At 38.7% G+C, this 55794-nt stretch carries 54 protein-coding genes; 25 read left to right on the plus strand and 29 right to left on the minus strand.

What is annotated here, in order from left to right:
• Positions 1-422: 422 nt before the first annotated feature.
• On the minus strand, positions 423-602 hold the full coding sequence (locus ACFI34_RS17360; protein ID WP_008127419.1) for a DUF6435 family protein: 180 nt from the start codon (positions 600-602) through the stop codon (positions 423-425).
• Between the two features lie 143 nt (positions 603-745).
• Positions 746-1855: a PQQ-dependent sugar dehydrogenase gene (locus ACFI34_RS17365; protein WP_462674382.1), complete on the minus strand. Its 1110-nt coding sequence runs from the start codon at positions 1853-1855 to the stop codon at positions 746-748.
• A 457-nt stretch (positions 1856-2312) separates the two neighbouring features.
• On the opposite strand from ACFI34_RS17365, the gene ACFI34_RS17370 reads away from it, so the two are divergent.
• From ACFI34_RS17370 to ACFI34_RS17380, 3 genes are all read left to right on the plus strand, one after another.
• Positions 2313-3356 (plus strand): ferredoxin reductase, encoded by a 1044-nt coding sequence (locus ACFI34_RS17370; protein ID WP_462674383.1) that lies wholly within the window; start codon positions 2313-2315, stop codon positions 3354-3356.
• Positions 3353-4405 carry a fatty acid desaturase family protein gene (locus tag ACFI34_RS17375; protein WP_462674384.1) on the plus strand — a complete coding sequence of 351 codons (1053 nt, stop codon included), beginning with the start codon at positions 3353-3355 and terminating at the stop codon, positions 4403-4405. Before ACFI34_RS17370 ends, ACFI34_RS17375 begins: the two co-directional genes overlap by 4 nt.
• Positions 4406-4609: 204 nt before the next feature.
• Positions 4610-5614, plus strand: a complete 1005-nt coding sequence (locus tag ACFI34_RS17380; RefSeq protein WP_462674425.1) for a branched-chain amino acid aminotransferase — start codon at positions 4610-4612, stop codon at positions 5612-5614.
• A gap of 79 nt (positions 5615-5693) precedes the next feature.
• Here ACFI34_RS17380 and ACFI34_RS17385 read toward each other — a convergent pair whose 3' ends face one another.
• Complete coding sequence (locus ACFI34_RS17385) at positions 5694-6008, minus strand: Mpo1-like protein (protein ID WP_462674385.1); 315 nt, start codon at positions 6006-6008, stop codon at positions 5694-5696.
• 156 nt (positions 6009-6164) lie between these two features.
• Between ACFI34_RS17385 and ACFI34_RS17390 the strand changes: the two genes are divergently transcribed.
• Entirely contained in the window at positions 6165-8324 is a 2160-nt protein-coding gene (locus ACFI34_RS17390) for a prolyl oligopeptidase family serine peptidase (RefSeq protein WP_462674386.1), read from the plus strand.
• 97 nt (positions 8325-8421) lie between these two features.
• Here ACFI34_RS17390 and ACFI34_RS17395 read toward each other — a convergent pair whose 3' ends face one another.
• Positions 8422-9714, minus strand: a complete 1293-nt coding sequence (locus ACFI34_RS17395) for an anti-phage deoxyguanosine triphosphatase (protein WP_462674387.1) — start codon at positions 9712-9714, stop codon at positions 8422-8424.
• Between the two features lie 169 nt (positions 9715-9883).
• Here ACFI34_RS17395 and ACFI34_RS17400 point away from each other — a divergent pair, with 169 nt between their 5' ends.
• Together ACFI34_RS17400 and ACFI34_RS17405 are read left to right on the plus strand one after the other, a co-directional pair.
• Positions 9884-10693, plus strand: coding sequence for a glucosaminidase domain-containing protein (locus ACFI34_RS17400; RefSeq protein ID WP_462674388.1), 810 nt, complete (start codon positions 9884-9886; stop codon positions 10691-10693).
• The gene (locus ACFI34_RS17405) at positions 10686-11354 is read left to right on the plus strand and encodes a DUF2987 domain-containing protein (protein ID WP_462674389.1); all 669 of its coding nucleotides are present in this window, start codon (positions 10686-10688) and stop codon (positions 11352-11354) included. The genes ACFI34_RS17400 and ACFI34_RS17405 overlap by 8 nt, the downstream gene beginning before the upstream one ends.
• Positions 11355-11405: 51 nt before the next feature.
• On the opposite strand, the gene ACFI34_RS17410 is transcribed toward ACFI34_RS17405, so the two are convergent.
• Genes ACFI34_RS17410 through ACFI34_RS17420 form a run of 3 tightly spaced genes read right to left on the minus strand, consistent with a single transcriptional unit; the run spans position 11406 to position 15173 of the window.
• Positions 11406-12410, minus strand: a complete 1005-nt coding sequence (locus ACFI34_RS17410; RefSeq protein ID WP_462674390.1) for a LacI family DNA-binding transcriptional regulator — start codon at positions 12408-12410, stop codon at positions 11406-11408.
• Between the two features lie 43 nt (positions 12411-12453).
• On the minus strand, positions 12454-13791 hold the full coding sequence (locus ACFI34_RS17415) for a glycoside-pentoside-hexuronide (GPH):cation symporter (RefSeq protein WP_462674391.1): 1338 nt from the start codon (positions 13789-13791) through the stop codon (positions 12454-12456).
• 53 nt (positions 13792-13844) lie between these two features.
• Entirely contained in the window at positions 13845-15173 is a 1329-nt protein-coding gene (locus ACFI34_RS17420) for a GH1 family beta-glucosidase (RefSeq protein WP_462674392.1), read from the minus strand.
• Between the two features lie 258 nt (positions 15174-15431).
• On the opposite strand from ACFI34_RS17420, the gene ACFI34_RS17425 reads away from it, so the two are divergent.
• Together ACFI34_RS17425 and ACFI34_RS17430 are read left to right on the plus strand one after the other, a co-directional pair.
• Positions 15432-16706 carry a sugar MFS transporter gene (locus tag ACFI34_RS17425; RefSeq protein ID WP_462674393.1) on the plus strand — a complete coding sequence of 425 codons (1275 nt, stop codon included), beginning with the start codon at positions 15432-15434 and terminating at the stop codon, positions 16704-16706.
• Complete coding sequence (locus tag ACFI34_RS17430) at positions 16706-19255, plus strand: glycoside hydrolase family 3 protein (RefSeq protein ID WP_462674394.1); 2550 nt, start codon at positions 16706-16708, stop codon at positions 19253-19255. Before ACFI34_RS17425 ends, ACFI34_RS17430 begins: the two co-directional genes overlap by 1 nt.
• A 102-nt stretch (positions 19256-19357) precedes the next feature.
• On the opposite strand, the gene ACFI34_RS17435 is transcribed toward ACFI34_RS17430, so the two are convergent.
• Positions 19358-20521: a GGDEF domain-containing protein gene (locus ACFI34_RS17435; protein WP_462674395.1), complete on the minus strand. Its 1164-nt coding sequence runs from the start codon at positions 20519-20521 to the stop codon at positions 19358-19360.
• 140 nt (positions 20522-20661) lie between these two features.
• Positions 20662-21552, minus strand: a complete 891-nt coding sequence (locus ACFI34_RS17440; protein ID WP_462674396.1) for a TIGR01777 family oxidoreductase — start codon at positions 21550-21552, stop codon at positions 20662-20664.
• A gap of 170 nt (positions 21553-21722) precedes the next feature.
• On the opposite strand from ACFI34_RS17440, the gene ACFI34_RS17445 reads away from it, so the two are divergent.
• Complete coding sequence (locus ACFI34_RS17445; protein ID WP_008127717.1) at positions 21723-22757, plus strand: AI-2E family transporter; 1035 nt, start codon at positions 21723-21725, stop codon at positions 22755-22757.
• 38 nt (positions 22758-22795) lie between these two features.
• Here the strand turns inward: ACFI34_RS17445 and ACFI34_RS17450 are convergent, their stop codons facing one another.
• The 6 genes from ACFI34_RS17450 to ACFI34_RS17475 form a co-directional block, all read right to left on the minus strand.
• Positions 22796-23866, minus strand: a complete 1071-nt coding sequence (locus ACFI34_RS17450) for a flavin monoamine oxidase family protein (protein WP_462674397.1) — start codon at positions 23864-23866, stop codon at positions 22796-22798.
• Between the two features lie 103 nt (positions 23867-23969).
• A complete protein-coding gene (locus tag ACFI34_RS17455) occupies positions 23970-24380 on the minus strand; it encodes a hypothetical protein (protein WP_462674398.1) in 411 nt (136 codons plus the stop codon).
• Positions 24367-25704: an ATP-binding protein gene (locus ACFI34_RS17460; RefSeq protein ID WP_462674399.1), complete on the minus strand. Its 1338-nt coding sequence runs from the start codon at positions 25702-25704 to the stop codon at positions 24367-24369. The genes ACFI34_RS17455 and ACFI34_RS17460 overlap by 14 nt, the downstream gene beginning before the upstream one ends.
• Positions 25698-26372 carry a response regulator transcription factor gene (locus ACFI34_RS17465; RefSeq protein WP_462674400.1) on the minus strand — a complete coding sequence of 225 codons (675 nt, stop codon included), beginning with the start codon at positions 26370-26372 and terminating at the stop codon, positions 25698-25700. Before ACFI34_RS17465 ends, ACFI34_RS17460 begins: the two co-directional genes overlap by 7 nt.
• Positions 26373-26375: 3 nt before the next feature.
• Positions 26376-26636, minus strand: coding sequence for a PepSY domain-containing protein (locus ACFI34_RS17470; protein ID WP_462674401.1), 261 nt, complete (start codon positions 26634-26636; stop codon positions 26376-26378).
• Between the two features lie 155 nt (positions 26637-26791).
• Positions 26792-27094, minus strand: coding sequence for a YciI family protein (locus ACFI34_RS17475; protein ID WP_058404391.1), 303 nt, complete (start codon positions 27092-27094; stop codon positions 26792-26794).
• Positions 27095-27283: 189 nt separating this feature from the next.
• On the opposite strand from ACFI34_RS17475, the gene ACFI34_RS17480 reads away from it, so the two are divergent.
• On the plus strand, positions 27284-28708 hold the full coding sequence (locus ACFI34_RS17480; protein ID WP_462674402.1) for a sodium-dependent transporter: 1425 nt from the start codon (positions 27284-27286) through the stop codon (positions 28706-28708).
• Positions 28709-28762: 54 nt separating this feature from the next.
• On the opposite strand, the gene ACFI34_RS17485 is transcribed toward ACFI34_RS17480, so the two are convergent.
• Both ACFI34_RS17485 and ispZ read right to left on the minus strand, forming a co-directional pair.
• Positions 28763-29404: a CPBP family intramembrane glutamic endopeptidase gene (locus ACFI34_RS17485; protein WP_138530000.1), complete on the minus strand. Its 642-nt coding sequence runs from the start codon at positions 29402-29404 to the stop codon at positions 28763-28765.
• Positions 29405-29465: 61 nt separating this feature from the next.
• Positions 29466-30041 (minus strand): septation protein IspZ, encoded by a 576-nt coding sequence (gene ispZ / locus ACFI34_RS17490; RefSeq protein WP_462674403.1) that lies wholly within the window; start codon positions 30039-30041, stop codon positions 29466-29468.
• A 171-nt stretch (positions 30042-30212) separates the two neighbouring features.
• Between ispZ and ACFI34_RS17495 the strand changes: the two genes are divergently transcribed.
• Together ACFI34_RS17495 and ACFI34_RS17500 are read left to right on the plus strand one after the other, a co-directional pair.
• Complete coding sequence (locus ACFI34_RS17495) at positions 30213-30482, plus strand: HU family DNA-binding protein (protein WP_410898769.1); 270 nt, start codon at positions 30213-30215, stop codon at positions 30480-30482.
• A 207-nt stretch (positions 30483-30689) separates the two neighbouring features.
• On the plus strand, positions 30690-31268 hold the full coding sequence (locus ACFI34_RS17500; RefSeq protein WP_462674404.1) for a type 1 glutamine amidotransferase domain-containing protein: 579 nt from the start codon (positions 30690-30692) through the stop codon (positions 31266-31268).
• A 60-nt stretch (positions 31269-31328) separates the two neighbouring features.
• Here ACFI34_RS17500 and trpA read toward each other — a convergent pair whose 3' ends face one another.
• From trpA to ACFI34_RS17530, 6 genes are read right to left on the minus strand one after another with little or no spacing between them, the layout of a single operon-like run.
• Complete coding sequence (gene trpA / locus ACFI34_RS17505; protein WP_462674405.1) at positions 31329-32150, minus strand: tryptophan synthase subunit alpha; 822 nt, start codon at positions 32148-32150, stop codon at positions 31329-31331.
• Positions 32147-33331, minus strand: coding sequence for a tryptophan synthase subunit beta (gene trpB, locus ACFI34_RS17510; RefSeq protein ID WP_276755078.1), 1185 nt, complete (start codon positions 33329-33331; stop codon positions 32147-32149). Before trpB ends, trpA begins: the two co-directional genes overlap by 4 nt.
• A gap of 7 nt (positions 33332-33338) precedes the next feature.
• Positions 33339-34703, minus strand: coding sequence for a bifunctional indole-3-glycerol-phosphate synthase TrpC/phosphoribosylanthranilate isomerase TrpF (gene trpCF / locus ACFI34_RS17515; RefSeq protein WP_462674406.1), 1365 nt, complete (start codon positions 34701-34703; stop codon positions 33339-33341).
• The gene (gene trpD, locus ACFI34_RS17520) at positions 34696-35733 is read right to left on the minus strand and encodes an anthranilate phosphoribosyltransferase (protein WP_462674407.1); all 1038 of its coding nucleotides are present in this window, start codon (positions 35731-35733) and stop codon (positions 34696-34698) included. The genes trpCF and trpD overlap by 8 nt, the downstream gene beginning before the upstream one ends.
• A 9-nt stretch (positions 35734-35742) precedes the next feature.
• A complete protein-coding gene (locus ACFI34_RS17525) occupies positions 35743-36345 on the minus strand; it encodes an aminodeoxychorismate/anthranilate synthase component II (RefSeq protein ID WP_462674408.1) in 603 nt (200 codons plus the stop codon).
• A gap of 1 nt (position 36346) precedes the next feature.
• Complete coding sequence (locus ACFI34_RS17530; RefSeq protein ID WP_462674409.1) at positions 36347-37915, minus strand: anthranilate synthase component 1; 1569 nt, start codon at positions 37913-37915, stop codon at positions 36347-36349.
• Between the two features lie 447 nt (positions 37916-38362).
• Here ACFI34_RS17530 and rnm point away from each other — a divergent pair, with 447 nt between their 5' ends.
• The 5 genes from rnm (at position 38363) to ACFI34_RS17555 (ending at position 41952) form a co-directional block, all read left to right on the plus strand.
• Complete coding sequence (gene rnm, locus ACFI34_RS17535; RefSeq protein ID WP_462674410.1) at positions 38363-39217, plus strand: RNase RNM; 855 nt, start codon at positions 38363-38365, stop codon at positions 39215-39217.
• Positions 39214-39834, plus strand: coding sequence for an L-threonylcarbamoyladenylate synthase (locus tag ACFI34_RS17540; RefSeq protein WP_006792208.1), 621 nt, complete (start codon positions 39214-39216; stop codon positions 39832-39834). Before rnm ends, ACFI34_RS17540 begins: the two co-directional genes overlap by 4 nt.
• 6 nt (positions 39835-39840) lie before the next feature.
• Entirely contained in the window at positions 39841-40665 is an 825-nt protein-coding gene (locus tag ACFI34_RS17545; RefSeq protein WP_462674411.1) for a segregation and condensation protein A, read from the plus strand.
• A gap of 155 nt (positions 40666-40820) precedes the next feature.
• Positions 40821-41372 (plus strand): cytochrome b, encoded by a 552-nt coding sequence (locus ACFI34_RS17550; protein ID WP_462674412.1) that lies wholly within the window; start codon positions 40821-40823, stop codon positions 41370-41372.
• Position 41373: 1 nt separating this feature from the next.
• Positions 41374-41952: a YceI family protein gene (locus ACFI34_RS17555; RefSeq protein ID WP_462674413.1), complete on the plus strand. Its 579-nt coding sequence runs from the start codon at positions 41374-41376 to the stop codon at positions 41950-41952.
• 58 nt (positions 41953-42010) lie between these two features.
• On the opposite strand, the gene ACFI34_RS17560 is transcribed toward ACFI34_RS17555, so the two are convergent.
• Entirely contained in the window at positions 42011-42844 is an 834-nt protein-coding gene (locus tag ACFI34_RS17560; protein ID WP_462674414.1) for a transporter substrate-binding domain-containing protein, read from the minus strand.
• A 661-nt stretch (positions 42845-43505) separates the two neighbouring features.
• Here ACFI34_RS17560 and ACFI34_RS17565 point away from each other — a divergent pair.
• On the plus strand, positions 43506-44057 hold the full coding sequence (locus ACFI34_RS17565; protein WP_462674415.1) for a dienelactone hydrolase family protein: 552 nt from the start codon (positions 43506-43508) through the stop codon (positions 44055-44057).
• A 40-nt stretch (positions 44058-44097) separates the two neighbouring features.
• Here the strand turns inward: ACFI34_RS17565 and ACFI34_RS17570 are convergent, their stop codons facing one another.
• Positions 44098-44898 carry a M61 family metallopeptidase gene (locus ACFI34_RS17570; protein WP_462674416.1) on the minus strand — a complete coding sequence of 267 codons (801 nt, stop codon included), beginning with the start codon at positions 44896-44898 and terminating at the stop codon, positions 44098-44100.
• 184 nt (positions 44899-45082) lie between these two features.
• On the opposite strand from ACFI34_RS17570, the gene icd reads away from it, so the two are divergent.
• Entirely contained in the window at positions 45083-46351 is a 1269-nt protein-coding gene (gene icd, locus ACFI34_RS17575) for an NADP-dependent isocitrate dehydrogenase (protein WP_462674426.1), read from the plus strand.
• Positions 46352-46363: 12 nt separating this feature from the next.
• Here the strand turns inward: icd and ACFI34_RS17580 are convergent, their stop codons facing one another.
• Together ACFI34_RS17580 and ACFI34_RS17585 are read right to left on the minus strand one after the other, a co-directional pair.
• Positions 46364-46801 carry a hypothetical protein gene (locus ACFI34_RS17580; protein WP_462674417.1) on the minus strand — a complete coding sequence of 146 codons (438 nt, stop codon included), beginning with the start codon at positions 46799-46801 and terminating at the stop codon, positions 46364-46366.
• Between the two features lie 518 nt (positions 46802-47319).
• Positions 47320-48267: a LysR family transcriptional regulator gene (locus tag ACFI34_RS17585; protein ID WP_008131472.1), complete on the minus strand. Its 948-nt coding sequence runs from the start codon at positions 48265-48267 to the stop codon at positions 47320-47322.
• A 117-nt stretch (positions 48268-48384) separates the two neighbouring features.
• Here ACFI34_RS17585 and aceK point away from each other — a divergent pair, with 117 nt between their 5' ends.
• The 3 genes from aceK (at position 48385) to ACFI34_RS17600 (ending at position 51497) form a co-directional block, all read left to right on the plus strand.
• Positions 48385-50166 carry a bifunctional isocitrate dehydrogenase kinase/phosphatase gene (aceK, locus tag ACFI34_RS17590; protein ID WP_462674418.1) on the plus strand — a complete coding sequence of 594 codons (1782 nt, stop codon included), beginning with the start codon at positions 48385-48387 and terminating at the stop codon, positions 50164-50166.
• Between the two features lie 47 nt (positions 50167-50213).
• Positions 50214-51176, plus strand: a complete 963-nt coding sequence (locus tag ACFI34_RS17595; RefSeq protein ID WP_462674419.1) for a zinc-binding dehydrogenase — start codon at positions 50214-50216, stop codon at positions 51174-51176.
• Between the two features lie 69 nt (positions 51177-51245).
• The gene (locus tag ACFI34_RS17600; RefSeq protein ID WP_008131476.1) at positions 51246-51497 is read left to right on the plus strand and encodes a DUF2999 family protein; all 252 of its coding nucleotides are present in this window, start codon (positions 51246-51248) and stop codon (positions 51495-51497) included.
• 75 nt (positions 51498-51572) lie between these two features.
• On the opposite strand, the gene ACFI34_RS17605 is transcribed toward ACFI34_RS17600, so the two are convergent.
• Positions 51573-52070, minus strand: a complete 498-nt coding sequence (locus tag ACFI34_RS17605; RefSeq protein ID WP_462674420.1) for a fasciclin domain-containing protein — start codon at positions 52068-52070, stop codon at positions 51573-51575.
• Positions 52071-52239: 169 nt separating this feature from the next.
• Between ACFI34_RS17605 and lepB the strand changes: the two genes are divergently transcribed.
• Positions 52240-52890 carry a signal peptidase I gene (lepB, locus tag ACFI34_RS17610; protein ID WP_462674421.1) on the plus strand — a complete coding sequence of 217 codons (651 nt, stop codon included), beginning with the start codon at positions 52240-52242 and terminating at the stop codon, positions 52888-52890.
• Between the two features lie 90 nt (positions 52891-52980).
• Here the strand turns inward: lepB and ACFI34_RS17615 are convergent, their stop codons facing one another.
• Positions 52981-53622: a bifunctional 4-hydroxy-2-oxoglutarate aldolase/2-dehydro-3-deoxy-phosphogluconate aldolase gene (locus ACFI34_RS17615; RefSeq protein ID WP_462674422.1), complete on the minus strand. Its 642-nt coding sequence runs from the start codon at positions 53620-53622 to the stop codon at positions 52981-52983.
• A gap of 376 nt (positions 53623-53998) precedes the next feature.
• Between ACFI34_RS17615 and ACFI34_RS17620 the strand changes: the two genes are divergently transcribed.
• Complete coding sequence (locus ACFI34_RS17620) at positions 53999-55201, plus strand: S1C family serine protease (protein WP_462674423.1); 1203 nt, start codon at positions 53999-54001, stop codon at positions 55199-55201.
• Between the two features lie 12 nt (positions 55202-55213).
• Positions 55214-55774 (plus strand): hypothetical protein, encoded by a 561-nt coding sequence (locus tag ACFI34_RS17625; RefSeq protein ID WP_462674424.1) that lies wholly within the window; start codon positions 55214-55216, stop codon positions 55772-55774.
• Positions 55775-55794 lie beyond the last annotated feature (20 nt).

Consider the following 55794-nt stretch of genomic DNA (forward strand, 5'->3'; position numbering starts at 1 on the left):
AACTTTATCAGAGGACACTTTCCTCTTTTAATGAGCAATGTATGTCCTCTTATTTATTTTTAATATTAATAACAAATCCTGTAACACATTGCGAGTATTAAACTTTAAGTCGGGCTGTTAATTAACAACAGGCAGAAAAGGGGAAAGTGTCCTCACTTTCTGACTTAGGAGGAAAAACGCCATCGCTTTAGTAAATGCAGTCATTAAAATTTAAAATGAAAACTAAAGGCCTCTTAAAATTATTTTACTGCCACTAAAAAGACTGCAGTGATAATATAAGTAACCGCTTTAAATACAATTATTTGTGTAAGGCAATTATAAAAGTTTATTTTTGGCGGGTGGAAGATGTAAAAAGGGGGAGATGAATTATTGCTAAACGCGCCTGCCTGCTTGTGAAACGGGCAAACACGTTTAATACGAATTTATTTGGATTTTTTTGCTTCAAGCGCTTCTATCTCACTCCAGATTTTTTCGGCTTCTTCGCTTAACATGGCGTAGCTTTTGATGTCGCCTTTACGCTGAGCTTGCATGCCTTGCTCTAATTTGGCGTCGTACTCTTTGCGTAACTTTTTTGTAGGGTCTGATTTGAATATCGAAAACATGGGACTCGCTTAATTTTATAAAAGTGATAGCACTACCATACGCTACAAACAGCTAAAAAGTTCTTTTAGCAGTAAGGCATTTACCTTGTTAAATTAAAATAAGGTAAGTGAATTATTTGCTATGCTGCGGTTACTAAACGGTTTTATAGCTCAGGCTCTAGGCGTTTTATACCTTGGCCATCTAGGCCTAAATAAATATAACCATCAGCACCTTGGGCTAAACTTCTTACGCGGCCAATGCCTTCTAATATTTTCTCTTGGCTTATTAACGTGTTTTTTTCAAGCGTAAGTGCGCTTAAAAACGAAAACTTCATAGACGATAACAGCACTTTACCTTTTAATTTAGGGTATTTGTCGCTGGTGACGAATAGCATGTCTGATGGTGCAATAGATGGTGTCCATTGTGATGTTGGCGATTGCATGCCTTCTTTTGTTTGCAGGTCTGTAAATGACGTGCCGCTGTAATTTACGCCATAGCTAACTACCGGCCATCCGTAGTTTAATCCTGGTTTTATTAAATTAAGCTCGTCACCGCCTCGAGGGCCATGTTCGTGAGCCCAAAGTAGATTATCTTTTGCATCAAACCACATGCCTTGCGGGTTTCGATGTCCGTAAGACCAAACAGCGTGTTTAGCGTCTGTTTGTTTTACAAAGGGATTATCTGTTGGAATACGCCCATCTAAATGAAGACGATAAATTTTGCCCCCATCACGACTAAGATCTTGCGGGTTTAGGTCGCGCGAACCACGATCCCCGATCGAAAAATAAACATAACCTTGTTTATCAAACACAATACGACTGCCGTAGTGCTGACCTTTTGTACTGTTATGCTCACCTTTGTATAAAACGTGTGGCTCTAATAGCTGAGTATGATCATCACTTAATTTTGCGCGCATTAATGCAGTGTTACTACCAGTGCCTTTGCCTTCAGCGCTTGAGTAAGTAAGGTAAAGCCATTGACTATTTTTATTATCGGTATGCAGTGCTAAATCAAGTAAACCGCCTTGGCCGTTAGCATCTATATCGGGCAATCCTTTTACTTGAATAAGCGTTGAGGTGTTTTTACGTAATAAAAATAGTTTTCCACTTCGCTCCGTAATTAATAAATCACCGTTTGGTAGTGCTTCGATTGCCCAAGGAATACTTACACCTTCTGCAACGTCTACTGCTTTTACATTAAGCGGCAAACTCGGCAGCTTTTTAAAATCAACTGCATTTACTGACATTGTAGGCAGCGTCAATAAAACGACCATTAGCACGGCACCTTTAAAAGAATGTGTATATCTTTTTGATTTTATATTGAGCATGTTATTTTCCAAAATTAATCAACTTAGGTTTACGTTAGCACGAGCTGTAAAAATTAGCTAAGCGTTGCGATAAGTGAAAATGCTTTAATTTTAGCTAGTTACATATATCACTCACACAGTATTAGAAATAGTAAGCTCACTCAGTAAAGTATATTTTTTATATTTTATTTAGTTTTGAAATACGTTTATAAATTGAGTTTAGTTTGTTTTTTGTTCGTAGTTTTTAACAAAAATAATGGAATAAACACTCTATTAGGGTTGAAAACTTGAATTTTCAGCGTACACTTGTGCGCTGAAGTTTGAGCTTACACTTGTATGCTCAAATAATTAAGGTTCTGATTTGTGCTAACCCTCAGTTCGTGCAAACCATTGAGCAATAAACCAATATAGAGATTTTATTACAATGTTTACGCAGGCATTAAACCAATTTTCAACGTGGTTTTTACACCATCAAACGTTTGCAGGTTACATAGAGCCAATAATGCAAGTGTTTAAACCTGCTTGGCGTGCAGGGCAATTTAGAGCACAACTGATGAATTCAGACTCATTGAATGGTGAATTTTTGAGTTTGCAGCTAAAACCAAGCAAACAATGGCCCGCGCATACCGCAGGGCAGCATGTTAGTTTGACCATTGAAATGAATGGACGATTATTAACGCGCGTTTTTACAGTTGCTTCAAGCGTTAAATATTTCAACGAAACGGGGTTTATACGTTTGTTAATTAAAACAAGCGAACAAGGACGATTTACCGGTTTATTTAAGAACAAAGCAAAAGCGGGAACATGGTGCAATATATCGGCTGCATCGGGTGAGTTTGTATTTAAAAATACACATACTCCTGCCACATTAATAGCTGGTGGATCTGGTATAACGCCGATGCTAGCAATGCTTGACGATTACTTAGCGCAAACAACCAAAGCAGTAAATTTGGTGTATTACGCAAAATCGGGCGAACATCAATGTGTTGATGAGTTGCGTGAATTAGCCACACAATTTAGTCATTTTTCATTTTTATTGTTAACACGTGAGCAGTCGAGCGACATTACTAGCAATATTAAACATTGGGAGAATCCAGATATATATTGCTGTGGGCCACTAGGGTTTATGCAAACAGTGCAAGAGTTTGCTAAAAGACATGATCTTAATTACTACCAAGAAGCGTTTGGGTTAGCGTTACCCCAAGTAAACAATGAAGATCAGTTTACTGTAAAAGTGAACAGCCAAGCTCACATTGTTGAAGGTAATGATGTACTACTTAGCCAGTTTGAAGTTAAAAAATTACCGGTAAAGCGTGGCTGCGGAATTGGTATTTGCCATCAGTGCCAATGTATTAAAAAGTCGGGAATAGTACGTAATTTAAAAACAGGTGAAATGTCAGATAACGGTGAGCAATTAATCCAGCTTTGTATAAGCCAACCTGTAAGTGATTTGGAGTTAAAATTATGAAAAACATAAACTTTGATCAGCTGGCAAGCGATTTAGATACTATAAAAATGAATACGCTTGCCAAAGTAGGACAAAAAGATGCTGACTACATTCGCTCTGTCGTTCGAAAGCAAAGGTTATGTGAGTGGAGTGGGCGAATACTATTAATGCTTGGATTTATTCAGCCTTTACTTTGGGTTGCCGGTGTTTTGTTACTGGCTTTGGCTAAAATTCTCGATAATATGGAAATTGGCCACAATGTTATGCATGGTCAATACGATTGGATGAACGACAAACAGCTTAACTCTCAGCAATACGAATGGGACATAGCCTGCGATGGCCAAAGCTGGCATCGGGTTCACAATTTTGAGCACCACACTTACACTAACATTATTGGTAAAGACCGTGATTTTGGTTACGGGTTGTTACGTTTGAGTGATGATTTTAAGTGGCGTTTTAAAAATGTGTGGCAGTTTTTTACTTACATAAATTTAAGTGTCTTGTTTCAGTGGGGTGTGTCGTACCATGAGCTAGCAGCAGAGCGTGTTTTTATAGGTAAAAAGAAAGAAAACCGTGAAGGGCAAGTGTCGCATACCACATTAAAACAGCGCTTTTTTAGCAAAGGCGCTAGGCAGTTAATTAAAGATTATGTGATATTTCCGTTATTAGCAGGGCCTTTATTTTTGTGGGTGATAGCGGGTAATTTATTAGCAAATTTGCTTCGTAACTTATGGACGTCGACAATTATATTTTGTGGCCACTTTACTGAAGACACCGAAACGTTTAAAGAGCAAGACTGTATAAATGAGACACAAGGCCAGTGGTATTATCGTCAAGTATTGGGCTCGTCTAATATTAAAGGATCAAATTGGTTTCATATTCTAACGGGGCATTTGAGTTGCCAGATTGAGCACCACTTATTTCCGGATATGCCGTCGTCGCGTTATCAAGAAGTGGCACCTCAGGTACAAGCGGTTATGCAAAAGCACGGCATTGATTACCATACTGGCGGATTTTTTAAACAATATGGCTCGGTGTTAAAGCGAATTATTAGATACTCGTTTAAATAGCGATAGGCCTGCGTAAAGCGCTTTAAAAATTTAAAACATAAACCGGCATGTGTTAGCGCACATGCCGGTTTTTTGCTGTTGTGATTAATTAACATACAGTGAGTGTTGTTTTTTCTTATTGTTAATCAAAAATCCGTAACTTTAGCTATGGTTAATTGATGTGTGATTGTCATACAATGGAGAAAAATAGACCACACAAGAGAGATTAAAATGGCCGCATTTGGTACTGTGTTTATGCCACAGATGATTCAAGCTCGTTTTTCAGATAATCAATGGAGCGAAACCTCAGTTGTTCCATGCGATAAGCTTGAGTTTCATGCTGGTGCACACGTTCTTCATTATTCAAGCACCTGTTTTGAGGGCTTAAAAGCATTTCGTCATGACGATGGGTCTGTTTATATTTTTAGAATGGATGCAAACATAGCACGTATGCAGCAAAGCTCTGCACTTTTAAGCTTGCCAAGTTTTGATGGCGATATGCTTAAAACGATGATTATTGATATTGTTCGCCAATATGCCGATGAAACCCCATTACCGCCTGGCTCTATGTATATTCGCCCAACACATATAGGCACAGAAGCGGCAATTGGTAAGGCGGCAGCTCCTTCAATGAGCTCATTGTTGTACACTTTACTTTCACCCGTAGGTGATTATTTTGCTGGTGGTGCTACGGCATTACGTGTGTTACTTGAAGAAGATGGTATGCGCTGTGCACCTCATATGGGCATGGTTAAAAGCGGCGGTAACTACGCCAGTGCGCTTGGCCCAATTAGCGCTGCACGTAAACAGTATCAAGCAGATCAAATATTATTTTGCCCAGGTGGTGATGTACAAGAAACGGGCGCTGCAAACTTTATTTTGATTGATGGCAACGAAATTATAACCAAAGCGCTCGACTCCACCTTTTTACACGGCGTGACGCGTAATAGTATTTTAACGATTGCTAAAGATTTAGGCATGACTGTGAGCGAACGTAATTTTACAGTGGCTGAACTTTTAGAGCGTGCTGAAAAACCAGGCACAGAGGCTGCGCTTTCAGGTACTGCTGCGGTATTAACGCCAGTGGGAACGTTTATTCATAACGATAAAGAATATAAAGTAGGCACAGGAGAGCCTGGGCCAACAACGGCACGTTTGCGCCAAGCATTGAACGACATTCAATGGGGTAAAAGCGAAGATAAACATGGATGGTTAACTAAAGTGGTATAGCGTTAAATACCCACGTTACTCGCACCAAAAAGCCACCTAATTAAGGTGGCTTTTTGGTGCGAGTAACTTTATTAATTTATTAAAATTTTATTTTTCCGATTAATATATCTTTAAACATAACCCAGTCTCCCCACAAACTATAAAATGGGTGTTTAAATGTAGCTGGTCGGTTTTTTTCAAAAAAGAAATGCCCAGCCCACGCAAAGCCATAGCCAATAATGGGTAGCAGCCACAATAGCGCAAATTTTTGACTTAATAATGCGGTAATAATAACCATAAGTACTAATAAGCTACCTATAAAATGCAAACGCCTGCAGGTTACGTTGCGATGCTCCTTTAAATAATAAGGGTAAAAAGCTTTAAAACTGTTGAAACTGGGCTCTTTTTTTTTCATAAATCACGCTTTATTTTTATTGTATGTTTTTACTATTAAAGCGTAAGTTTACACTTGTTTACAGCGATAAATGGCACTTAACGCATCTTAATAGACATAAGCTTAAAAAACTCATAAGTTATTACTACTACTTAATAAATAAAAAGAACACACATTATGTTACTTAAACGTACTCTTGCCTGTGCTGTATTATTGGCACTCAGTGGCTGTTCAGAGCCAACCAATACATCAGATCAAAAAGAAGTAAAATCATCTATGAATCAAGTTAACTCAGTCGTGTATCCCGAAACCAAAACAGGGGATGTAGTTGATACCTATTTTGGAGAAAACGTGGCCGATCCTTATCGTTGGTTAGAAGACGATATGAGTGCAGAGACTGCTGATTGGGTAAAAGCGCAAAATACGGCTACTTTTTCATACTTAGAACAAATCCCTTACAGAAACAAGCTCAAAGAGCGCCTTGAAAAGCTGATGAATTACGAAAAAATAGGTGCGCCATTTGAAGAGGGCGGCTACACCTACTTTTACAAAAACGATGGCTTGCAAAATCAATATGTTTTATACCGCAGCAAAGGTGGTGAAGCGCCAGAGGTATTTTTAGATCCTAATAAATTTAGCGACGACGGTACAACGTCTATGTCGGGTTTATCGTTTTCTAAAGATGGTAGTTTATTAGCGTATCAAGTTTCTGAAGGTGGCAGTGATTGGCGTAAAATTATCGTTATTAATACAACGACTAAAGAGCAGGTAGAGCAAGCTTTAGTTGATGTGAAATTTAGTGGTATTGATTGGCTAGGTAATGAAGGATTTTACTACTCTAGCTACGACAAGCCAAAAGGTAGTGAGCTGTCGGCTAAAACAGATCAACATAAAGTGTATTACCATGCTTTAGGTACATCGCAGGATGACGATCGTGTTGTATTTGGCGACAGCGAGGCGCAAAAGCATCGTTACGTTGGCGCCGATGTGACAGATGATGGCAAGTACTTGCTAATATCGGCCAGTGTTTCAACGTCTGGAAACAAACTTTTTATAAAAGACTTAAGTAAAGAAAATAGTGATTTTGTTACTGTTGTTGGTAACGCAGATTCAGATACTTCTGTAATTGATAACGACGGCAAAAAGCTTTATTTAGTTACAAATTTAAACGCACCAAACAAAAAAGTGGTTACGGTTAATGCAAATGATCCGGCGCCTGAAAATTGGGTCGATTTTATTCCAGAGACCGATAACGTACTTAACCTAAGCAAAGGCGGGAATACCTTTTTTGCTAATTACATGGTGGATGCAATTTCGCAGGTTAAGCAATACAACAAGCAAGGTGAGTTAATACGTGAAATTAGTTTACCAGGCGTAGGGAGTGCACGTGGTTTTCGTGGTAAAAAAGATCAAACAACGCTTTATTACTCGTTTACTAACTATAAAACCCCAGGGACTACTTTTTCGTTTGATGTAAGCACTGGCGAGTCAAAGGTCTATCGTGAATCGGCAATCGATTTCAACAGTAATGATTACACCTCTGAGCAAGTTTTTTATACCTCAAAAGACGGTACAAAAGTGCCGATGATCATCACTTATAAAACGGGTATAAAATTAGACGGTTCAAACCCGACTATTTTATACGGTTACGGTGGTTTTAATGTAAGTTTAACGCCAAGTTTTAGCCCCGTTAACGCGCTTTGGCTTGAACAAGGTGGGGTGTATGCCGTTGCTAATATTCGTGGTGGTGGTGAATACGGTAAAGACTGGCATAACGCTGGTACAAAAATGCAAAAACAAAACGTGTTTGACGACTTTATTGCCGCGGCAGAGTACTTACAAGATAAAAAGTACACCTCTAAAAAGCGTTTAGCACTGCGCGGTGGTTCAAATGGTGGTTTATTAGTCGGTGCGGTGATGACGCAGCGACCTGACTTATTTCAAGTTGCATTACCAGCGGTAGGCGTACTTGATATGCTGCGTTACCATACATTTACAGCGGGCGCTGGTTGGGCATACGACTACGGTACTAGTGAGCAAAGTAAAGAAATGTTTGAATATATAAAAGCATACTCGCCACTTCACAATGTTAAAGCAGGCGTTGAATATCCTGCCACTATGGTAACAACCGGTGATCACGATGATCGTGTGGTGCCATCTCATTCATTTAAATTTGCTGCTGAATTACAAGCTAAGCAGGCTGGAAATAACCCTACACTTATTCGTATTGAAACAAATGCGGGTCATGGTGCGGGCACACCAACCAGCAAAGTTATAGATTTATACGCAGATATGTTTGGTTTTACGCTATATAACATGGGTGTTAAAGAGCTATAAAACGCGTTAACGTTACCTTGTTTTAAAATACAAAAGCCGAGTAAATTTACTCGGCTTTTTATTATCTGTATTTTGGAGTCAAAAACCTGCTTATTAACTACTGCGCAGGCAAAAATAATCGCTGATAGGTTTTATATGCGTATTCATCACTCATACCACTTAAGTAGTCACAAATAATGCGCATGCCTTGATTATGTTTTTGAGCCTCAATATATTGCGCTTGCGTTGTCTCGGGTAACAAGCGAAGCGGATCGCTTGCAAACGCTGTAAACAATTCAATCAGTAGGTTTTGCCCTTTAAACTCAATCTGTTGCATTTCAGGGTCGCGAATTAAGCGTTGAAATACAAAGTGCTTGAGTATGTGTAGTACGCTTTCATACTCTGGGTGCAACTTAGCAGTGTATTTTAAAATAGGGCATTCAAATGCTTCGTTTTGTATGTCTAAATGAATGTGAATAATGAAGGTGTTTACCAGCTCACCTATGGCGTCTTTTCGTTCAAAATCATTTTTTGAAAATAGTCGAGATGTTAACGTTTCAAGCAAGGTATTCAGCCACTCAAAATTAAGCGCTTGCAAGTGGGGAAGTGCGTGCGTTTGCCAGTCATCTAATGTCAAAACACGGGTTGCAATGGCGTCTTCTAAATCGTGCACGGCGTATGCTATATCGTCGGCATGTTCCATTATGGCGCTGTCGAGGGATTTATAAAGTGTTTTAGCGCGGTGTTTATCTATTGTTGCGTGGGTATTTAATAACGTTCTGTCGTTTTGGCTTAATGGTTCAACAATCCAGTTAAATATGTGTGCGTCGTCTTGATATAACCCTTTTGCTGGGCGCCAATCATCGGCTTTGATAAACGCACGTGAGATATGCGTATCAGGTATGGTGTGCCACAATTCGTTTATAAATGCTGGGTATTTAATAAACCCGAGTAATGTACGGCGTGTAAGGTTCATACCATAACCATTACTGTAGGGCTCTAGCTTAGCAACAATTCGTAAAGTTTGAGCATTTCCTTCAAAGCCACCATGGTCTCGCATCATATAGTTAAGAGCAATTTCACCTCCGTGGCCAAATGGTGGGTGGCCGATATCGTGCGCCAAACAGAGTGTTTCGAGTAAACCGGTTGATGGAAAATGGATAAAATCACTATGTTGTGTCTTTAAGTGCCTTAAAATACCAGTACCAATTTGTGACACCTCTAACGAATGAGTGAGACGGGTACGGTAAAAGTCGTTTAGGCCAATCCCCATAATTTGTGTTTTAGCTTGTAAGCGCCTAAATGCAGCGGCATGAATAATTCTTGAGCGGTCAACCTGCCAGGGAGATCGGTTGTCGTTAGGTCTGTGTTTATATTGCTCTATTATTCTATTTTGCCAAACTTTGTCCATACTGCTCAATCACCATTAAACCTGTTTAGTGTTTAGTATACCCATGCACTTATAAATTGCGAATGAACATATTTTTGTAATTCGCGTTTATATAGTGGCTTAGGTATAATAAAGGTTCGTATGTGTGTGTAGTTACCATACATAAATAGTTGTTTGAATGAGACGATACATGCTTAAGATTATCTTTCAGTTTTTGTTATCCATCCTTTTTATATGGGCACTTACGTACCCATTTATACAAAGCGATGAAACCGATAGTGCAGATCAAACCACCAGTGAACAACCTAAAAAAGTGAAGAAAAAAGAAAAGCCGCTACACAATGTAACGTTGCCTAAATTTTCTGAATTTACGGATGTAAAAGAAAAAAAACGCGCATTTTTTGATTTTATTCGCCCTCATGTCGAGGCTGAAAATACAAAAATACTACAACAACGTGCCAAGTTAGAAATAGCCCGCATGATGCTTGAAAACAACCTATCGCTTGAAGAAAAACAAAACAAAGATATTGTTAAAATCCTAAAACAATATGGTTTACCTGAAGCGGTTAACACACTTGTGCTAACTCAGGCTTTACGCCGTGTTGATATTATTCCTAAAGAAATGGCGCTAATGCAAGCTGCTAATGAGTCGGCTTGGGGCACTTCGCGATTTGCTCAAATTGGTCTGAATTTTTTTGGTCAGTGGTGTTACTCAAAAGGATGCGGTATGGTGCCAAAACGCCGTAACACTGGAGCAGCGCATGAAGTCGCTGCATTTAAATCTGTTCGTGCTGCGGTAAGCTCTTATTTTAGAAATATAAATACTCACGGCGCTTATAAAGAGTTACGGGGCATACGTGAAAACCTGCGCCGTGAAAAAAAACCAGTATTAGCAACCAAACTAACTCATGGTTTGATGTCTTACTCTGAGCGAGGCGAGGAATACATTGAGGAGTTAAATACGATGATTAGACAAAACAGAGCTTATTTTGATGAATAAAGATATGACAGGTTACTTTTACGCGAGTTTACTTTTTTTGTTGAGCTTAAGCGCATTTAACGCCAACGCCAGAGAGTTTGTAATGTCGTACGATGGGTTTTATGACCGTTTAAAAGTAGTTAATAAGGGGGATTTTCAGTATGCCCGTGTCAACTTTTACATAAGCGACATTGCTACTAACGAGGCATGCGCAATAAAAAACGGAACCATTTTAACAGAGAATAACGAGTATCCCCTTAACTTCACTGATAGCGCACAGCTGTTGTTGCCTTTTGATAAACAACTTGATTCAGATAAAGCCGTTATTGTTATAGAGCCACAAAACCCTGAACATGATTGTCAGTTAAAGCTACAAATAGAAGCTAACGAGTTTGACGATTTAGCCTTTTCAAAACATGCGTTATATACCATTAACGAGGAGCTAGATGAATTACTAACTGATTTGTCAGGCTTTTTTGTTAGTAAGCTAATGTGGTTTTTATTACCTGAGCAAAAAGGTGTGGCGGTTACCTTTAAAAACCCAATAAGCATTAATGATGAAAACGTAAGCTGCGAGGAATCGATTTGTTATTTTGATGTTGACGATAATTGGGAAGAGGATGAGCAGTCGTTTGGTGATATTAGTAATGTACTAAAAGTAACCCCATGGATTGCAAAGTAACAGTAAACGTTGCAATGAACTATTAAAAAAAAAGCGGCATTAGCCGCTTTTTTAAATTTTAAGAGGAGCAGAGGAGTCGCGCTGCATTAGCGTAGGCTCAAAAAAACGATTTATTTTAATATTTTTTGTTTGGTATACATCTTTTAGAACGAGTTTTGCGGCCATTTCACCCATTTTACCTACCGGGTTATCAATCGTTGTTAGTGTCGGGTAGAGGTAGTTTGCAAATATCACGTTATCAAATCCGACTATCGATAAATCGTTGGGTAGGTGATAGCCGTGCTCTCGAGCATATTTCATCGCACCCGACGCCATTTCGTCGTTTGCGCACACAAGAGCGGTAAAATTTAGCTTACTATTAATGAGCTGCTCAAGCGCTGAGCTTCCGCCGGTTTCGTTGAAGTCACCTTCAAAATAGAGCGATGGGTCAAACGTTATATTGGCTTCTTCGAGTGCTTGTTTATGGCCAGCTAAACGGTTTGCAGCATCGGCCTTAAACTGAGGACCTGCAATATAAGCAATTTCGGTATGGCCTTGTTCTAACACCGATTTAGTTGCTAAATAACCGCCTAGTTTGTTATCTAAGCTAATGCAGTGCTCTTTGAGTTCTTCGACGTAGCGGCTCATTAAATAAACAGGCGTTGTGCCTCTACTGAGCGATATCAGGTATTCGTCGGTCACTGCTTCAACATGCAAAATTATGGCGTCGCAGCGCCTGCTAATTAAAAAGTCGATTCCTTCTTTTTCTTTATCTTCTTCACTGTGGCCGGTTGTGATAATAACGTGTTTACCGGCAGCTCTGAGCTCAGACTCAATCCCCGCCATCATTTGGGCGAAGAAAGGACCATGTAATTCAGATACTAGAATACCTACACTGTTAGTGCAGTTTGATGCTAAAGATTGGGCTATTGAGTTAGGTTTGTAACCCAATGTTTGCATTGCATCGAGCACTTTTTTAGTTGTTTTATCACTTACTTTTGTGTTTTTGTTCATTACCCGAGAGACGGTAGCTAACGATACACCTGCAAGCTCTGATACTTGATAAATTGTTGCCATGTTACTTATTGACTCGCTTTCACCCTTAACTTAATCAGCTAAATCATACCTTAGTGTTGTTGACTGTGGTTAGCTTTGATTGAATATTTTCAACAACCTGGTTAGTTAATGTATATTTTTTCATTGTGTATGCTACGAAAAGGGATCCTAGGGCGGGTAGTACAGTAAACGACAGTAAAATTCCCTGCTGAGTACTCATTGTTTGCGTCACATCAGCCTGATAGCTGTAAAATGATAATAACCAACCCGCAATAGCACCTCCAACAGCAACACCCATCTTAATAAAAAATATAACACCGGAGTAAACTAAGCCCGTAATACGTAATCCCGTTACCTCGTGACCATAATCTATGGTGTCAGCCATTTTTGCCCATAGGAGTGGGGTCGCCATATCTAAAAAGAATTTCCATAGAATAAAAGCAGCAAACGCGAGAACCAGTTGTTCGCTGCCAATAAAGTAGCTAAATCCACAAATAGTTGCAGCGATAAGTTGTAAGCTGATGTAGGCCTTTATTTTGCAAAAACGCGCAGCTAGCGGCTGTGCAACGGCGCAACCTATCATACTTGCAATTACACCTAGGGTCATAAATAGGGTAATTAAATCTTCCCGACCGAGGTAGTATTTGACGTAATAAACTGCCAGAGTTAGCCTAAGCACTTGGCCCGTCAGTAAGAAAAATGCAGCAATACACAAGGTACGCCATTGATCGTTTTTTATGAGCGCTTGAATACTTTTAGCAAAAGGGATGTTTTGTTCTTTGGGTTGTTGAATACGTTCTTTGGTGCCTAAAAAGCAAAGTAAAAACAGCACAAGGCCTAAAATACTCATGGCGGTCATAGTTAGCTGGTAACCTTTAGCGTTATCGCCCTGGCCAAAGTATTCAACCATTGGCATGGTGCATCCAGCAACAATAACACCACCAAGCATCCCAAATACAAAACGGTACGATTGAATAGTAACGCGCTCTTTTGCGTCTGCGGTTAATACACCACCGAGTGCGCAATAAGGAATATTAATAGCAGTGTAAGCAACCATCAGTAAGGTATAGGTGCTAAAGGCATAGATTATTTTGTCAGTGCCTTCTAAGTCTGGTGTAGTAAACGCTAAAATACTAATAATGGCAAAAGGGAGCGCAAGCCATAGTAGGTAAGGGCGAAAATGCCCCCATCGAGTATGTGTTTTGTCAGCTAGGTTGCCCATTAGGGGGTCGGTTACGGCGTCAAAAATGCGAACAGCTAAAAACATAGTACCAACAACAGCGGGGGATAAGCCCACCACGTCGGTATAGTAAAGCATTAGGAACATCATTACCGTTTGGAAAATAATATTACTGGCGGTGTCGCCTAATCCGTAGGCTATTTTTTCTTTTACACTAACCATGGTTGCTTTATCTCGCTTTATGTTTTTTTAATTGCGTTAATAAATACGTTTTATTATCTATTTGAGATTAATGCTTTATAGGCTAGGCCACTATTTTTTATAGTACGTTGCTGTGTGCTGTAATCTACATAAACTATACCAAATCTTTTTAAGTAACCTTCTGCCCATTCAAAGTTATCCATCAGGCTCCAGGCAAAATAGCCGTCTATTCTAACGCCTTGTTCTGTTGCATTGTGAACGGCATTTAGGTGACTGTTGTAATAGTCTAGTCGATCTACATCATTGATTTCACCATTATTATAGCTGTCGGGCATCGCTGCGCCATTTTCAGTAATAAAAATAGGCGGTAGGGTATAGGTTTTGTTAAGTGTGACTAATAACTCTGTAAACGACTTAGGGTAAATTTCCCAGCCCATATCTGTTAGCGGGCCAGTAGGCTCTATTGGCTCATATATTTCAGTAGGGTGCGCTTTATAAAATTGACGGGTATAAAAGTTAATACCTAAATAATCAATTGATTGAGAAATAATTGCCATGTCACCATCGTGAATATCTGGCAGATGTGCTGAAGGTAATTGTTCAATAATTGCTGGGTATGTACCATCCATGATGGGTTTCATGTACCACTGGTTTAAGTAGTCATCTGCAAAAGCTGTTGCAGCAATGTCATCAGCGTCTTCAGAAATGCTATAGCAGGGAGTAAAATTAAGCACGATACCGTTTAAAGTCGTCGGTGAGTTTTGCTTTAATACGGTCATGGCAAGCCCATGTGCTAATAACAAATGGTGGGCGGCTTTGCGCCCGTATTGTTTGCCGACTTTCCCTGGCGCATGAATGCCAATTTCGTAACCTAAAAAAGCACTGCAAAAAGGTTCATTTAAGGTAGCGTATGAATGGACTCTGTCACCGAATGCCAAGGTAATTAAATCAACATAGTGAGCAAACGCATAAGCTGTTTCTCGATTTAACCAACCCCCTTCGTCTTCAAGGTGTTGAGGTAAATCCCAGTGGTATAACGTGACAAACGCTTTGATATTGCGCTTTTTCAGTTCATCTAATATGTCGGTGTAAAACTTTACGCCTTCAGGGTTAAGCTCACCACTTTTTGTAATAACACGAGGCCAAGAGATAGAGAGTCTGTAAGCATCTACTCCTAATGATTCGATTAAATCTATGTCTTGTTTCCAATTATTGTAATGATCGCATGCAACATGCCCATTTGAGTTATCAGCTATTTTACCTGGAGTATCACAAAAGGTATCCCAGATACATGGCAGGCGGTGTGTTGACCCCCCTTCTATTTGGAAAGACGCTGTTGCTACACCGTAAATGAACTCTTTTGTTAATAGAGGTGAACAAGTTGGTAAAGATATTTTAGTCATTAGTTACAAACCTTTTAAAACCTAAATTGCATTTTTAGCGCCGATATTTACTGCCTCGTAGCTGACTCTCGACTAGATAAAAAAATAAAAATTGTTGAATTATGTTACATGTTCGTATTTAATTAGCTGTGAAAGCGCTTACATTTTTAAGATTAATGTTAATTAACCTTCAGGTCAACTCTTTAATAGCATGGCTTAGCCGCCAATTTATTAACAATACAGAGAAGGTTAACGATAATAATAAATTGCGGAGAGCACATGGCTAGTTCAGCACCAACAACGACACACACACAATCGCAAAACACAGGCGATAATAATTATGGATTTGCACTTACATCGTTAACAACGCTATTTTTTATGTGGGGTTTTATTACCTGCCTAAATGATATTTTAATCCCGCACTTAAAAGCGGTATTCGATTTAACATATGTGCAGGCTATGCTTGTACAGTTTTGTTTTTTTGGCGCTTACTTTTTAATGTCTATACCTAGCGGGCTGATTGTGAAAAAGCTGGGTTATAAAAACGGCATTGTTGTCGGGTTACTAATTGCTGCAGTTGGGTGTGTATTATTCTATCCGGCGGCACAAATGCATAACTATCCTGTATTTTTGTTTGCGCTATTTGTTTTAGCAAGCGGAATTACTTTATTACAGGTATCTGCAAACCCATACGTAAGCTTATTAGGTCCTGCAAAAACAGCGTCTTCTCGTTTGACATTAACACAGGCCTTTAATGCGCTTGGTACCACGGTTGCACCGTCTTTTGGTGCATTATTAATACTAGGTTCAGCGTCGGATGCTTTTTTAACACCGGCGCAAAATGCAGAGTCGGTTCAACTTCCTTACTTAATCCTTGCTGCAATGTTAATTGCGTTAGCGGGTATTTTTGCATGGCTTAAGCTTCCCGACATTATGAGCGAGCAAAAAGAAGCGGCCGAGAAATCAGACACCATTGAAGGGAGTGCATGGCAGTATCGCCACCTCGTTTTGGGTGCGGTAGGCATATTTATGTATGTGGGCGCTGAAGTTGCGATTGGTAGCTTTTTAGTTAGCTTTTTAGCGCAAGAGAATATTGCTGGATTAAAAGAACATGTCGCCGCTCATTACATTACCTATTACTTTGGTGGTGCAATGGTTGGGCGTTTTATTGGTGCCGCCGTTATGCAAAAACTACCTGCAGGCAAAGTGCTTGGTTTTAACGGCACAATGGCTATTATTTTAGTGATTATTGCTATGAGCACATCGGGGCAATTAGCCATGTGGTCAATTTTATTAGTTGGTTTATTTAATTCAATTATGTTTCCTACTATTTTTAGCTTAGCGCTAAATGGCTTAGGTAAACACACCGCTCAAGGGTCTGGTATTTTATGTTTAGCAATTGTAGGTGGTGCCATTGTTCCGCTTATACAAGGTGCTTTTGCAGATTACATGGGTGTTCAACTTTCGTATTTTTTACCGGTTCTATGTTACATATTCATCGTATTTTACGGCTTAAGTGGCAGCAAACCCGTTCAAGCTGAGGAGACTTTATAATGAACACTCGTTTTACGCTCAATAAAATTGCATTAGCAACATTGGTTGCCTCACTGACAACATTAGCAGCTTGTTCAAACGACAATACTAATCAAGTTGATACTACAAATGCGCACGCTAGTGCTGAACAAATATGGCCCAAGCTCAACATTGCGGTTAAAAAAGATGCTGAGATAGAAGCGCAAATAGCGACTTATTTAAACTCAATGACGCTAGAGCAAAAAGTTGCGCAAATGATTCAGCCTGAAATACGTGATATTACCGTTGAAGATATGCGTAAATACGGTTTTGGTTCTTATTTAAACGGGGGTGGGGCCTTTCCTAATGGGGATAAACATGCCACACCACAAGATTGGGTTGCCCTTGCTGAAAAAATGTATCAAGCGTCTGTTGATGATTCAATAGACGGTAGCAAAATTCCTACTATGTGGGGCACGGATGCAGTGCACGGTCATAATAACGTGATTGGTGCTACGTTATTTCCACATAATATTGGTTTAGGTGCGGCTAATAATCCTGAACTAATTGAACAAATTGCAGCGGTTACCGCGGTAGAAGTTATGGCTACAGGTATTGATTGGGTGTTTGCGCCAACCGTTGCAGTTGTACGTGACGATCGCTGGGGTAGAACCTATGAGGGTTATTCTGAAGACCCTGAAATAGTGCGTGAGTATTCAGCAGCTATTGTAAATGGCTTACAAGGTAAGGCAGATGAAGACTTCTTAAGTGATAAACGTGTAATTAGTACTGTTAAACACTTTTTAGGTGATGGCGGCACTGTTGATGGTGACGATCAAGGTAATAATATCGATAGTGAGCAATCGTTATTTGATATTCATGCACAAGGTTATGTGGGTGGATTATCGGCTGGTAGTCAGTCTGTAATGGCGTCGTTTAACAGTTGGAACGGTGTTAAAAATCACGGTAATAAATATTTACTGACCGATGTATTAAAAACACGCATGGGTTTTGACGGGTTTGTTGTTGGTGACTGGAATGGACATGGCCAAATAAAGGGCTGTACCAACGAAAGCTGTCCACAAGCTATTAATGCAGGGCTAGATATATTTATGGTGCCAACGGGCGCTTGGAAACCACTGTATGAAAATACCATAGCGCAAGTTAAATCTGGCGAAATTAGCATGGCGCGTATTGACGATGCAGTTGCACGTGTATTGCGTGTAAAACTACGCGCGGGTTTATTCGATAAGCCAAGTCCAGCAAACCGTTTATATTCAGGTAAAACAGAATTAATTGGCGCACAAGATCACCGTGAAGTAGCACGACAAGCAGTACGTGAGTCACTCGTACTGCTTAAAAATAAAAATGGCTTATTGCCGCTTTCGCCAAATCAACATGTACTTATTACCGGTGACGGTGCCGATAATATCGGTAAACAGTCTGGTGGGTGGAGTATTACTTGGCAGGGAACTAACAATAAAAATGCTGACTTCCCAGGAGCCACGTCAATCTATAAAGGCTTAGAAGAGCAAGTTACTGCCGCAGGCGGTAAAGTTACCCTCAGTGATGATGGCTCTTTTGAGCAAAAACCCGATGTAGCCGTTGTTGTATTTGGTGAAGAACCCTACGCGGAGGGTCATGGTGACAGAGATAACCTTGAATTTGAGCGCGGCAATAAAAAATCGTTAGCGCTGTTAAAGTCATTAAAAGCGCAAGGAATAAACGTTGTTTCTGTATTTATTTCTGGTCGCCCAATGTGGGTAAACAGTGAACTTAATGCGTCTGATGCATTTGTAGCAGCATGGTTACCTGGTACTGAAGGCGGTGGTGTTGCCGATGTGCTACTAAAAACAGCCGACGGTAGTGTTAACCACGATTTTAAAGGTAAACTTTCTTTTTCATGGCCTAAAACGGCAGTTCAAACAACGGTTAATAAGGGAGATAAAGATTACTCGCCGTTATTACCTTATGGCTTTGGTTTAACCTATGGCGATAAAAATATACTTGCGGATAATTTAGATGAAAATTCGCAATTAGATAATTCATCACTAACGAGTATGGATATTTTAGTGGGAGCACCGGTTGCGCCATGGCGCTTATTGCTCAAATCAGGTGATGAATTGTTAGATGTGTCGAGCAGTACCCATGAATTTGGCGCTATAAAATACCGAACAGAAGATAAGGTTGTGCAAGAAGATGCCCGTCAGTTTAATTTCAACGGTAGTGAAAAAGCGAGCGCAGAAATAGTAACGAGTTTTGCTGAAGACACTATTACTTATGTTGAAGCAAATGGCGTAATTAGTTTTGACATAAAGCTTAACCAAGCGCTTGGTAATGAGCTTTCACTTGCAATGTGTTCGGGTGAATGTGGTGAAAGCATTAACCTAGCTAACGTTGTAGATAGTCGTTTACTTAGTAAATGGCAGTCAGTATCGATTGACCTGAAATGCTTTGCTGATAAAGGCGTTAATTTTGCGAGTTTAACAAGCCCATTTAGTTTGCATAGCTCAGGTAAAGCCTCTGTGTCGGTATCAGATATCAAATTTGTACCAAACAAAGCAGATGAAGCAACGCTTAAGTGTAAGTAAGACTACGCTAAATTAAATAGATAGATTGTTGTGTGTAGTAAAGCCCTTCATTTGAAGGGTTTTTTTTATGAATCAAAATACACAGATAGTTTAATTTAGTAATTAAGCTTGCAAAAGTAAGCTTTTTTCATCGTAGGTTACTACTTTGTCGCGGCCTGTTTCTTTAGCTAGGTACAGTCTCTTATCGGCGTTGGCTAATAATTCTTTTATTGTCTGTTCGCCGTTTATTGTGCTACTGACGCCTGCGCTCACCGATAAATTTATATCGTGCCCCTCGTAATAAAATGGATAACTGCTTATGCTTTCGCGTAGTTCTTCGGCATTATTTCTGGCATCACTTAATGAGCAGTCTGGCAACAAAATAGCAAATTCTTCGCCGCCGATTCTGGCTGATATCTCTTCATTTAAAAATTGTGATTTTACATGCTGAGCGATCCACTTTATGGCTTGATCGCCGGCCTCGTGGCCATAGGTATCGTTAACGCGTTTGAAAAAATCAATATCGAGCAAAATAAGTGAAATATTTTTGTTTTGGTAAAGAGGTAAACTTAACGCGTTTTTTCCTTTTATAAAAAAACCACGGCGGTTAAATAGTTGACTCAAAACGTCGGTATTAGCAATGCTGGCAAGCGTATGTTCTGTATTAGATGCTAATAAGTAAGGGAGTAATAATGCACTGCAAGTGGCTAAAATTAAATGACTACTTAAAATGAGCTCTAATGGTTCTAAATAGCTTGTCTCGCTTAGGCTTAAAATAGGTAAAGCAAGCAGCACTGTTTGAACAAACATAAGCAAACTATGAATTAAAAAGCAGGTAATTAATGCCTTTTTTTGTAAGGTTGCAACAAAGCTCATAGTGCTAATGATGTAAGCAGAAAATAAGTATAACCCTGCAATAATAAAGCTCGTTACCATTTTTGCTGCGGAGTAAGGGTACACTGATAATAAAACTACAGCGGTAAAAAGTAGCAAATAGTAAATAGGGCGTAAGTTTAAAGGTTTGCTGTATTTGTATTTATGTAGTCCCAGAATAATTAAAAATGGGCTGAGTATTATAAAAATATTCGCTAAATAACTCGTAACAAAAGGAAAATTAAGTATTAGTTTTAAACATGCGAGTAGTTCAGCAAATGAAAATGCAATGCACGCTAAGCCAAAAATTAAAAAAGCAGATTGTTTTTTGTAGTTATGAACAGATAAAAAAAACAACCCTATTAGTAGGTTAAGTATAAAAGAGAGACCAATCAAAGTAGGCAGGTGCAGCATTCATTCTCGCTTTTATTAGGTAATTGTGTCTGACTAACTTAAGTATTATGTATTAATCATTAAAGGTCAATATGGGTAAATAGTAGTAGTTACCCATATCGTAACTGAATAGAGTATACACAGAAGATAATTAACGCCAGCTAAACCAAGCTGTCCAATGCCGATTTAAGGTTCTCGTAATGAAAACGATAGTTATGCTTTTGCGCTTTGGTTGGCACTACAAATTGCCCGGTAGTGAGTAAGTCAGACATTTCACCCATTAATACTTTCAGCACAAATGCAGGCATGGGCATAAAAGCAGGACGCGATAATGCATTACCCAAGCGTTTACTAAACTCTGAGTTACTAACTGGGTTTGGTGCTACAGCGTTAATTGGCCCCGAGATTTCAGGGTGTTTCATAATATATAAAATAAGCTGTGTCATATCGTCTATATGTATCCACGACATACCTTGCTCTCCGTCACCAATTGGCCCGCCTAAACACAATTTAAATGCGGGAAGCATCTTGCTTAATGCACCACCTTTTTTAGCTAATACAATACCGGTTCGTAATAGGCAGACTCGTGTTTTTTCAGACTCTGCTTTTAATGCTGCGTCTTCCCAGTCTTTACACAGCTGATGACTAAACTCATTGTGGGGATCTGTAAAGTTTTCATCTATGCGCTTGTTGCTTTGGCGTCCATAGTAGCCAATAGCACTGCCTGATATATACGTGTGTGGAGGGTTAGCACTTGCTGCAATAGCGTGGCTAATTTGCTGCGTTATATTAATGCGGCTGTCACGTATAATTTGCTTCTGTTTATCGCTCCAACGTTTATTAACGATTGGCTCACCGGCTAAATTAATAACAACGTCAACGGTATTAAAATCAACAGCACTTATGTCACTGACTGCTTTAATTTTATGACCCAATAATACATTTGCTTTTGTGGCATTACGGCTAAGCACGGTAACCGTGTTGTGGTGCTCTAAAAAAGGACATAAATGTTGGCCAATTAGCCCAGTAGCACCTGTAACAAATATATGCATATTGAATCCTCAAATTATAATTATAGCAAGCGTTCTTAATTTATACTCACTAGCATGTAGTTTCTATCCTTGATACGAAATAACAAGGGTTATGATCACTTTGTAATTATTTCATTTCATTAGGTTTTGCCTTACACTGTGGCCTTATTACAAATAAAAGGATGAATAAAGTGGCAGGTTTAACGGGTGTAAATAAAAGCTTAATTGTTTTTGCTGCTTTAGTAGTGGTATTGGCAGGGATCAAATCAGCAAGTGTCATTGTTATTCCTTTCATATTAGCAGCATTTATTGCCATTATTTGTAATCCACTAATTAAATTTTTTGCACGTTATAAAATTCCTAAAGGCATTGCAGTGATGCTTGTGGTGCTAATTATTGTTGGGCTTGGAGTCAGCTTAGGTGGCTTAGTTGGCCAGTCCATTAATGATTTTTCACAGCAGCTTCCTGAATATAAAGCCCAACTCAAAGAAGAGTTTATTTGGCTTGTAGACCTCGCCTCCCAGTACAATATTTTAATTAATAAAGAACAACTCATTTCGATGTTTGACCCAGGCAAAATGGTTGATGTAGCAACTAACATGTTGACAGGGCTTGGTGGCGTAATGGCAAACATGTTTTTAATAATATTAACGGTTATTTTTATGCTGTTTGAAGGCCCACTGCTAAGCAATAAAATACATATGGCTCTTGAAGATCCTGATAGTAAAATGAAGCAAATTGACCGATTTTTAGAATCAATTAATTCTTACTTGGCTATAAAAACACTCGTTAGTTTAGCTACCGGTATTATTGTGTCTGTTTACTTGTGGGTTCTAAATGTCGACTACTTTATATTATGGGGTGTTTTAGCATTTATGTTTAATTATATTCCGAATATTGGGTCAATTATTGCGGCTGTGCCTGCCGTTTTACTTGCCTTAATTACTCAAGGCCCTCTAATTGCAGGTATGGTAGCGGCGGGTTACTTAACAATAAACACGGTGATGGGCAACATTGTAGAGCCTAAATTTTTAGGTAAAGGGCTTGGCCTATCAACCCTTGTTGTATTTTTATCTTTAATATTTTGGGGGTGGCTACTTGGTACCGTGGGTATGCTGTTATCTGTTCCATTAACAATGATTGTCAAAATAGGCCTAGAAACAAGCATAGAAGGTAAATGGGTTGCTACATTATTAGGCAGTGGTGAAGATAGCGCGATGCGTTAACCTACAGCATTTATAATCAATATAACCCATTTGAATTGCTATATAGCACTTAATGCGTCATCAACAGCGTTAAGTGCTCCCTCTAAATAACCTGCTTCTTTTTTTGCGAATTCACTTCCTACTAAGTGAATATTTAGATCTCTTAGCTCACTTGTTAGTTCACTTAAATGGAAATCAGGGTGTTGTGAGGGTTGTGTTTTATCGTCGTTATTGGCAACAAATTCATCCTCAGCCCAATCTTTTATAAAACAATGTGTAGGGTTTCTAGCTGCTTCGCCGTAAAAATAGATTAGCTGGTTAATACAAGCTTCTATTAATTGTGCTTTGGTAACTTTACTGCGAGTGGAATATGGCACGCCGATAAAGCCAAATAAGGCAGCATGCTTATTGTGTTCTGCACTTGCATCATGTATTTCAACCATGGGTCCGACTCGGCTAAAGCATTGCCCAGATAGATTGCGTTCTCGCCAAAAGGGGTAATCGAATGTGGCCACAAATTTAGCTTGTCCTGCCATCCAAGTGGGCGTTGTGGTCAAACGATTTATAAGCCTCTCACTTGCCCAAAGATTAGGTGTTAAATGTTGGGTGATCATTCGTGGAGGCAGTGCACAGAGCACTGTGTTTGTTTCAAACTGCTGTATTTGACCATTGTTGTTAACTGTTAACTGCCAGTTATCATGACTTTTTTTGAGTTCTGTTACGCGATGATTTAACAATATATGCTTTGAAGGTAGCTGTTTATAGAGTGCCTTAATTAAGGTACTCATGCCATGTTTTAGCCTAAACAATTGCATTTCGCCAGCGCCAGCTATTTGTTGAACTGCTTGATTAGGCGCTTGGTATAACACATCACCATGATTGTATTGCTCAAATATCGATAAGTTGAGCGATTTGACCAATGATTGAATTTTTGGCTGATGAGGAAAAATCCACGTCGGACCAAGATCAAACCCAACATTTTCATTTTTTAATGAATTTTCACAATAAATACGCCCACCTAAACGTGGTTTGGCCTCTAATAATAAAAACGCAATATTACGTTCATGCAATTTTGTTGCAGCATAAAGCCCTGCAAGTCCGCCACCAACAATTATTATAGGCTTGGCCATTAGTTACCTTTTTAAGTTTAACAATCTACTAGTAGGTAGTTTGTTTTGTGCGCGCACTATTGTCAAGTAAGTAAGTGAGCTAGTCGTGTTATTTACACGTGCTTTAAAAAGGTTGCTTTAAGGATTCTGTAAACTGATTTACTAACTGAATTTCACAGTGTTTGTAACTTATAGCGGCTGCTTTTGCGTTAGGAAGTTGTAATATGTATCGCCATTGGCAGGCGCTTTCAATGTACTTTTCGTTGTTTTTTATACTACGCATAAATAGTTGGAGTACCTGCGTATTGCCTGTGGCTTCTTCAGATTGTACTAGTTCATATTTACGCTTTTGTACCCAGGTTCCTTGTTCTTGTTTGGCTTTATCTAATTGGGTATCAAGACATTGAATATAGCGCTTCGATTCATCCATCGTTGGCTTGTCGGGTAATTGGCAAGCATCGTTAGCATTCACATTGACACTTATTAAAAGTATCAAAAGAGCAAATAAAGTTGTATGGGTGCTATTTTTTGTCATTGTAATTAAACTCTAATATAAATTGTGCTCCGCCTAATTTATCAGCTTCGGTTATGGTCAAAGTACCATGATACGAAGTGACTAAATCTGACACGATGGCCATTCCAACGCCATGTCCATTTTGATAAGTATCCAGGCGTGTGCCGCGTTTAAGTAATGATTCACGCTTATCCTCTGGAACACCTGGGCCATCATCGCTGATACCTATACATAACGTTTTACTTTGCACTACTTGCACGGTCACTTGCGAACGACAGGCTTTACAAGCATTGTCGATTAAATTGCCTAATAGCTCCATTAAATCGGTTTGGTCACCTAAAAAGTAGTCTTTATCAGAAACTATACAATCAAAAATAATGTCTTTGTCGCGATAAACTTTAGCCATTGCACTGAGTATTGAGTCAATAACAGGTTTTATAGGCGTTTGTTTTTTCCAAGTATCTGATGCGCCAGTGGCCGCACGCTTTAATTGGTGTTCGATCATCACATTTATACGGTCTAACTGTTCTTGTGCGTCAGCATCATTTGCAAGCGGGCTTGACTTAAGAACAGCAAGTGGGGTTTTAAGTGCGTGCGCTAAATCGCTGAGCGATGCTCTGTAGCGTTCTTTTTGCCGTTGCTGAGATTCAAGTAACAAGTTTAAGTCGGCTTTTATGGTTTGTAGTTCAATTGGATAAAGGCCTTTGATTTTTTGAATATCGCCAGACTCAATGGCTTTTATTTCTTTATCTAAGCGCTGAAGTGGGCGAGCGCTCCAAATAAAACCGATAGCCATTAAAATTGTTATGGCAATACCCATAACAAACATCCACTCAACAAGTGTTTGTTTAAAACCATCCATTAAGCGAAGTAGAGCGTCGTTACGTTTTACTAAAATGAACCGAGCCTGCTCAGACTGATCAATATTATTTAATATTACGGTTAAACTAAGCTGCCAATAAACCGTATTTTTGTATTCTACGCGCCTAAAGTCAGCAGCACCGGCTTTGGTTTCTATTTGTTGAGGTACAAAGTCGACATTCACCGCCGACTCCGAATGCCAAATTGGCTCTTCATCTCGGTAAATCATTGCGTAAGTGTCAGAGTTTAATCTGTTAAGCTCAGGCGCTAATATAGTGCTTGGCATAATTATGCCATGCTCAGTGAAGTCTACCTCAGATATGAGAGAATAGAGTTGTGCTTCTAGCGTTTTTTCTGTGGCATCGACCAAAGAGGCATAATAGGCTTTGCCAATTGAGTAGAATAAAATTGGTAGTGCCACCAATAAAACAAAGACAAGGATAAATCCTTGCCTTATTTTTAGTGATACTTGCGGTCCTACCACTGGCTTTTAAGCCTGTAACCACGGCCACGCAACGTTTCAACTGGGTTTAATACACCCTCTGGGTCTAACTTTTTACGTAGGCGTAAGACAAATACTTCAATTACATTCGAATCAAGGTCGAAATCCTGATCGTAAATATGCTCGGTAAGTTCTGACTTAGAAATAACCTTTTGTGGGTTTACCATTAAGTATTCAAGAACTTTATACTCATAAGCCGTTAAGCTTAACTCTTTGTCGTTAACCCAAACTTGTTGCGAACGGGTGTGTATTTTTATAGGTCCTGCTGTCATTTCAGGGTTAGCTTTACCTGCACTGCGGCGAATAAGTGCGTTACAACGTGCTGCTAATTCTTCAACATGAAAAGGCTTTGTTAGGTAGTCGTCTGCACCAGCATCTAGCCCTTCAACTTTATCTTGCCAGCGGTCACGGGCTGTTAAAATTAAAATTGGAATTGTCACGCCTTGTGCACGTGCTTTGTTAATTAACTCAATTCCGTCAATTTTAGGTAAACCTAAATCAACAACAGCCATATCTAAAGGGTATTCAGTGATATGAAATAAACCAGATTCACCATCGTGACATAAATCCACGCTGTAGCGTTCTTTCTCTAATGCATTTCGTAGGTTGTCTGCTAAATGTAGATCGTCTTCAATAACTAAAATTCGCATTTTTTAATCCTTTTTCACTTCGCCGGTTTTTTTATTTATATGTAAATCAACGACGTGGCCGTCAGATTTGAGTATTCGCACGGTATAAAACTCTGGTTTTTCAGTTATTTTAAGCGTTTTACCGCCAATGCTTTGTTTAGCAAGTATTACTGCTTTCTTTTTATCCACCAGTTGAACAACCTTTTTGGTGGGCGTAGCCGAAGCTTGACTGCTGGCAGCAAAGCTAACACAAGCAATAAAAATGAGGCTTAATAATACGCGCATAACAGAAACTCCTAGACCAGATAACCTTAGTTTAATTAACTAAGTTACTAAAATTCAAGTAAAAACGTTAAATCCGTAATTACATTGGTGATTTTAATTAAAAACGTGTGAACAAATCCTGAATTACAGGTTAGCGTGTAACAGCACGCTGTTATTTATGCTGGAAACACTTTTTTAAATGGTTTAACAATTGTATTGACGTATACGCCCCCTGAAACATAAGGATCATCAGTTGCCCATTCGCGTGCAGCTTCTAACGAATCAAATTCTGCAATAATAACTGAGCCTGTAAAACCAGCATCCTGAGGGTCCTCATTATCAATAGCAGGGAAAGGGCCGGCAGTAAGTAGTCGGTTTTGTGCATCAAGCTCTTTTAGACGTTCTAAGTGCGCTGGGCGGGCTGCTTTTCTTAATTCAAGACTGTTTTCAACGTCAGTTGAGTAAATCATGTACAACATAATGGATTCTCGTAAAGGTTGTTAAATTTTATTATGTAAATACTATCACAGCGTTGAAAATTGGCGAATCAAAAGCGTATACACTTAGGTTTACAGTTGGATTTTATTTTTAACGTTATTTGCTTGAAAACCGCTGTATAACACTGGTAGAGTCGCTCAGATACTCAAAATAATAAAAAGGTTTTATACATGAGCGATAATAGAGAGCGATTTAGCTCCCGTCTCGGATTTATCCTGGCAGCTGCTGGGTCTGCTGTTGGTATTGGTAATTTAGTGGGTTTTCCAGTTTCTGCGACTAAAAATGGTGGCGGCGCATTTTTATTAATTTATGCTCTATTTGTCGTTTTTATTTGTTTACCCGTGATGATGGCGGAAATGGCCATGGGCCGTAACGCTCAAAAAGATCCACTTGGCTCATACACGTTACTAGCTAATAACGATAAAAAATGGAAGTTTGCAGGCTTTTTAGCCGTATTAACTCCATTTATGATTGCCGTTTTTTACATGGTAATTACAGTTTGGATTTTTGGATACCTAATACAAGCAGGTATGGGTAACTTAGATGCATTAGCTAACCCAAGCCACTTTGGCACGTTTATAAATAGCTACACCGTATTCGCTTATATGGCAGTGGTGGTGGTTATTGTTAACCTCATTCTACTCGGCGGTGTAAAACAGGGTATAGAAAAAGCGGCTAAAGTATTAATGCCAGCATTGTTGGTGATGCTGTTGGCTTTGGTAGCGTATGTTTTAACGCTAGATAACGCATTGGCAGGTGTTGAGTATTACGTTATTCCTGACTTTTCAAAAATGAGTGCAAGCGTACTCAATGGCGCATTGAGCCAAGCGTTTTTCTCGTTATCGCTAGGTATGGGTATTTTAATGACTTATGCGTCTTATATCTCGAAGAAAGACGATATTGTAAGCAGTGCAAAAATGGTGGCAATAACAGACTCATTGGTTGCGTTTGTTGCAGGCCTAATGGTTTTACCTGCTATATTTAGTTTTGACCCAAACACAAATCCAGAATCGTTATCAGACTCGTCGGTATCAATGATTTTTGTTTTCTTACCTAAGATATTATTAGCATTACAAAATGATATTGGTTATGTAGGGGCATCGGCTGTAGCGTTTGCATTCTTTTTGTTAGTATTTTTTGCAGCAATCACTTCATTGGTTTCTATTGTAGAGGTGCCTACTGCATCATTAAGTGATCGTAAAGGTATCAGCCGTAAGAAGGCATTAGGTATACTAACGCTTAGCACAGGCGTGTTAACGATTATATGCACAATGTCGTTTGGTATGGTTGATAGTTTAACGTCGTTTACCAGCTATGGCGGTGCCAGTAAGAGCTTTTTTGATATTGTAATTGATGTATTTTACGACACTATATTACCTTTAAATGGCTTAATGGTGTGTTTGTTTGTAATGTATCGCTGGAAAAAGGCGCGTTTAACTCATGAACTTAGCCAAGGTTCACCCGGCTACGAAGGTAGCATGATGGAAAAGTATGTGAACTTTTCACTATCAACGTTTATTCCGTTTATTTTAGCTGTGATATTTATAAACACGGTTGCGACTAAATTCTTTGGTTTAAAGTTATTTGGCTTTTAAAATGTAAAGTAAAAAAATTAGCCGCGCTTGTCGCGGCTTTTTTTTGCCTAACATTTAGCTTAAAGCACCTGAGTCTAAATAACTCCCAACACCCAGAGTAAACATCCAAATTCCCCATAGGCTATGCTCAATAACACACACAAACGTTGAGCGGCTTTGTGCATAAGTATACGAAAATAACAATCCACCTAAAAAAGCTAAGCCTACTGCAATCAAGTTAGCATAAACAATATGTGCTAATGCAAACACGGTGGCACTGACAATTATACGCACACTTTTTTTAGGCATAATGTGTTTATAACGATGAAAAAAGTAGGTTCTAAATATTAGCTCTTGAGGAATAACCGATAATACAGGGTATAGCAGTAATAAAAGTAGCCAATCATTAAAAGAGTTACGAGGCAGGGAAAACCAGTTTTCTTGATGGATGATCCCGTAAAACATACCAGAGAAAAGGGCGCCTAAAAAAAAGAAGCTAAACAAACGCTTTTTTACAGCAGAGAACTGCCCAAGGCTGGTAAGCCTAAAACGCTTAAAGTGTGGGTCGCTCAACAAAAGCATACCGCATACGCTCATTAAAATAATAAGGGCAGGGAAAAGCCAATTGGCTAAATGATGACGTAAGCTAAAGCCAAGTATTGGTAGTAGGATAAATATAAGGGTAAATTCAAGCCAACGGTATTGATTAGCGTTCAAGGTCGTCTCAGGCTGTTTTTTTATAAACTAACAAGCTAAGACGACATTTTTATGACGAAAACTAGTTTACAGCTTCGTCATCATCAGGGAGGTATTTATAAAGGGCAATAATTGTGGCAAAAATGCTTATAAATGTAATAGCCATCAAGCCAAAGACTTTAAAGTTTACCCAAAAGTCGAGTGAAAAGTTATACGCTATGTATATGTTAAGTGCTGCAATAGCGGCGGTAATAGCTACCCACATTAAGTTTAATTTATCCCATAATGGCTCTGGCACGGTTATTTTTTTATCTGTGTCATTTGCGTTTTCTAAAATAGCGGTTAGTGCCTTTTTTACTAAGTTTTTATTGAGTATATAACGACTTATAAGCAGCATAATGCTGAAACCCGCGTATATAATAGTGGCTTTCCACTTTACAAATTGCTCATCGTGAAACACAAGCGTTAAGGTCCCAAATACGGCAGCAATAGAAAAAAATATCCACTGGCGGGTGGGTACTTTCCCATGCTTGTAATAGCTAAATATGACTTGAATAAGAGACGTTGCAATTAATAAAGCCGTTGCCCAGTAAATATCTACAAGCTTAAACACTGCAAAAAACAGTATGAGTGGAATGTATTCAATTAGTGCGTGCATATACTACCTAAATTATACAAAAATAAATTAAAGCGTTTTTACCACATAACACTTGGTAACTACAAGGTTGACTTAAAGCCCTGTAAGCCTTAGCCTGCGTGGCTTTATTTATTCATCATTATATTCCCACGCTAAACGTATTCATTGTTTACGTGTATTTAGGAGCCTTATATGAACAAAACTCAACTTGTTGCCGAAATGGCAAAACACAGTGAACTTACTAAAAAAGATTCACAAGCCGCTCTTACAAGTATTCAAAAAGTGATTACTAAATCGTTATCTGAAGGTGATCAGGTGCAAATTAATGGATTTGGTACGTTTGCACTTAGCTATTATCCGGCACGCACTGGGCGCAATCCGCAAACAGGTGAAACAATTGAAATAGAAGGGGCTAACAAGGCCGTTTTTAAACCAGCTAAAGCACTTAAAGATCGCCTTTAATACTTCACTTTTACTTACCTTTTTATTTGTACTATCTAGAACAACGCTCTTTTAACGTCATGTAGATTATTCATTAATTATAAATAATTTACATGGGGTTATATCATAAATTAAAATTTAATATAATTTTCAATGATTTAAATTTGGCATCCGTCCTGCTTATAGTTTAGTGAGTTAAACACTTAATTAATTTATAAGGAGAGCCAAATGAATACATTACAATCGCGTACACCACTTAAAGGTAAAAAAATTGCCATTTTAGCCACTGACGGTTTTGAACAAAGTGAATTGTTTTCTCCTCGCGATGCATTATTAAATGCGGGTGCAGAAATAGAAATAGTCTCTATCAAAGAAGGTCAAATTACTGGGTGGAATGAAGATAAATGGGGCGAAAAAGTATCAGTAGATAAACTCGTCACCAATACAAACTCTGCTGATTACGATGCGTTGATGTTACCTGGTGGGTTATTTAACCCCGATAGCCTTCGCCAAGATAAACATGCAAAAGCCTTCATAGATGGTTTTTTTGGTGCAGAAAAAAACAAACCGGTTGCCGCAATTTGTCATGCACCCTGGTTATTGGCAGAAATTAACAAGTTACGTGACCGCACGGTAACCTCATTTCCAAGTATTAAAAGCGATTTAATGAATGCAGGCGCAAACTGGGTAAATGAGGAAGTGTGTGTAGACAGAGGTTTAGTAACCAGCCGCAGCCCAGAAGATTTAGATGCTTTTAACGCTAAATTTATTGAAGAAGTGCTAGAAGGTAAGCATAAAGCGCACTAAATTTTAATAATGAAAAAGGGCAATTAAATGCCCTTTTAATGTGTTTAAACCTGAGTTTACTTAAAGCTCTGTAGCGGCTTTCATGTTGCTAACAAACGTTTTTAGTTGTGCTGTCATTGCATCCAAATCATCAAGATTGGCTTCAATAATCTTTACCACCGCAGAGCCTGAAATGGCCCCGGCTGCACCTGCATTTAATGCTGATTTAACATCGTCTGGCGTTGAAATACCAAAGCCAAGTAGTGCAGGGGCTGCATGGTACTCTTTTAATTTGTTTACAATATTACCAGCGGGCATTTGTGCTTTAGTATCTGTACCAGTTACGCCTGCACGTGAAAGTAAATAAGTATAACCGCGTCCATATGAAGCACACTGGCGAAGAGTGTCGTCATCTGCATTAGGTGTTGCAATAAATATTGGGTCAACACCATTGTCCATTGCAGCCTTTCTAAACATTTTAGACTCATGCAGAGGAACATCCGCTACCAAAATAGAGTCTACCCCTACGGCTTTTGCATCTTTGTAAAACGCTTCTAAGCCACGTTTAAACACTAAGTTTGAATATAACAATAAACCAATTGGAATATCTGCATTGTATTCACGAATTTCTTTAATGATGTCAAAGCAATCTTGGGTGTTAATATTCACATCAAGCGCACGTATATTAGCGGCTTGAATAACAGGGCCATCGGCTATTGGATCTGAAAAGGGAATACCCAGCTCTAGTCCGTCAGCACCACCATCAATTAAGCTTTTAATGATAGCAATACTCTGCTCTTTTCCTGGATCGCCAATGGTCACAAAGGGAACAAACGCACCTTGTTTTTTCTCATTAAGTGCAGTAAACATAGCGCCATAACGGTCCGTCTTAACTTGGCTCATAGCTGGCCTCCTTCAGATAATACTTTGTGTACATGTGCTAAATCTTTATCGCCACGGCCACTTAAATTAATTACGATGACACTGTCTTGCGTCTGTTCTTCTGCATATTTTAGCGCGTAGGCTAAAGCATGGCTTGACTCCAGAGCCGGAATAATACCTTCGTTTTTAGCTAATGACTGAAATGCATCAAGTGCCTCAGTGTCACTGATACCTACATATTGTGCACGGCCCGTTTCATGTAAAAATGCATGCTGTGGGCCTACCGCTGGGTAATCTAGACCCGCTGATACAGAGTATGATTCTTCAATTTGGCCATCATCGTTTTGCATAATGTAAGTGTATGTACCGTGTAGTATACCTTTAGTGCCCTTACAAATAGTGGCGCCGTGTTCATGGGTGTCTAAGCCTTTACCTGCTGGCTCTACACCAATTAGTTTTACGCTAGGCTCGTCAATAAAATCGGTAAACATACCAATAGCATTTGACCCACCACCAACGCAGGCTATAACAGCGTCTGGTAAGCGACCTTCAGCTTTAAGCACTTGTTGCTTGGCTTCTTCACCAATTACTTTTTGGTATTCGCGAACAATTGTTGGGAATGGGTGAGGGCCCGCAGCAGTTCCTAGTAAGTAGTGCGCTTCTTGGTAGTTAGCTGACCAGTCACGTAGCGCTTCGTTTACGGCATCTTTTAATGTGCCAGAACCCGCTGTAACAGGAATGACTTCTGCGCCCATTAATTTCATTCTAAATACATTAGGTTGTTGGCGTTCAACGTCTTTCGCACCCATGTATATGCGGCATTTTAAACCTAAAAGTGCACATGCTAAAGCAGTAGCGACACCATGCTGACCTGCGCCGGTTTCAGCAATCACTTCTTTTTTTCCCATACGTTTTGTTAATAACGCTTGGCCAAGTACCTGGTTTGTTTTGTGTGCACCACCATGAAGGAGATCTTCACGCTTTAAGTAAAGTTTAACCTTTGGGTTTTTAACTAAATTACGCGTTAAAGTAAGAGGAGTAGGGCGACCTGCATACTCGTTTAATAATTTGCTAAGTTCTGCCTGAAACTCAGGATCTTTTTGAGCTTTGTTAAATTCGTTTTCTAACTGCTTAAGTGCAGGGACAAGCAACTCGGGTACAAACATACCGCCAAACTCGCCAAAATAAGCTGGATTTTGCATTTTAACCTCAATAATTTCTGATACTTGTAAAAGCATGATGTAATTTGTTTGGGCACTTTTTACCCGGAGCGTCTTCAACTCCAGAATTTAAATCAAGGCCTAAAGCGCCTTGAAAAAGCGCATCTTTTATATTCTCTGGATTTAAGCCACCAGCAAGCATAAATGGCGTTGTTGCATCGCGAAGTACTGACCAATCAAATACCTTACCCGTACCCCCAGCTTTTGTATCGCTGTGAGTGTCATACAGATGTCGGTCAACACCATTTACAGGAGTAGGTAGCGCATCTTTAATTGCTTGTGCCTTCCAAATTTCACAGTTGCTTGGTAACTGTGTACGCAACGCTTTAATGTAATCGTCACTTTCTTTGCCATGTAATTGAACTGCCGCTAATTTTAACACACTTGCAGCGTGAGCAACTTTATCTGTTGGTTCATCAACAAAAACACCTACAAATCTTAGTGGTGCTGATTGCGTTATGGCTTGGGCGCAATCTAAATCTACACAGCGTGGAGATTTAGGGTAAAAAATTAAACCGCCATATATGGCGCCAGCATTATACGCTGCTTGCGCATCCTGGCTGCGAGTAAGCCCACACACTTTATTTTCACCAAAAATAACACGGCGACATGCTTGCTCTAAATCAGCTTCGGCCATCAGCGAGCTGCCAATTAAAAAGCCATCGCACAGCGGAGCTAAGCGTTTAACGTCTTGATGGGTATAAATACCTGACTCAGAGATAACGACTTTATCTTCAGGTATTAACTTACGTAGTCTCTCAGTAGTTGCTAAATCGGTACTTAAATCACGTAAATCACGATTATTGATACCAATAATTTTAGCATTTAGAGCAAGTGCTCGGTGTACTTCTTCTTCATTACTTACTTCTGTAAGCACCGCCATATTGAGTGAATCAGCCACTGTGTGAAGTGTTTTATATTCTTCATCATTAAGTACCGAAAGCATAAGTAAAATTGCATCGCCACCATAAATGCGGGCCATGTAAACCTGATACTCATCTATGAAAAAGTCTTTACAAATAAGAGGCTGCTCAACTTGACTGCGTACAAACTCAAGGTAATCAAAACTACCTTGAAAGTATTTAGTATCGGTGAGTACGCTCATGCAGCTTGCATATTTTTTGTAAGCTGCAGTGATTTCAGTTAAATCAAAGGGTTCTCTTATTAAGCCCTTAGAAGGGGACGCTTTTTTACATTCTAAAATAAATTGCGTACCGGGTGCCGCCAATGCTTTATAAAAATCACGGCTGGTTGGCACAGCTTGATCTTTAAAACTTTCAAGCGGACGAGCGGCTTTTCGTTCAATTAACTCTAGTTTTTTATCAGCAACAATTTTGTCTAATACATTAGCCATGACTTACCTCAATAATTGCATTTAATGTGTCCATGGCTTTGCCTGAACTTAAAAGTGAGTGTACTTGCTGTGCGCCATCTTTAAGTGAATCGGCTTTACCTGTTAGATATAAAAGAGCAGCAACATTGACCACAATAGCGGCGTTGTGCGCATCAGTGCCTTTGCCTTGTAAAATAGCAACACTTGCATCAGCGTTATATTGTGGGCCTTCACCTGCTAGTTGTTCAAGTGAATAGTTTGCAAGGTCAAAGTCGCTTGGGTTGAGCGTGTACTGGGTTATTTCACCGTTGTTTAATTCAACAACATGCGTAGGTCCATGAAGAGCAATTTCGTCAGTGCCTGAACCATGCACGACCATTGCGCGTTTAGTGCCTAATGTTTTAAGCGTTTGTGCCATAGGCATACATAGCGACTCGTCGTAAACACCTAGTAATTGCACATCAGGTGCCGCAGGATTCGCAAGAGGGCCTAAAATATTAAAAATTGTACGTGTTTTGAGTGTAGTACGTACGCCCATCGCATGACGCACACCGCTGTGATAATGAGGCGCAAACAAAAACGTAAAGTGTGTTTGCTCAAGGCATTTTACTGCTTGTTCTGGGCTCATATCTATATTAATACCGAGCGCTTTGAGTAAGTCGGCAGAGCCTGAGTTACTAGACACACTGCGGTTACCATGTTTTACCATGTTAATACCTGCTGCAGCTGCAACAATAGCGGCTGTGGTACTGATATTAATTGTGTTTGACCCATCGCCACCGGTGCCGCAGCTATCTGCAAGTTGTGTACAGGTGGTATTAAATGCGACTGCGTTTTCACGCATAGATGCAGCAGCTCCCGCTATTTCATCACTCACTTCACCTTTCATTTTAAGACTAATAAGCAAAGCTGTTAGCTCAATATCGCTCATGTTACCTTGCATAATTTCATCAAATAGCACTTTTGATTGGCTATAACTGAGTGATTGCTTAATCGTAAGTTGCTCAATGGCGTGTTGAACATTAAGTACGTTGGTTAAATGTGTACTCATAACGTCCTCTTAATTATTATTTGTTAGGTAAGCAACACTTTGTTGCAGCAACATAGCCCCGTTGGGCGTAAGTATTGATTCAGGGTGAAACTGATAACCCAGAGCACCGTCATCATGGTGATAAATAGCCATAGGAATATCTTGGTATTGTGCTATTACCTCTATGCTATCTGGTACTTGCGTAGCCATTAATGAGTGGTAACGTGCCACCGGCATTGTCTCGCCCATATTTTCAAACACAGGGTGTGTGCTTAGATCAATAATTGATGACTTACCATGTACGGTTTCACCCGCATGTCCGATTACTCCGCCATAACTTTGTGTTAACGCTTGTTGACCTAAACAAATACCCAGCATAGGGAAATGGCCCTTACACAGCTCAATAAGATCCATAAGGCAACCGGCATCGCTTGGTGTGCCTGGGCCTGGTGAAAGTACAAGTAATACTTGGCCTTGCTCTTGGCGCATTTTATTAAAAATAGTATCGGCGCTTATGTTATTTCTATACACAACAAGCTCACCACCGAGCATAGTTAGTTCGTCTACCAAGTTGTAACTAAACGAATCAAAGTTATCTAAAAAGTAAATTTTGATTGGCTGTGATGCACCCATGTTATACCGCCTCGAAAGTTGATTTGATGGCGGTAATAACCGCTTGAGCCTTAGCACGTGTTTCGTTTGCTTCAGATTGCGGGTCTGAGTCAAATACAACCCCTGCACCGGCTTGCACATAAGCCATGTTGTTTTTAACAAAGGCAGAGCGAATGACAATACAGCTGTCCATTGCGCCATCACCGGTTAAATAACCTACTGCGCCACCGTAACTGCCACGTCGTTTTCCTTCTGTTTGGCGAACTAATTCTGCAGCGCGAACTTTAGGCGCGCCTACCAAGGTGCCCATGTTCATGCATGCTTGGTAAGCGTGAAGTGCATCAAGTTCTGGTTTTAATGTACCAACAACACGTGAAACTAAATGCATAACTTGCGAATAACGGTCTACTTTTAATAGCTCTTTAGCATGACGTGTACCTGCAACACTAATGCGTGCTACATCGTTACGGGCTAAGTCAACAAGCATTAGGTGTTCTGCACGTTCTTTTTGATCGTTTCTAAGTTCAAGCTCAATACGGCTATCTAAATCGGGATTTATTTGCCCATTAGCAAATTTACCACGAGGGCGCGTTCCTGCAATTGGGTACACTTCTACCTGTTGATTATTAATATCGTATTTAAGGGCTGATTCGGGTGATGCACCAAATAAAGCAAAGTCCTCATCGCGCATGTAAAACATATAAGGGCTTGGGTTTTGTTGTTTTAATTGGCTATACGCATGTAAAGCGTTAGGGCAAGGCAGCGAGAAAGTACGAGAAGGAACAACCTGAAAAATATCACCGTCTACAATGTTCTTTTTAAGTTTTACAACCTGCTGACAGTAGGTGCTGTCGCTTATGTCTACGCTCACCTCACATTCGCCTTTATTTAATGGGGCGCTGTATTGGGCTGCGTTATCGCAAAGGCTATTTAACTGCTCTAGCTGTTTGCCTACTTCAAAGCAGTTTGCGTGTACGTCAGGGCCGTTAAACACGTTACCAATCAATTCTGTGGTCTGTTTTTGGTGGTCTATTACAACTAATGTTTCAGCTAAATAAAATACATAATCAGGGCAGCTGTTCTCGCCATCGGGAACGTCACTTAGCTGTTCAAAGTTTGCAACCATGTCGTAGGCAAATACACCGCCTAAAAATAGAGAAAATGGATTGTCGGTGGTGCTTTTGATTGAGTTAATACAAGTTCGTAAGGCACTAAATGCATTATCCGCTACTAGTTTACTGGCTTCATCAATGTCGTTACTTGTACTCAAGTAATTTAGGGTTAGGTTGGTATCGTTTAATTCTGCATTGCAGTTTTTAACATGAGCTTGTAAGTAACTTAACAGCTGCTGTCCATTGTTTGACTGGGCTGTAATCGTGACTGTTTTGCCGTGGCAAACGATGCGCAATGCGCAATCGACTAAAATTAAACTTTTTACACTGTCTTTAGAATCAATTTCAGCCGATTCAAGTAGCAGCGAGTTAGGTTTATCAAGTGCCGCGTAGAGCGCAAGTGGACTACTGATGTAGTCGCGTGTTTGCGTAATACTCGTTACTTCACCCGGTGTAGTTGTTATATGACTAAAAATCAAACCTCATCCCCTCAAAAAAATCAAACCCCGCAATGCTGTGCAATGCGGGGTTTGAATAACGATATCTAAATTACAAACAGATCATTACCGTCCCGCTATACCAGGCGCCACCACCAATGATGTGTATGAGTAATACCGTTATTCATGTTTTCTGCCTCAAATTTATTATGTATTTATTAAAATTTAGTTATAAAAAAACCCGCATATTTGCGGGTTTTGAAATTTTGTCAGACACGACAATTCATCACCCGGTAATTACGAGTGCCACCACCAAATTATGTTTAGGCTTGAATTGTTCATTGTTATTAATTCTTTATGTGTCTTAAAGTGGCTACAGTAAAACGTATCTAGTGCTTTTGTGTCAAGTGTTTATTTAAAACAATTTAATGAAAAAACTTGTTATACTTGCATAAATACCTTCAAACCTTAATTTTAAGCAGTTTTCTTTTGATAAAATATGATTTACATAGCCACACAACACATTCAGACGGACATTTAACGGTTGAAGAATTATTAAACCGTGCAGTAGATAAAAATATTGATGTGTTTGCTATTACCGATCATGACACTGTGGCAGCTATTAAACCGGCTCAATCATTTATTAAGTCAGAGAATCTTCCGCTGTCATTAATTACAGGCACAGAAATATCGACAAAGTGGGAAAGCTTTGAGATCCACATTGTCGGGTTAAACATAAATATTGATAACGCAGAGCTCGATGCCTTATTAACTGCACAGCAGCAAAAGCGAGAGGAACGGGCTACACAAATAGGTTTCCGCCTTGAAAAAAATGGCTTTGAAGGCATTTACGACCAAGCTAAAGAACTTGCTGTGAATGGACAAATTACACGTGCCCATTTTGCACGTGCATTAATGCAGCGTGGAGTCGCTAAAAATTTCCCTGGAGTATTTAAAAAGTATTTAGGGCGAGGTAAAACGGGGTACGTACCAAGCTGTTGGTGTGATATGCAAACCGCTATTAAAGCAATACATGCAGCAGGAGGGGTTGCAGTGCTTGCCCATCCAAGTAGCTACAGAATGTCTAATAAGTGGTTGCGTAAACTGTTAGTTGAATTTAAAAATGCAGGGGGAGATGCAATGGAAGTAGCGCAACCTCAGCAAGCACCTAGTGAGCGTCAATTTTTAGGTGAACTCAGCCGAGAGTACGAATTATTATGTTCACAAGGCTCAGATTTTCATTTTCCGACAAGCTATTTAGAGCTTGGTAAAAATTTATACTTACCTAAAGATTGCCAAGGTGTTTGGCAAGTTTGGGAAGGACAAGAAGGGGCATTAACATGAGTCAATTATTTCATATTCATCCAGATAACCCACAAGCAAGATTAATAACTCAAGCTGTTGATATAATAAAACAAGGTGGTGTTGTTGTTTACCCTACCGACTCTGGCTATGCAATTGGCTGTAATATTGGTAATAAGCAAGCCAAAGAGCGTATAGAGCGTATTCGTGGCATTGATAAAAACGACAATTTTACACTTGTATGTCGTGATTTATCAGAGTTATCTACTTATGCACGCGTTGATAATCAATTATTCCGACTGATTAAAAATAATACGCCGGGACCTTATACCTTTATTTTTAAAGGCACAAAGGAAGTACCTAAGCGTTTATTAAACGATAAGAAAAAAACGATTGGCATTCGTGTTATTGAGCACCCAATAGCATGTGCACTGTTAGCCGAGTTGGGCGAGCCACTCATGTCGTGTTCGCTTATCTTACCCGGACAAGAATTTACAGAGTCGGACCCAGACGAGATTTTAGATAGGCTTGATAAGCACGTAGATCTTATTATTCACGGTGGATACTTACCAGAGCAGGCAACAACCGTTATTGATTTGTCTGAAGACGATGTAAAAATACTGCGTGTTGGCTGTGGTGATGTGAGCCCTTTTGAGTAATTAAACGTGGCTTCAACGACTAAACTCCAACCAGTAATTGATGAGCCAGTGCAGCAAAATCTGCCACTGGCTTTTTTGCATGGAAAGGCCGTTGTTGATAAACCTGAAGACTTATATATTCCACCCGACGCACTTGAAGTTATTTTAGAAACCTTTGAGGGGCCGCTTGATTTACTTCTTTATTTAATAAAAAAACATAAGCTTGACGTACTTGAGCTTTCAATATTTAGTATTACAGAACAATATGTTAGCTATGTTGAAATGATGAGCGAATTTCAATTAGAGCTAGCTGGTGAGTATTTAGTCATGGCGGCATTGTTAGCGCAAATTAAATCACGGATGCTTCTTCCTGTTCACGAAGAGCTCGAAGAAGAGGAAGACCCTCGTGCTGAACTAATTAAAAGGCTAAAAGAATACGAGCAGTTTAAAAAAGCAGCTGAAAATTTGGATGATATTCCTCGTGTTGGCCGTGATATTTTCGTTGCCCATGCGGTAATGCCCATTAACGACGATACAAGCAAAAACCTACCCGAATTAGAACTCAAAGATTTAATGCTTGCCTTAAGTGACGTTATGGCGAGAGCTAAAACCTTTGAGCATCATCAAATAACAGCAGAAGTATTATCAACCCGCGAGCGCATGAGCCAAATATTACACCAGCTTTCCAAAGCAAAGAGTGCAATTGTGTTTAACGAACTGTTTAAAGCATCAGAAGGTCGCAGCGGGGTTGTCGTAAGCTTTATAGCTATACTTGAGCTTATCAAGGAAGGGCTTATTACTTGCCTGCAAGTTAATGAAGAGAGCTTAATATACGTAAGCCTCAGTGATTAGCCGCTTCGAGTAAAACTTAAACACTTTCATTACACACTAAATTCCCCTATGTAAACAGCTTATGTGCATATACGCACACAAGCTGTTTGCACATGCTATTTTACTGTGCACTTCCTTTCTATATCTTATTGTTATCAAAACACAGGATATTAATTATGTTTAAAAACACACCACTCTCATATGGGTTAGTTGCCATTATATTGCATTGGTTGATGGCGTTTACCGTTATTGGCTTATTTGGTTTGGGTTTATACATGGTTGAACTTACCTACTATGACAGTTGGTACAAAGGTTCTCTTGATTTACATAAAAGCATTGGAATTACGCTTGCAGCTATTTTGATTTTTAGAATTTTATGGCGTGTTTTTTCTAAACAGCCAAAACCGCTAGGTACAAATACTAAAGTCAATCAACTAGCTCATACTGCCCACATAGCTATGTACATTTTATTAGCTGTGATTGTGGTAGCTGGTTATTTGATCTCAACTGCAGATGGAAGGCCCATTGAAGTTTTTACCCTGTTTAATGTGTCTGCTCTCGACTTTGTTTTTGATGATCAAGCTGATATTGCAGGAAAAGTTCATTACTACGGTGCATGTATATTAATTGGGTTTGTTATTTTACATGCGCTGGGTGCGTTAAAGCACCATTTTATAGATAAAGATAAAACGTTAACAAGAATGATTACCCCATTGAAGGAAGATTAATATGAAAAAATTACTAATAAATACGGCTGTATCGGCGGCTCTCGTTTTATCAGCATCGGCTGTAAATGCTGCTGAATATGTTATTGATACAAAGGGGGCACATGCTTTTGTGAACTTTAAGATAAAACATTTGGGTTACAGCTGGCTACATGGACGTTTTAATACGTTTGACGGTGAATTTAATTACGATGCAGAAAAACCTAATGCTTCTCAAATAATGGTAAATATAGATACAACCAGTCTTGACTCTAACCATGCAGAGCGAGATAAGCACTTACGTGGTAAAGATTTTTTAAATGTTGATAAATACCCAACGGCTACATTTAAAAGTACTAACATTACATTTAACAACGATGATTCAGGCAAAGTAACTGGTGACTTTACATTACATGGTGTGACAAAAAGTATTACCTTTGAAATAGATAAAATAGGTGAAGGTCAAGACCCGTGGGGTGGTTACCGCGTTGGATTTGAAGGCGAAACAAGCCTTAAATTAAGTGACTATGGCATTAACTATAATTTAGGACCTGCGTCGACGCATGTTGATATAGGGTTATTTATTGAAGGTATTCGTAAATAAGTAGGGTTGTAATTATACAACTAACTTTGAAAGCGCCACATTACGTGGCGTTTTTTTCTTAGTTCACTCTTGTTTTTAGCAATGGCTTTAAATGCTCGGGCAACCACTTTGATAGTGCATGAATGTATTCATCTGTTTGTTTTATTACCTTAAGGTGTTTGTTTAGCAAAGCAATATTTTTAATCCCTTGCTCGGTTTTAGTGCAACCTATAAAACCATAGCTTAACGCAGGTGCTTCAGTTAATGGTCTTTGGGTTAAGTTATCTTGAAAGTTCATAGATTTAGCTAAATAAAAATGTTCACTTGGGTAGCCAAGTAAAATATCAATGCGTTTTAAGTTAAGCATATAGGTAAGACTAGCTAAGCTATCTCGGGTAGGGCGAATAACAATGTCAACATCGGGCGTTGAATTAATTATACTATCGATAGCTTCCCCATAAGAGCGACTCAAAGACACGCCTAATGTTAGCTTTTTCTCTTGTAGTAAATCATACAAAGACACCTCAGCGTCGTTTTTAAGCGATAGCGCATTTGCTAGCTTTTTATGTAGTGCAACAGAGGGAGATAAACCAACAGTAGAGCTTTCTTGTGTAAATGCCATTTGTTGCTTTCTGTTTTCGTTTTTATAAAGAGAAAGTACGCACGCGTCATTCGTTTTATCAGAAAGGGTTTGAATTAGCTTACTTGCAGGCACCACAACACGATTGAATTTGATATGAGGTAGTTGGTCTTCGAGTAATTTTATGATTGTTTCGTCGCGGCCTTGGCCCTGATACTTACCATTTAATATATAGTAAGGTGCAAAGTCGTTGGTTAACCAGTTAATTGTTTGAGCATGACAAACTGAAGTTAGAGAGCAACAAAATAAAAGAGTGAAAAGTACACGTAACATTGCAGTAACCAACGAATGTAATTGGATTATTGTTTTAACACTTAAGTATTAAAAAGTAAAATGCCAGCAACAAGGCTGGCATAATATTACGTGTTATCGCGCATGGGATTGCGATATAGCTTTGCTTAGCTAACTTTTAGCCACTTAACAAATTGACGCGCATCGCTAGCTTTTTGAAACAATGCGTTTTTTAAACCTTGTGTATCACTAAAGATAACACGATGTTTATTAACTGAAATTGATTGCACAGGATGTGCTATTTGGATCATAGATCCGTTATATTTATAAGACATAATAAAACTCACTTTATTCTTGTAATTTATTCTGCGCTATTTTTTATAGCAGATTGCAGTCAATAAATTAACGATGTTGTGTTTAGCTTCATTACAGTGTTGACGATCTTTATGACACTTTTACGATGATTGTAAAATTCATCTCGGTATTATTTAAGGGGTACTCGCCGTACAATAACTTAGCTTTCAAATATACGTTGTGCGGGGCTTACTGGATCAGGGTAAATAGGTTAACCGCAGTGGTTTCTTAAAACCAGAGGGGGAATTTAACCTAAATAATAATTACGCGCAAGTTATTTGTATAAATATAAAAAACATAGATTTTATCAACTGGTTAAATACGTTGATTTACGATTAAAAGGAATAGTATGCATTACATAATAGTCAGTGATATTTACGGAAAAACGCCCGCTTTACAGGACTTTTGTAAAGCATTAAACACTCAGTTTACCCTTGTTGAACCCTATGGCGGGAAAGAGCAAGCTATTGAAAGTGAAGAACTTAACTATAAAAATTTTATAGAGGCATGTGGCCACAACGTGTATACGGCAATGCTGCATAAACAATTTGATAGACTCACAGAGCCAACAATTTGCATTGCCTTTAGTGCAGGGGCTAGTGCCGCATGGCGAGCCCAGTTATTAACAAGCAATCCACATCTTAAAAAAGTGGTTGGTTTTTATCCATCACAAATACGAAACTACTTAGATTTAGACGCAAGTGTACCCTGTGAGTTTATTTTTCCTTACGATGAGGTGCACTTTGATGTTACTGCTGTTATTAATGAGCTTAATAAAAAACAAAACGTAATTTGCAAACCAACAGATTATTGTCATGGATTTATGAATAAGCGTTCTTTAAATTATAATGAACAGGCTTATCAATACTTTTGTAAATATTTAACTTCAAATGATTTTTAGCATCTTGGTGATAGACGCCTAACTTTAAAATCAATATAGCTCAAAGTGTGTTTATTAATTTTTTAGTTATGTTTGGAAAGTCAGAGCGGTTTTTATACTCTGCGTATAAAGAAGTAAAAATACTACTACGTGAGAGTTTATCTAGGTCTTTAATAAATGCTTTAGCACTTGAACGCGCTGTCCTGCAGCATAGTTGATAGGCTTTTATTATCTCAGCAAGGGTTTGACCTTGCTGGTGAAGTGCTAAATCGGCTTCAACAAAAAATGCAGCGCCTGTCCAATACACACGTTGCTGTGCACCTTGATTCCACATATCAGCAGAAAGCTCACTTAAAGGCTGCGACTTTGTTTTGCTTTGTAGTCTACCTCTACTAAACCCAGCATTTAATCGTTGAACAAATTGCGCTTGGGTTATTACACCGCTGTCTCGCATAATTACGTTTTGCATATAACTGGCAAACCCTTCACTTAACCAAAAAGCAGAGTAGGGGAAAAGCGGCAAATATAAATGCGATAGCTCGTGATATAGGGTCCAGTCTTTAGTAAACGCATTTAAACTTGCGTATCTATCAATATGAAGTTCAATCCCATCGGGATTGCTTCGCTTAACCGTTGCCCATGGTACAGGCTCAAATGCAAAATATTGCGGCTTTAAATAAATAGGCAAGGTAGTTTGCTTTAAAGGCCCAAGCGTATTTTCAGTTTTTTTTACACTCTGATCAACCCAGGTAGAAACAACTTGCTGGCCATTTTTAGACAGCGAGTCTAGCTCGTGTATGTCAACCTCAAGAGCGTAGATGTTTAAAGAGCATAAAAATAGCAACGTCCATAATAATTTCATTAAAACCCCTCTATATTTAAAAACTAATACGAACCGTACACGCTATAAGACCATCCTTTTAACTACATAAGCACATCGTATTTGTTATTTTTTAAACTGATATCAACTATAAAAAGGCAATTAAAGACACGCCTTAATTAACATGGTTTAATCGACCATATACATTGATTTATAGGCTTTAATGATGCAATACCAACATATAAAAATGCCAGAACAAGGGCAACATATAACGGTAGATGAGCAAGGGCAGTGGGTTATTCCTTCAGAGCCTGTTATTGCCTATATTAATGGCGATGGAGTTGGGCAAGATGTTATGCCCGTTATGAGAAATATTGTAGATTGCGCTATTAAACACTGTTATCAAAACAAACGAAAAATACATTGGATGCAAGTGTTTAATGGTGAGCAGGCAGCCAAGCTTTACGATGGTGATTGGTTTCCACAAGAAACAATACAAGCGGTAAGAGTGTGTAAAATAGCAATAAAAGGGCCATTAACTACGCCTTTAGGCGGAGGATTCCGATCTTTAAATGTTGCTTTACGCCAAGAAATGGATTTATTTGTAAATATGCGCACTATCAAAGGGTTTAGTGCTCTGCCTTCTCCATTAAAAAATCCTTTTTTAACCAACATTACCGTACTTCGTGATAGCAGCGAAGATGTATATTCTGGCATTGAGTGGCAAGCAGGCAGCATTGAAAGTGAAAAAATGCTCGACTTTTTATGTGAAGAAATGGGGGTAACACGCCTTAGGTTTTCACAAGATTGCGGCATAGGTATAAAAAATATATCCAAAGAAGGCTCTGAGCGATTAACACGTTTTGCTCTTAATTTTGCCCTTAATAACAATCGAGACTCTTTAACTTTTGTTCATAAAGGTAATGTACTTAAGTTTACAGATGGTGCATTTAAACGTTGGGGCTTTGCGCTAGCCAAAAAGGAATTTAATGCTATTGAGCACGAAAATGGCCGATGGCTAAAAATTGAGCGTATTGGTCAAGCACCCTTAATAATTAAAGAAGTCATTGCTGATAACATGCTACAACAATGTTTAATGAACCCTGAGCAGTTTGATGTTGTGGCAACAACAAATCAAAATGGGGACTTTTTAGCCGATATGCTCAGCGCTCAAGTGGGCGGTGTGGGTATTATGCCTGCGGCAAACTTGAATAATGATGTGGCTTTTTTTGAACCTACTCATGGCACATTTGAACGCATTGCAGGGCAAAATAAAGCGAATCCAAGTAGTAGTATTTTGAGTGCAGTACTTATGCTTAAATTTATGAAGTGGGATGAAGCGGCGTTAACTATTGAAAATGCCTTAGAAAAAACATTAGCAAGCGGACATGTTACGTTTGATTTAGCCCATCAGGGCAATGATATTTCAACAATTCATAACTCGACAACCTTAAGCTGCACAGACTTTGCAAATAAGGTTATCGAGCACTTTTAAACACATTCATTATTAAGCTGCTGAGGCAGTTTTAACTGTATGTACGCATGGGCGATTAGTTAACTGTGCGGCACGGTGGTAAATGTCGTGTGCATTTGGTTCATCGCATTGAGTACCACTAAGCGTATCCATTAAAGCAACAACAATGATTGCCGGAACCTGGCAACAATACTCATCAAGTACCGCTTCAGTTGTTTGCGCATCCACATGACAGTGTGGATGGTTTTGCAGTTGGTAAGCGTTTAATAGTGTTTGTACTTCAAGTACATCGTTTGGTTGGTGCTTAGTTTTACGACAAGTACACCCAAACTCATCAACTAATGTCGCCAGTGTTTGGTAAACATCACTTGTTTGTAATGTTGCTTTAGTACATAACTGCTCTTCAATGAACTGATGTAAGTTAGCATCGATGAATAATCCGTCTTGGCGTGTGAAAGAAGCTGTTGTCATAATAATTACTCTTAGTTTGTTGGCTTAACTTCACTCTAGCGCTAAGTATATTATTAATGAAATTGTTGTTTTCAATAACTGACATTGATTAAATCAATATTAAGTTTTATTCATTTAATTTACGCTAAATTTATCGGTTTCCTTTTCATTTAATTTGGTGCAAAAAATAAATAAATGCACAAAAGTGGTACAAATTTCAACAGAGGTAATATGGGATTTTTGGTTAAGGTGTTGAATTAATTTAAAATAAAAAACATGGTATTGGCTTTGCAAATTATTAATGAGTAAGGTTACTCCCCTTGCTAAGACTTATACGACTCCAAAGCAAAACATCGAGACACTCACTTTATTAAAGTGAGTGTCTCGATGTTTTATTTATTGAAAAATTAGTTTTTAAACGTTGTGTTTTTTCTACCTCTCACCGAGCCCGTCATTTTAGTATGTATTTAAGAGTAAATTGACTGCGTGCTTTTAGATTTTTCAGTATTTTTTGAAAAACGTAACGGATATTTTAAAATTTACCTATCTGCTACTGTTTTAGCAAATTCAAGCATTTCGCGGCGTAACCATTGATGCGCTGGCGCATGGTGGAGCAGTGGACTCCAAATCATTTTGACTTCAATAGGGACTATTTGAAACGGGGGTGGACTTATTACTAAGTTAGTATGTGTTGTTAATAGCTTAGCTTGCCTGCGTGGTAATGTCGCCACCAGTTGCTCTGATTGGCAAAGTAAACTGGCAATCATGTAGTGGCGGGTAAATACCCTAATTTTACGTGTTTGCTCTAACTGCCAGAGTGCTTCATCGACCCAGCCTAATTTTTGTTTACCTGACTTATTAGTTACTGCGGCTTCGGGGCCCCAACCAGCCCGGTTTACCCAAATATGTTCTTTTTTGAGGTAATCATCGAGTGTGGCGTTTTGTAAAAAAGTATTCTTGGGATGTGTTAAACAGCAGTAGTTATCTCGCCATACAGTAGCTTGGTGAAATGACCGGGGTAATCCATTAAAACGGTTAATAGCAAGATCTATAGTGCCTTTTTCCATGTCTTGTAGGTTGACATCGCTTGGGCTTAAAACATCAAAATTAATACCCGGATTTTTATTTAATTGAGCGGTAATAAATGGCGCTATTAACGTTGATTCTAAATAGTCGTTTGCCATTATTCTAAAGGTTATTTCAGCCGTTGCGGGGTTGAATTGCTCACTAGGTTGAGTAATTGCTTCAGCCATTTTTAGTAATGATTCTATTTCGGGTTTAAGCAGGAGTGCTTTAGCTGTTGGGGTCATTGACCCTGCAGCGCGAACAAGGAGCGGATCTTCAAATAAATCGCGTAATCGTTTTAATGCATTACTCATTGCCGGTTGTGTTAACGCTAATTTATTGGCGGCTTTAGACACACTTTTTTCGTCTATAAGCACGTTTAAATAGACGAGAAGGTTGAGATCGACGTTACGTATATTCATTAGATCAATCTTATTTATTTGCTGTATTAATTATCTAAATTAAAGCCTGCTTGCTAAGGTGTAAACAATTAATAAAAAATAACCGCTATAACGGGTAAAAATATAAGTGTTGTTAACATGCCAAATACGTTAATCGATGATTCAAATAATGCTCTTCAAAAGGTGATTGCAACTAAGCTAGCACGTGCTGTATTTGCAGGGTTTGATGCGATGTTTGCTGAGTTTTTAAATATTACACTTGGCGCACAAAGTCGGTTTGAGCAACGCCGGTACCATGATGTACAACGCGCAATGCGCGATCGGTTACAAGTTTATGAGCGCCAAGTAAAAAATGTGAGTGAAGCGGTTAAAATAATTGCTTATCAAGAACTAGACTGTCCACACACATGGCAACTAGCTAAAAATATTTATGGGGATATGGTTGAGCACCATGAGAATAAACCCATTGCGCATACATTCTTTAATTCAACATTTGGTGCTATTTGGGACGATAAAAAAATTCGTACAGTGCATTTATTTGTATTAAAAGCCAAATACCGAAGTGAACCACGCTCATTTGAAAGTTTAGTAAGTAGAATATCACTTCAAAATGGGTTTGAAACCGCAATTTCACAGCTTATTACTACGCAAATGTTTAGAGTTCCATTTTGCCAATTAAATGCCGATTTAAAGCGCTTAAAGCAAACCCTAATGCAAGTTGCTAAGCATCAATGTAAGCAGGTCTATGAACTAATAAATTTAAACGACGGGTTTATTGAATACGCAAACTCGTTATTTTTTAGAAACAAAGCCTGTTATTTGATTGGCCGTTGTATCGCTAAAAATGGCGATAACATGCCGTTTGCTATTGCCATTTTAAACACCGAAAAAGGCTTAAAAATAGATGCGGTTATGATGGGTGCCGATCAATTAAGCTTATTATTTGGCTTTGCCCGTACTTATTTTATGGTAGATACAGACCAACCCGCGCGTTATGTTGATTACCTCAGTGTGCTTATGCCGCATAAAAAGCGTTTTGAATTATTTAACGCTATTGGCTTCATTAAACACGCTAAAACCGAGTTTTACCGTTACAAGGTTGATACCACTAAAAATAGCCCCGCAAGTTTTAAATATATAAATGCACCTGGTACACCTGGCATGGTTATGCTGGTATTTACAATTGAAGGCTCAGATTACGTATATAAAGTAATAAAAGATAAATTTAGCGCACCAAAAACCGCAACTAAAGCACAAGTAAAAGAAAAATATAACTTTGTGAAACAAGCTGACCGAGTAGGGCGATTGGTAGATACCCACGAATTTAGGTATTTAGCGTTTGATTTAAGCCGCTTTAGTGAAGAACTATTAACGCAGATGAAAACACATATTGGCAGCAGTTTGGTTATATCGGGCAAGGCACTTATTTTAAAACATGTGTATGTTGAACGAAAAATGACACCTCTTAATTTATATATTAACCACTGCGATAAACATGCATTGGACCATGTAATGCTTGATTATGGAAAAGCAATTAAAGATTTAGCCGGGGCGAATATATTTCCAGGTGACATGCTGATGAAAAACTTCGGTGTTACGCGTTGGGGACGCGTTGTATTTTACGACTTTGATGAGATTTGCCCATTAACTCAGTGTAATTTTAGAGATGTACCTCAATCACAAAATGTATTAGAAGAGTTAAGTAGTCATTCTTATTTTGATATTGACGAAAACGATATATTTCCAAGCCAATTTAAGGTTTTTTTTAGCGCAAATACCCATGCGTTTGAGTACTTTAACACCCACCACAGTGATTTATTCACAACTGCTTTTTGGCAACAGTGTCAACAGCAAATACAAAACGGCTTTTTACCTGATGTGTACCCGTATAAGCAAAGCTGGCGGTTTAAACCAGAATAATTACCCCCATATTTAGAGTATGACTTAGTTAAAGCACAGGAGTGGTAATGAAATATATTTCCCATGAAGGTGGAGACCTTGCCTTTAGTGATACCCGTAAACCGCAGCTAAAAAATCATGAAGTACTTGTTAAAGTGGCTGCAATTGGTGTGAATCGTGCTGACTGTATGCAACGCCAAGGTAAATACCCAGCCCCAAAAGGTGATAGCCCAATTTTAGGGTTAGAGTGCGCAGGCACTGTTGTTGAGGTTGGTAGCAAAGTGGATAAGATATGGTTAAATAAACGCATTTTTACACTGTGTGCAGGTGGTGCTTATAGCGAATATGTTGCCGTAGATGCCAAACAGCTAATGGAGCTACCTGAAGACCTTACTATGGTTGAAGGTGCAGCCGTAAGCGAAGTGTATTTAACTGCGTTTGGTGCATTATTTGAGCTTGGCAAATTACAATACGGACAAACGGTATTAATCCATGCTGGGGCCAGTGGCGTAGGTGGTGCCGCAATTCAAATGGCAAAAAGTGCAGGGGCTACGGTTGTTATAACTGCAGGTTCAGATGAAAAATGCCAGCACGCCAAGGCACTAGGAGCCGATTATACAATTAACTACAAAACCACTGACTTTGTAGATTACATGCAAAGCCATAATTTAACCGCGAATGTAATTGTTGATCCTGTAGCAGGGCGTTATTTAAACAAAAATGCTTCAATTGCAGCCATGGACTGTCAAATAATTATGCTTGCCTTTTTAGACGGACGTTTTGCTGAGGTTGATTTCGCAGCGCTTTTGCGTAAAAGGATTTCGTTTCATGCGTCAACCCTTCGTAACCGCAGTATTGAGTTTAAACGCCAACTAAGAGATGACTTAGTAGAACGCTTTTACAACGACATAGCATCTAAAAACTATGACTTTAATGTGTACAAAACGTTGCCATGGACACAGGCTCAAGAGGCCCATGCAATATTAGAGCGCAACGAAAACGCGGGAAAAGTAGTATTGCTTGTAGAATAACGCTTTATTTTACACGTGATGACCATATAATTTAGTAATACACACGTTATTATAAAACCAAGGTTAAAAATGAATCCAATAATTGCAATTTTAAAAGAACATAATGTAAGTGATGAAAAAGTAAAAGCGTTATTCGAGGCGTTTACACAAAACCCAATGATGGCTATGGCGCTTGTACAGGAGCTTGGAATACCGCCAGAAAAGCTTCAGCAATTAATGGCTGTTGTTATGACACAACCTCACTTAATCAAAGAAGCTACCGATGAGTTAGGTTTAGACTTTGAAAAAGTAAAAGAAGCGAAAGAAAAGCTTAATCAGTAATAAGGTCTAAGTATTCGTTAAAAAGAAGCATAAGCTTACGTTTATGCTTCTTTTTTTGTTCATAAATTTTGCTGCTTATTCTTTTGGAAGAAGCACAGTGTCAATTACATGGATTACGCCATTACTTGCTTTAACATCTGGCATCATCACGTTAGCGTCGTTTACCATCACCCCCATGTTTGTTTTAATCATTACCGACTGCCCCTGGAGTGTTTTGGCACTATCTAACTTAGCCACCTCTTTTGCCATTATTTTTCCAGCGACAACATGGTAGGTTAGCACTGCCGTTAACTTCTCTTTGTTTTCTGGCTTTAACAGCATCTCAACGGTACCGTCAGGTAACTTTGAGAAAGCGGCATCAGTTGGTGCAAAAATAGTGAATGGCCCTTTGCCTTTTAGAGTATCAACTAAACCGGCTGCTTTTACGGCTGCAACAAGTGTTGTGAACGAGCCATTTTCAACCGCAACATCAACCACATCTTTCTTCATGCCATGATGATTGGCCTGCGCGGTAAATGAAAAACTCATGCTTGCGACGGTTATTAAAATTGCGGTGGTTATCTTCTTAAACATGTTAGTTTCCATTAAGTTAATATTTGATAAATTCCTAAGATGCTACGCTGCTGAAAATTTAATCGATCAAAAAGCATTTATTGGTCAAACAATTTTTGTTACATCCTTTTTTGAACTGCTAAAGCGGTGTTAGGTCATAACCTTACTCAATCAATTAAAGGGAGCAGTTATGAAAGTGCTTTATAAATTTTGGAAAAATAATCGTTCACTCATTGTATTTATTGCCTTAATGAGTGTGTTCAGAAGCGCTGTAGCCGACTGGTACGAAGTGCCTACGAGCTCGATGAAACCTACAATTGCGCAAGGAGATAGAATTTTAACAGACAAAATGGCATACGACTTACGAGTGCCTTTTACACATATTTCTTTGCTTAAATTAAACGAACCACAAACCGGGGACATTATTGTATTCGACTCACAAGCGGCAGGTAACCGATTAATTAAACGTGTGATTGGTGTACCCGGTGATACCGTTTCTTTGGTAAATAACGAATTAATTATTAATGGCAAAAAGCTTAATTACGAACATGCACAAAGTAATATCGATTCGGTTGATAAAGTAGAGATATTAAACGGTAAGAAGCACACTATTAGGGTGGCAAATGTACCATCCCAATTAGCTGACTTTAAAATGATCACCATTCCAGATGATTACTATTTGGCAATGGGGGATAACCGTGACAATAGTGCAGACTCTCGCGTAATTGGTTTAATCCCTCGTGGTGAATTACTCGGAAAAGCAAATAAGGTTATTGTTTCGCTTGATTACGATAATTACTACATACCAAGGAAAGAGCGTGTTCTGCTCTCTTTAAACTAAGTGCATTTTGATTTGTTTGAACAGAATATTAAGTATTTGATGTAATTTAAGTTTGAACCATACTTAGTGATTGTAGCTAATCAAAGACCTTTAATCAGTGGGTATGTCAGTTAAATAGTCATGAACTAACTGGGTAAGAGCTTGCTTGTCAGCGTGGCTAGTAATCACTTTTGAAAAGTCACTACTAATGGCTACACCGCAAGCCCCTGCGTCAAACCACTGAGTAATGTTATTTAAATTTATCCCGCCAACGGGCATTAAATTGGCGCTATCAAATGGGCCTTTTAATGCCTTAAAATAGTCAATTCCCATGCTACCTGCTGGAAATACCTTAATAATATCCGCATTATACTCAATCGCGTTAGCGATATCTGTTGGCGTTAAAGCCCCCATTAAAACAGGTAAATTATACTGATGGGCAACTGACACAATACGCTTATCAGTATTAGGGGTTACTATAAACTGTGCACCCGCATTAATGGCTCGTTGAGCTAGTTTAGTATTTGTGATGGTGCCTGCACCCACCAAAATATGTTGATGACGAATACGTGCATTTTTAATTTCTTGCTCAAACCCTGGTGTATTAGAGGTGATTTCAAGCACTTTTATACCAGCCTCAACTAAGCAATCGACAAGTGGTGCAACATCTGATTGCTTTTTTAATCGAATAATAGCCACTATTTTGTGCTCGATTATTTTACGACATATTGCGACAGTGTTTTGAGAAACCATTTCAAGCACTTTCTGCTTATTAAATAATGGGTTAATAATATTAGAAATGTACAATAGCCGCAATTAATGAATAATGAGAACAAAAAGTTAATGTTACTTTATTTGCGTTAAATCAATACAAGTACATCATCATATATTTGAATAAAAAAAGATATTGCCGGCAATGGATTTACTTTGAGAGTACAAGTAACATGTAAGCGACAATAAATTAACAAGTTTATATTTAAAAAGGTGTGTTTTTACAGAATTGTAAGGTGTGTTTTAGTTAATTAAGTAGTGCTATATTTGCTTATAATATCTAAAACTACCCATGCACTTTAGTACACTTCACATCATCTACATACACTTCGTCAAATATTATAAAGCAAGGAAAGACATGCGTATTTACTCTTTAATTGTAGCAATTTTTTTATTAATTGGTTGTGAAGCAACTCCTGTAAATAATGCTGCAATGATTAAAACTAAATTAAAGCTAGATGAACGAGCTACCACTCCTATTCAACTACCAGTAGCCTACTACGTCGGAAAAAAAGTACCGGATGATAAAGTTAATTTTTTTGGAAAAATGGAAGAGGCAGCTGAATTAATTACATCGGAAATGTTTGTTTCATCAGAAAATTTGACAAGTGAATCGGAATTTTCATACCTAATTCAATTAAATTCTACAAGTGATTGGGATTACGTTTGGGGCGGCTGGGAGTCTGATATTGAAATAAATATACTAGACAGAGCTGGTAATAAACTAATGAGCAAAACAATACAAAAAAAAGCAGCTGCATCAGGTGGTCTTTACGATTTTAATGCCGTTTACAACGCGTTTGCTTCAGCCTTAAAAGATGCGATGATTGAGTTTATAAATATAAATATAGATGAAATTTTATTAGCTCAGAATAACCATAAAAATGGCGTTGAGTTAGAAGATTCAAAATCTATAAAAGACTTATTTACTAATTTAGAAGCCACTAATTCGGGAAGTGGGTTTTTCATAGATAACAAAGGGACGAGTGTTACGGCAGCTCACGTAGTAAATGAATGTATCTTTGTAGAAGTTAATCACAAGGGAAATACCTATGACGCGGATATCATTGCGTCAAGTCAGCTATTAGACCTTGCTGTTGTTAAAATTGATTACGCTAACTCTAAAAGCATTGCGATTGAGCCTGAACCTTCTATTCAATTAGGAAAGCAGGTTTTTGTAACTGGGTACCCGTTATCAGGTATTCTTGCTGAATATCCGTCTTTAACGGTAGGTAATATTAGTTCACGAGGTGGTTTGAAAGGAGCTAAAGGTTACTTTCAGTTTTCTGCACCAATTCAACCGGGAAATAGCGGTGGTGCGATTTCGGATTATAAAGGAAACTTAATGGGAGTCGTATCGAGTTCTTTAAATCAAAGCATGATGCTTAAACAATCAGGAACGACATCACAAAATGTTAACTTTGGCGTGAGTACACAACTTTTAAAAAAATTTTTGTCAAAGCATAATATTGCCTTCGAAGAAAGAACATCATCATCTGATTTTGAAAGTTCATCAGCGAATGCTGTCGAATATTCAAATCAAATTTTATGTTATAAATAAAGGAATTTTATAATGAAGATATTTTCTTTATCACTAATTGTATTTATGTTTTTTATTTCTAATTTAACGTTTGCGAAACAGGATACTTTGCTGACTGAATATAAGCATACTGGTGAAGTTTATCCTCCTGTATTTTTTGTAACCAATATAACCGATAGCTCTTTCAAATCGGCTATTGAAGCTTTCAGTTCGTTTGAAGAGCTTGATGAAAAAGCAGTCGGCTTACCAATTGGCGTAAGAGTACTTAAAGGCTATAGAACTAAGCAAGATGGTACGCAATTCACTACGATGATGTTGTCAGCTTCTACGCTTGGAATTATACCTGTTGTCTCAAATAAAGAATTCAAAGTGAGATACGATATTTTTGTTCAGGGGAAATCAATTGCTCAATTTGAATATATGATGGATTCGACAGATGTAAATAATATTTGGACCTCTTCGTATAAGGATAAAAAAGCAACACCAACTGAGGAGTTATTTTTAAAGGACACGATTTCACAGTTTTTCTTTGATCTAAAGAAAGAGGAAAAATCTCAAGCTGTTTTTGCTGAGTACAAAGAATACTTCAACTAATACAAAAAAACCGCTAAAAA

The organism is Pseudoalteromonas sp. PSi26 (assembly GCF_054960575.1).

Bases quoted from the DNA above. Each gene is read 5' to 3' on its own strand.
- ACFI34_RS17525 (WP_462674408.1), bottom strand. From the start codon at position 36,345: ATGGGTGCATCACAGCCAATCAAAATTTACTTTTTAGATAACTTTGAT.
- trpD (WP_462674407.1), bottom strand. From the start codon at position 35,733: ATGAGTACACATTTAACCAACGTACTTAATGTTCAACACGCCATTGAG.
- ACFI34_RS17470 (WP_462674401.1), bottom strand. From the start codon at position 26,636: ATGCGCGTATTATTAAGCCTCATTTTTATTGCTTGTGTTAGCTTTGCT.
- ACFI34_RS17430 (WP_462674394.1), top strand. From the start codon at position 16,706: ATGAACACTCGTTTTACGCTCAATAAAATTGCATTAGCAACATTGGTT.
- ACFI34_RS17370 (WP_462674383.1), top strand. From the start codon at position 2,313: ATGTTTACGCAGGCATTAAACCAATTTTCAACGTGGTTTTTACACCAT.
- icd (WP_462674426.1), top strand. From the start codon at position 45,083: ATGCAATACCAACATATAAAAATGCCAGAACAAGGGCAACATATAACG.
- ACFI34_RS17425 (WP_462674393.1), top strand. From the start codon at position 15,432: ATGGCTAGTTCAGCACCAACAACGACACACACACAATCGCAAAACACA.
- ACFI34_RS17385 (WP_462674385.1), bottom strand. From the start codon at position 6,008: ATGAAAAAAAAAGAGCCCAGTTTCAACAGTTTTAAAGCTTTTTACCCT.
- ACFI34_RS17465 (WP_462674400.1), bottom strand. From the start codon at position 26,372: ATGCGAATTTTAGTTATTGAAGACGATCTACATTTAGCAGACAACCTA.
- ACFI34_RS17600 (WP_008131476.1), top strand. From the start codon at position 51,246: ATGAATCCAATAATTGCAATTTTAAAAGAACATAATGTAAGTGATGAA.
- ACFI34_RS17550 (WP_462674412.1), top strand. From the start codon at position 40,821: ATGTTTAAAAACACACCACTCTCATATGGGTTAGTTGCCATTATATTG.
- ACFI34_RS17620 (WP_462674423.1), top strand. From the start codon at position 53,999: ATGCGTATTTACTCTTTAATTGTAGCAATTTTTTTATTAATTGGTTGT.
- ACFI34_RS17625 (WP_462674424.1), top strand. From the start codon at position 55,214: ATGAAGATATTTTCTTTATCACTAATTGTATTTATGTTTTTTATTTCT.
- ACFI34_RS17615 (WP_462674422.1), bottom strand. From the start codon at position 53,622: ATGGTTTCTCAAAACACTGTCGCAATATGTCGTAAAATAATCGAGCAC.
- trpCF (WP_462674406.1), bottom strand. From the start codon at position 34,703: ATGGCTAATGTATTAGACAAAATTGTTGCTGATAAAAAACTAGAGTTA.
- ACFI34_RS17580 (WP_462674417.1), bottom strand. From the start codon at position 46,801: ATGACAACAGCTTCTTTCACACGCCAAGACGGATTATTCATCGATGCT.
- ACFI34_RS17410 (WP_462674390.1), bottom strand. From the start codon at position 12,410: ATGGCAACAATTTATCAAGTATCAGAGCTTGCAGGTGTATCGTTAGCT.
- ACFI34_RS17570 (WP_462674416.1), bottom strand. From the start codon at position 44,898: ATGAAATTATTATGGACGTTGCTATTTTTATGCTCTTTAAACATCTAC.
- ACFI34_RS17500 (WP_462674404.1), top strand. From the start codon at position 30,690: ATGAATACATTACAATCGCGTACACCACTTAAAGGTAAAAAAATTGCC.
- ACFI34_RS17555 (WP_462674413.1), top strand. From the start codon at position 41,374: ATGAAAAAATTACTAATAAATACGGCTGTATCGGCGGCTCTCGTTTTA.
- ACFI34_RS17435 (WP_462674395.1), bottom strand. From the start codon at position 20,521: ATGCTGCACCTGCCTACTTTGATTGGTCTCTCTTTTATACTTAACCTA.
- ACFI34_RS17585 (WP_008131472.1), bottom strand. From the start codon at position 48,267: ATGAATATACGTAACGTCGATCTCAACCTTCTCGTCTATTTAAACGTG.
- trpA (WP_462674405.1), bottom strand. From the start codon at position 32,150: ATGAGCCAAGTTAAGACGGACCGTTATGGCGCTATGTTTACTGCACTT.
- ACFI34_RS17495 (WP_410898769.1), top strand. From the start codon at position 30,213: ATGAACAAAACTCAACTTGTTGCCGAAATGGCAAAACACAGTGAACTT.
- ACFI34_RS17415 (WP_462674391.1), bottom strand. From the start codon at position 13,791: ATGGTTAGTGTAAAAGAAAAAATAGCCTACGGATTAGGCGACACCGCC.
- ACFI34_RS17375 (WP_462674384.1), top strand. From the start codon at position 3,353: ATGAAAAACATAAACTTTGATCAGCTGGCAAGCGATTTAGATACTATA.
- trpB (WP_276755078.1), bottom strand. From the start codon at position 33,331: ATGCAAAATCCAGCTTATTTTGGCGAGTTTGGCGGTATGTTTGTACCC.
- ACFI34_RS17455 (WP_462674398.1), bottom strand. From the start codon at position 24,380: ATGACAAAAAATAGCACCCATACAACTTTATTTGCTCTTTTGATACTT.
- ACFI34_RS17440 (WP_462674396.1), bottom strand. From the start codon at position 21,552: ATGCATATATTTGTTACAGGTGCTACTGGGCTAATTGGCCAACATTTA.
- ACFI34_RS17565 (WP_462674415.1), top strand. From the start codon at position 43,506: ATGCATTACATAATAGTCAGTGATATTTACGGAAAAACGCCCGCTTTA.
- ACFI34_RS17360 (WP_008127419.1), bottom strand. From the start codon at position 602: ATGTTTTCGATATTCAAATCAGACCCTACAAAAAAGTTACGCAAAGAG.
- ACFI34_RS17390 (WP_462674386.1), top strand. From the start codon at position 6,165: ATGTTACTTAAACGTACTCTTGCCTGTGCTGTATTATTGGCACTCAGT.
- ACFI34_RS17450 (WP_462674397.1), bottom strand. From the start codon at position 23,866: ATGGCCAAGCCTATAATAATTGTTGGTGGCGGACTTGCAGGGCTTTAT.
- ACFI34_RS17595 (WP_462674419.1), top strand. From the start codon at position 50,214: ATGAAATATATTTCCCATGAAGGTGGAGACCTTGCCTTTAGTGATACC.
- ACFI34_RS17560 (WP_462674414.1), bottom strand. From the start codon at position 42,844: ATGTTACGTGTACTTTTCACTCTTTTATTTTGTTGCTCTCTAACTTCA.
- ACFI34_RS17395 (WP_462674387.1), bottom strand. From the start codon at position 9,714: ATGGACAAAGTTTGGCAAAATAGAATAATAGAGCAATATAAACACAGA.
- ACFI34_RS17405 (WP_462674389.1), top strand. From the start codon at position 10,686: ATGAATAAAGATATGACAGGTTACTTTTACGCGAGTTTACTTTTTTTG.
- ACFI34_RS17605 (WP_462674420.1), bottom strand. From the start codon at position 52,070: ATGTTTAAGAAGATAACCACCGCAATTTTAATAACCGTCGCAAGCATG.
- ACFI34_RS17480 (WP_462674402.1), top strand. From the start codon at position 27,284: ATGAGCGATAATAGAGAGCGATTTAGCTCCCGTCTCGGATTTATCCTG.
- ispZ (WP_462674403.1), bottom strand. From the start codon at position 30,041: ATGCACGCACTAATTGAATACATTCCACTCATACTGTTTTTTGCAGTG.
- ACFI34_RS17365 (WP_462674382.1), bottom strand. From the start codon at position 1,855: ATGGTCGTTTTATTGACGCTGCCTACAATGTCAGTAAATGCAGTTGAT.
- ACFI34_RS17540 (WP_006792208.1), top strand. From the start codon at position 39,214: ATGAGTCAATTATTTCATATTCATCCAGATAACCCACAAGCAAGATTA.
- aceK (WP_462674418.1), top strand. From the start codon at position 48,385: ATGCCAAATACGTTAATCGATGATTCAAATAATGCTCTTCAAAAGGTG.
- lepB (WP_462674421.1), top strand. From the start codon at position 52,240: ATGAAAGTGCTTTATAAATTTTGGAAAAATAATCGTTCACTCATTGTA.
- ACFI34_RS17400 (WP_462674388.1), top strand. From the start codon at position 9,884: ATGCTTAAGATTATCTTTCAGTTTTTGTTATCCATCCTTTTTATATGG.
- ACFI34_RS17420 (WP_462674392.1), bottom strand. From the start codon at position 15,173: ATGACTAAAATATCTTTACCAACTTGTTCACCTCTATTAACAAAAGAG.
- ACFI34_RS17475 (WP_058404391.1), bottom strand. From the start codon at position 27,094: ATGTTGTACATGATTTACTCAACTGACGTTGAAAACAGTCTTGAATTA.